This window comes from Shewanella sp. Choline-02u-19, from assembly GCF_002836205.1.
In the GTDB taxonomy this organism is placed as follows: Bacteria; Pseudomonadota; Gammaproteobacteria; order Enterobacterales; family Shewanellaceae; genus Shewanella.
The window spans coordinates 1-57,671 of record NZ_PJBE01000013.1 but is presented as its reverse complement, the minus strand read 5'-3'; the positions used below and the strand labels follow the sequence as shown (position 1 = coordinate 57,671).

The following is a 57,671-nucleotide window of genomic DNA, read 5'->3' as shown; positions in this document are numbered from 1 at the left end:
GTATGCTGGAGCCAACCCAATTTTTGACAAAAATAGTGATAATGAAACCTCAACTTTTGATAATTGCAGTTGCTTTTTCCGTTATAGGCTGCGCGAGCCAGCCCCCAACACACATTGCGTTAAATCCAGAAATCCCCAGTATTACGCAACAGACAGGTGCCCTACTGCCAATCGCGATAGAAACTATCGATACCCGTTCAGCTAACTTCATCGTGCGATTTAATGATGGCGACAATGCAGCGCGCTTAGTGAGCCCGAGCGAAGCACCACGAGTACAAATGGATCAGGTCTTTAGAGATGGCTTTTCTCAAGCAGGTTATCATGTCGACCCAAGTTCGGTTAAGCACTTACAAATCCAAATAGAACAGTTATTAACAGATGTAGATGAAGGTACTTTTGGTTTTGAAGCTAATAGTCAGATCATCATCAATGTCATTGCTCAAAATACGCATCAGTCGCTGACTAAACGCTATCGAGCAAAAGGCATGTTAAAAGGCCCTTTTAGTGCTGATTTCGCCACCCTTGAACTTGAAATGAACAAGCTACTCGGTGAGCTCACTCGTGACATTATTAATGATCCAGAACTGAATCAGTTCATACAACAATAACGACAACGAGGAAGATTATGAAATCTTGGATGATAAATTGCGTTAGCTTAGTCGTGTTATTACTCACGCCGTTTGCCCATGCTGTCGATATTCAACCTAATACGCTATATCCCGAGGTTGAGTTTGACACCAGCATGGGAAAAATAGTGGTTGAGCTCGACAGAACCCGCGCACCACTGACCGTTGATAACTTTCTCACCTATGTTGTAAAAGGCCACTACGACAACACGCTATTTCACCGCGTTATTGCAGACTTTGTCGTGCAAGGAGGAGGCCTGGATTTAAATAAAGATGAACGTCCAACGGATAAACCCATTGTGAATGAGTCTGGCAGTGGCTTATCCAACTTAACCGGTACAATCGCAATGGCGCGGGAAGCTGAGCCACACTCAGCCACCAGCCAATTCTATTTTAATATCGCCGATAACGAAAAGCTCGATCCTTCATCGCGCCGTTGGGGCTATGCCGTTTTTGGTGAAGTCACGTCAGGCATGGAAGTTCTCGCGGCAATGGCTTTGGTGCCAACAGAGTTTAACAGTAAGCTTAAATGGCCCGACTTTCCTATCGAAGACATAGTATTAAAAAAAGCGACTTTGCTGCCTAGAAAGTAACAAATGTAAATTTTGAATTATTTTGAATTATTTGAGCAAAAGCCCTAAATTAGATCCTATACTTGCTGAGTAAGTAATAAGGAGGCGGTTCAATGACACCAAATGAGTTCATTGATGATAAAGCGCCCCAGCTGGCTTTTTATGGAAAAGCGTTTTTAAGTAATCAACTCGATTTCAATGAAATCCAGCTATATCTATGGGACACCCTAGAAGAATGGCAGATGTATGACCATCAGGGTGATGCGCAAACGGATATGGAACGTGTGTTTTGGCACCTACTGCATTCCTTCGACAAATGGCCCTTTTGGGCAATTAGAGGTAATCAGTTCTTGAGGCAGCAAGTCGATGACTGCTGTGACTATCTCAGTATTGGTGGAGAAATTCCTCAAGGATGTGTAGGCGTTAGACCTTAGTTTCAATCGAAAGCTTTAACTAAAAGCAACACCCAAAGCCCAAAGCCTCTCGCTTTGGGCTTTTTAGTGGGTCTAACCAATTATTCGTTGCCCCCACCATTAAATCCTTGAACCAAAGCAAACTCACCCGTAAGCTGTTTATATCCTGACTTTTTAAGCAAGCGTGTGCCTTCAGTGTCAATGACCTCTTATTCTCAGCGCATCAAAAAATCACTCTCGATCTACTGTCATAAACGGGTTCTGATCCTATTACTTTTGGGGTTTTCAGCTGGCTTACCGCTAATGTTAGTTTTTTCAACACTCTCTTTTTGGCTAAGAGAAGCGGGAGTAGACCGAACGGCTATCGGTTATTTCAGTTGGATAGCATTAGTATATGGTTTCAAATGGGCATGGTCGCCGCTAGTCGATCGAATGTCATTACCTATATTCACTAAGCTACTTGGCCGGCGCAGAGGCTGGATGATATTCGCCCAACTGATCCTGGTCGTTGCCATTGTAGGCATGAGCCAGAGCGATCCTCTGGTCGATATCGAAAAGCTGGCTGTTTTTGCCTTAATGGTTGCCTTGGCATCTGCAACTCAGGACATTGTTATTGATGCATTCAGAATTGAATCTGCGTCAGAAAAGATGCAAGCAGCGCTAGCCGCGGCTTATCAAGTGGGTTATCGCAGCGCAATGATTATTGCGACCGCAGGTGCATTAACCATCGCCGCCTGGATTGAACCGAGTAATGACACCTATAGCTTAGTGTCTTGGCAAACAGCCTATTTAGCCATGGCGGGCTTAATGTCCGTCGGTATTATCACCACGCTATTTAGCGATGAACCCAAAGTAGAATCTAAAGAGGCCGATGAGAAAGAAGCTGAGCTTAAGCAACAGTTTTCGATGCGTTACTCGCCAGCAATAGCGGCCACTCTGTCTTGGTTATATACCGCCAGCGTACTGCCCTTTCTCGACTTCTTTAAACGCTATGGTAAAAGTGCCATCCTAATTCTACTGTTAATATCGACTTATCGGATCTCAGATATTGTGATGGGCGTAATGGCAAACGTATTTTACGTAGACATGGGCTTCTCTAAAGCTGAAATTGCCACACTAAGTAAAGTCTATGGTTTGATCATGACGCTGGTGGGCGCTGGTGCCGGCGGGCTATTAGTGGCTCGGTACGGCACAATGAAAATATTATTTCTAGGCGCATTTTTGGTCGCCACTACCAACTTACTCTTCGCTTATCAAGCCGTCATTGGCTACAACGTGCCTTTTTTAACACTAGCGATCTCGGTCGACAATTTCAGCGGTGGCGTTGCAACGGCAGCCTTTATTGCTTATCTCTCTAGCCTAACCAGCACCGGCTATAGTGCGACGCAATACGCATTACTGTCGTCCATCATGTTGCTATTTCCTAAGTTTGTTGCCGGTTTCTCCGGCGCGTACATAGATGCTTATGACTACGTGAGTTTCTTTGTTGGTGCCAGTCTAATCGGTTTCCCAGTATTAGGCCTAGTGCTGTTGGTGCAAAAGTATGTCCCCGAGACTCAAACAGTGACCGCTGATGAAAGCACCCAACAAAAAGAGCTCAACAGTTAACGGTGAGCTCTCTTATAACAACATGAGTTGTCAACGCCTTAGGATGAGTCGCGAAAGCGATTAATCCCGAAAGTTATTAAACTGAAACGGTTGTCCAAGATCCGATTCGCGCGCTAGCGCCATAACTGCTTGCAAGTCGTCACGTTTTTTACCGGTAATACGCACCGAGTCACCCTGAATAGAAGATTGCACTTTAAGCTTGCTGTCTTTTATCAGCTTAACCAACTTCTTAGCAATTAATGTTTCGATACCCTCTTTAAATTTCACCTGTAAAGAGAAAGTTTTACCACTATGTATGGCCTTATCAGCAACATCCATCGACTTAGGATCAACATCACGTTTGCTTAATTGCATACGTAAAATATCCACTAACTGCTTACATTGAAAGTCATCTTCGGCAGATAACGTCACCGCATGGTCTTTATATTCGAAACTGGCTTCTTTGCCGCGAAAATCAAAGCGACCTTGCAATTCACGTATAGAATTGTCCACGGCGTTACGTAATTCGACTTCATTTACTTCAGACACGATATCCATTGAAGGCATGCGCTTGATCCTTAAAATTTGATTTGACCGTATTTTACCCACGAAAAGCGATGACTTGAAGAGGTAATAAGGATTAAATTGATACCAAGCATAGTTATAGGTGACTTTATCGGCCTATTTTTTTATGATAAAGGCAAATGACTCCAGTGTGTACGATGTGATCAACAAACAAAATATCTTCAAGCTCGCGTTAGCAATAACCTTAATGGTCGTTAGTTATTTGGTTTTTTCCAAGCCAAATTATAACATCAACAGCATTCCTAACTTTGATAAACTAGGTCATCTCGGCAGTTTTTTTGTCCTATCCTGTCTGACCTATTTTGCCTTTAAACCGAGATGGTATTTACTTGCAGTCGTGTTAGCCGTCTATGCCGTCTTTATCGAAATGGTCCAATCTCAGCTATCTTACCGCAGCGCTTCCGTTGCTGATGTCATTGCTGACATGATGGGTATCGCGCTGTTTTATTTCACGCTATGGCTCTATATAAAGTACTTTAAAGCTGCGAAAGTTATCGACGACAGTGTAGGCTAAGCAAAGAAGCTAATACCTGATAATTAAAGAACATAAATCACTGATGATCTTAGCCAACGATTCAACCTCACCAAATTCGACATTATTAAAGCAGGTCAGCATTGTTGGCGCTGGTGCGATAGGGCAACTGATCTATCACCAGCTAAGCACTGATGTCTCCGCGAGCAAAATAGCAGTTAACGTCATTAGCAGGGCTGCGCATTCACAATTACAACCGCTCACGTTTACCAATCTAGACAATACTGAGTCTACTCAGATTGCAGAGTTTGTTGGCCTAAATGACTATTCGCAGCGATTGCCAGAGACCGATCTACTCATTGTTTGTCTCAAAGCATATCAAGTCTGCGCCGCACTCAAAATAATCATCCCCATGCTCAGCACTGAGTGCAACATCTTACTGTTACACAATGGAATGGGACCGCATTTAGGCGTTGCCCAAATGCTCAACGGGCAGAGCCTTAGTCTTGGCACCACCTCTCAAGCCGCATTAAAACAATCTCAGTGGCATACCAAACAAACTGGCAAAGGGGTCACTCAGCTAGGGACTTTTCACCTGCCTAAGCATTTTAAGCCGTTAGGAACGGCTTCACAGCAAAAGCCTTCTGCCCAGAAAACATTATCTGAATCGCTTAAAAACATACTTTTAACTGCCATACCACAAAGTCTGTGGAGTGAAGAGATCTTGACTATGCTCTGGCAAAAGCTGGCAATCAATGTCGCGATTAATCCACTGACCGCGATCCATAATTGTCAAAATGGTCAGCTTGCACATGAGCAATACCGTGACACCATCATAGCGGCGGTCACAGAGCTGGTAAAAGTCGCAAATGCCGAACATATTCCATTGGAGTTACCTTCAGTGTTAGATAGGGTTTACCAAGTAATAACGCTTACGGCCGACAACTATTCGTCGATGCATCAAGATGTGCTGCATCAACGAACCACAGAAATTGACTCCATTAATGGTTTTGTTGTCCAGATGGCAAAACGGCATTGTATTACCACGCCTCAGAACCAGCAACTTGTCGACCAGATTAAGCATTTAGAGCGACAATATCACCGCTAGGCCCTGCAGCTAATGACCAATGTATAAAGCGCTGCGTCATTTCAAGCAAGATTCTGAATTCAGACTAAAATTAAGCCACCACAGCCAATTTACAATCAAGTAATTGGAAGGAAAAGGCGCGTTCGATGCAAAGAGAACAATGGAATTCTAGAACCGGCTTCATTCTAGCCGCTGTAGGCTCAGCCATAGGTTTAGGCAATATCTGGCGCTTCCCCTATATGGCTTATGAAAATGGCGGTGGTGCGTTTTTTATCCCTTACCTATTTGCCATGCTCTCAGCAGGTATTCCATTTATGATTATGGAATTTAGCCTCGGCCATAAATACCGCGGAGCAGCGCCAAAGGTGTTCGCCAAGCTAGGGCAAAGTATTGGGTTACGACTCGAATGGTTAGGTTGGTTTCAAGTCTTTATCGCAGCGGTTATTGCCGTTTATTATGTCGCTATTATTGGCTGGGCAATGTCCTATCTAGTATTCTCTGTCGACCAAAGTTGGGGCACCGACACCAATAGTTTCTTTTTCGACGAATACTTAGCGCTAGGCGACAACTCCCCCACTAAGCTTGGTGACCTACAATTCCACATTGCAATACCGATGACGGTCGCCTGGTCAATAACCACTCTGGCGGTTTATTCCGGTGTGAAAGCTGGCATCGAACGCGCCAGTAAAATAATGATGCCTTTGCTATTTATCATGGTGTTAGTGCTTATTGGTAGGATCGTTATGTTGCCCGGCGCTTTAGATGGGCTCAACTACCTGTTTAGGCCTGACTTTAGTAAAATTCTCGATGCTAAAGTATGGTCAGCCGCTTATGGACAGATATTTTTCACCCTCAGTGTTGGCTTTGCCATCATGCTGGCCTACTCCAGTTATTTACCAGAGAAATCGGATATCAACAACAATGCCTTTATGACCGTACTGATCAATTGTGGTTTCTCTATACTCGGTGGGATCATGATTTTTGCGGTATTGGGTTATATGGCTGCTGAACAATCGAAACCGATCACCGAAGTAGTCACCTCTGGGGTGGGACTCGCGTTTGTCACTATTCCTGCAGCAATCAACTTATTACCAATACCATATATTCTCGGACCATTGTTCTTTCTTGCCTTAGTGGTTGCAGGGCTTAGCTCGCATATATCGATAATTGAAGCCGTGGTATCCGCGGTGATTGATAAAATCACTATTTCAAGAAAGAAAGCTGCCTTGTTAGTGTGTGCCCTAGGCTATATCACCTCACTTGCATTCTCCAGTAATGGCGGCTTACTGCTATTGGATCTGGTGGACTACTTCATCAACAACGTTGCACTGCTGACCAGTTGTTTGATTGAGCTATTGATCATGGGCTGGCTGTTCAAACTGGCAGATGTCAGAGATTATGTTAATCGCAGTAGCGAGTTTAGCGTAGGTAAGTGGCTTATCGTCTGCTTACGCTTTATTAGCCCTATTATGTTGGCAGGGATCCTGGTCAAAAACCTCATTAATACTATTCAAAATGGCTATGGCGACTACCCCGTCGTCGATCAATTACTTTTAGGCTGGGGTCTTATCGCACTAATGCTTTTTTGTGCCATCTTTATCGGCCTAGTGTCGAATCAACACCTACCACAGGAGCGTAAACCATGAGTACTGGAGCAATCATTATGATGGTACTTGCACTGATCATCACTTGGGGTGGCGCTGCAATCTGTATTGCTATTGCAATGAAAGCATCACGCAAGCAATAAGTACATCGCAAAATCACTTGTGCTTAGCAGCCTCAATCCTTAAACTCTTTAGCAACTAAAACTGCTGCTAAGCCATTGATGAGTAAGCCTACAACTTCAATTAACATGCGTTTACCTACTACAGAGTTTGCGCCATCAATTAATATCCGCACCAGTATATGGCTGTACCTTGCCGCCCTATCACTGACACTTTTCAGTGTGCTATTTCTCGATCGCGGCATTGCCAGTTGGATGCATCAGTATAGTCACGCCAGTTATATCTTTAAACCCTTGAGTCAAATGCCGCTACTGTTTGAAATATTATCCGCCTTGGTACTTATCTGCTGCATTACCCCCAAAGGCCGAGAAAAGTTTGCTTCGCTCGCACTCACGCTCACTATTACCTTAATCATGGCCAGTGCCGTTCGTGTGAGTGCTAAGTTTGCCTTTGGTCGTACTTGGCCTGAAACTTGGGTCCATACCGCAACGGGGAGCAATCCATCCTGGATTACCGATGGTGTAGAGGGCTTCCACCCATTTGCCCAAGGGCTCGCTTATAACTCCTTTCCCTCTGGGCATGCCCTTTTTACCTTCGCACTAGTGAGCGTATTTTGGTGGCGGTTTCCACGCTTAAAAGGGATTTGGATGATAGCCATGTTAGGGGCGATAGCTGGACAAGTCGGCCAGAACTACCATTTCTTAGGTGATCTACTTGCAGGGGCAACCTTCGGAGTCCTAGCAGCTCACATATCGATTAACATAAGCCGCTATCTATCGCATAGATATCAGGCTGGTTAGTTGAATCTAAGAACAGAATTAAGAGTCTCGCGGTATTGAAGTTTAGCGTTAACCCCACATCACCAAAATCGCCGCGATTGCGATCATCACTAGCGCAGCCATATCTTTTATTTTGACCTTTTCTTTTAACCAGAAAGCGGCAATTAACAGCGTAAAGAACACCTCAATTTGCCCAAGTGTTTTAACATACGGCACTGTTTGCAGAGACATAGCGCTAAACCAACCAATAGAGCCTAAACAACTGGTGGTACTGGTTAATAACGTCAGTTTCGGGCGTTTTAATAGGCTATCAATCGTCCTTCGATCAACCACATAGGCATACAACACTAGTACCGATGTCTGGATCGCAATAACGAACAATAGTACCCAGGCCGCACGGTGAGGAAATGGCAGATCCAAACTTAGACTAGCAGCTCGTACCCAAAGTGAAGTCAGTGCAAATGCACTGCCACAAGCGATACCTAGCATCACAGTGGGAATGGATATCTGTTTTAACTTATGACCACTGCTCATGATGAAAACAGCAACACCGCCAAGCAAGACTCCCAACCAGCCTAGCCATGATAGGTAAGTGCCAAAAAATACCACGCCAAAAATAGCAGCCATCAAAGCTTCACTTTTAGCTAAACCAGCACCCACTGCAAAGTTTCGCATTTTGAACAGCTTAACCATCAGCACGGTGGCAAGGATCTGCATTGCTGCGGCTGCAAGCACATAAAGGCTAAATGTCAGAGTAACAAAAGGCAGCCCGACCGGCTGCCAATAATATAAACCGCCTAAATAAACCAGTGCAATAGGCGTCGCCCATAAAAAGCGCGCCAAAGTTACCGCTGCGGTATTAACGTCTTTACTGAGTTGGCTTTGAAATGCGTTACGCCATGCCTGCATTGACGCGGCAAGAAAAGTAAAAAGAATCCATCCCATCTTATACTGCACACCTAAATTTAGAGGATATTTCGGTCCATTATGCAATGGTTAGCGAAGATACGCTCTGCATTCAGCTAAATAGTGAATATTAGTGAGGATGATAAGGAGAGTGTACTTCATCAAATTAGCTCGATTCATCATCAGTAAAAACCTCGATATTACCAAGCTCCCGATATATAAAAGGCCAAGTTAAATAACTTGGCCTTTTATTAGCTTGCTGCACACATTAACACTGACATTAGTCACTCATTAAATTATAAGCCGTAGCTGTAACTAGACCCTAGCCCTAGCGGTAATCCGATTGACCAATAAAGCAGTAACCAACCACTCCAAATCGTCATTAAGGCAAGGCTAAACGGCAACATCATAGAGATCAGCGTTCCTATGCCAATACCCTTCACATAACGCTGGCAATAGACCACCACTAACGGGAAATAAGGCATCAGTGGGGTAATGATGTTGGAACTTGAATCCCCTACCCTATAAGCGGCTTGCGATAAATCTGGACTGATATTGAGCTGCATCAACATTGGCACCAGTACTGGCCCTATCAATGCCCATTTTGCCGAGGATGAACCCACAAACAGGTTTACAAAACCAACCAGTATAATCATCCCCACAACGGTTATCTCTGCCGGTAAGTTAAGCGCTTTAAGACCACTAGCTCCCTCAACTGCAATTAGCGCCCCAAGATTCGATGCCGAAAATGCTGCTACAAATTGAGCGCAGAAAAATGCCATTACAATGTAATGCGACATACCACTCATCGATTTAGACATTGCTTGCACTACATCACTCGAGTTTTTAAAACTGCCGGTGATATAGCCATACACGAGTCCGGGCAACATAAAAAAGATAAATATCAGCGGTACAATAGACTGCATCAAAGGAGCACTAAAACTGGTCAGTGAGCCGTTACTATCACGCAGAGTTGAGGTTTCTGGCAGAGTTAGTGAGAAAAAGCCCACTATCGCGATTAACATCACTAAAGAGGCACTTCGAAATGCTTTCAACTCTATAGGCGTAACCTTATCCATCGCCGGTAAGTCCACTTCATCACGGTTTACCTTATGGGTTCGATTTAGTCTAGGCTCAAGCACTTTATCGGTTAACCACCAAATCAGCAGCGTGATTGGAATACAAGAAGAGGCCGCAAAAAACCAGTTGTTAAGCGGGTTTATCTCAATACTTGGGTCAACAATTTGCGCCGCTGACTGAGTAAAGCTTTGCAGTAACGGGTCGATTCCCGATGGAATGAAGTTGGCACAGAATCCACCCGATACTCCTGCAAAGGCTGCAGCTATTCCCGCTAATGGGTGTCGTCCGACAGTGAAAAAGATAACCCCAGCCAGCGGGATCACCACCACGTAACCCGCATCGGTTGCGGTATGCGAGATAATACCCACCAGCACCACTGCAGGAGTCAGAAACTTTGCCGGCGTTATCTTGAGCATCTGTTTAAGCGCTGTATTGATAAAGCCAGAATGCTCTGCGACGCCAACACCTAGCATAGCAACTAGTACTACGCCTAAAGGAGCGAATGCGGTAAAAGTGCTAACCATGGAGGTTAGGAAGTGAGTGAGTGCTTCCGCACTCAGGAGATTGTTCACCACAATTGGGCTGTCAGTCCGAGGGTCTATCGCATCAAAACTGACACCAGACAGCAGCGCTGAGAGCCCCCACACTGCAAACATCAGTATTAGAAATAACATCGCCGGATCAGGTAATTTATTACCCACACGTTCAATACCGTCCAGCGCTTTACCTAGCATGCCCTGCGCACCGTTATCAGCAGGGATTTGTGTACTCGCCATAATCAATCCAACCTATTTTGTTTTTATCCGTCTGGCTAAAAAGCGAAAACCTATACATCAGGCTCAACCTCAGCAACGCGGATTTCTTAGTAAACGATAGGATATAATTCGTGGCTTTACCCAAGCTTAAATTAAGCGGCTGATTTTAAATTAGATAGCGTTATACCAATCAGTATCTACTCAGAGTGTTTTTGGCAAACTCATTCAAGGCGAATGGGGGACATAATGGTTATCCCCTTATGAGTACATTCAACGCAGAAGTAGGCAGTCCAAAACACTCCTAATAGGCGAGTTTTAGCGATTCTGATGCGGCGTTAACGAGCTTAAACGTAGAATGACTATGCTCTTCACTCGCGGCTTTGCCTAAGAACCGCTAAATTCTCGCTGAGCGATCAAATCTTTATACTGATTGGTATTACTACTGTTGCAGTTTCAGATAGGCATAAAAAAGCCCCGTTGTTCAACGAGGCTTTAGCAGTAAATAGACTTTAAGTGACAAATTACTTACTGGTATCGATTGGCTCAAATGACTTAACAAGATCATCGACCGCTTTCATTTGTTTTAAGTAGTTTTCTAACTGGTTTAACGGCAATGCACAAGGTCCATCACATTTTGCGTTATCTGGATCTGGATGCGCTTCAATAAACAAGCCCGCTAAACCTAATGCCATACCACTGCGTGCAAGCTCTGTTGCTTGAGCGCGGCGTCCACCAGCACTATCGCTGCGTCCACCCGGCTGTTGTAAAGCATGAGTCGCATCAAACATCACTGGATAGCCTGATTGTTTCATCTCATCCATGCCTAACATATCAACCACTAGGTTGTTATAGCCAAAGCTTGAACCACGCTCACACAATATAATATTGTCGTTACCCGCTTCATTAAACTTAGAGATGATATGACGCATCTCATGAGGCGCTAAAAACTGTGGCTTTTTAACATTGATAATCGCGCCAGTTTGAGCCATTGCCACGACCAAGTCAGTTTGACGTGCTAAGAACGCTGGCAGTTGAATAATATCAACAACTTCAGCCACTGGAGCACACTGATGTATTTCATGAACATCGGTAATGATCGGTAGGTTAAAGGTCGCTTTTATCTCTTGAAAAATCTTTAAACCTTCTTCCATGCCAGGGCCACGGTAAGAGTTAACCGATGAGCGGTTCGCTTTATCAAATGACGCTTTAAATACGTAAGGGATCCCCAGTTTCTGAGTCACTTCCGCGTAAGTCTCGGCAATCTGCATTGCAAGATCACGTGACTCCAGCACATTCATACCACCAAACAACACAAAAGGTTTGTCATTTGCGATTTCAATCGACCCTAAACCAATGGTTTTATTGCTCATCAATCTCTTCTCTCTTGGTGAGCCAAGACCTTTGCCTTGGCGTTATTCAAATTAAATTGTTACCGATAACACTAGGTTGCGACTATTTGCAGGATTTGACCACACATCCATGCCATATAAGTGCCTAAAGCATAGCCCAACACAGCCAGAAGCACACCAACAGGCGCAAGCGCTGGATGGAATGCCGCAGCAACCACTGGCGCAGACGCTGCGCCACCGACGTTAGCTTGACTGCCCACCGCCATATAAAACAGCGGCGCTTTAATTATTTTGGCGACAATGAGCATAAAGCTCGCATGCACTGTCATCCAAATAATACCAATCGCAAAGTACCATAAATTTTCTACATCAAATAGTTTAGACACGTCCATATGTAAACCAATGGTCGCAACCAAAATATACAAGAAAACAGTCGCTACTTTTGACGCGCCAGCCGCTTCGAGATGGCGCACAGGGCTGAACGACATTGCTAAGCCGATGGTGGTTACCGTTACGATTAACCAAAAGAATTTAGAGGTTAAACTATAATCGCGCGTCCAAGGGTAGTTAGCTTCAAAAAATGGGCCTAAGAAGTCGGCAAATAAATGGGCTAGGCCGGTGATACCAAAACCCACAGCTACAATCATCATTAAGTCATTTAGACTTGGAATGCGTGAATTTTCAGCATGGTATTTTTCAACTTTATCTTTCAATGCTTCTAAGGCCGTAGTGTCTGCCCCGGTTCTTGCATCAATCTCTTTGGCTTTTGATGCCATAAACAGCAATACTGCCATCCAAATATTAGCCACAATAACGTCGACGGTCACCATGATAGAGAAAATTTCACCACCGGCTTCGTAGATCTCTTTCATTGCCGCCTGATTCGCGCCGCCGCCAATCCAGCTACCCGCAAGCGTAGTCATACCGCGCCATACAGACTCAGGGCCTGTCACGCCTAGTACTTCAGGGTTGATGCTAGAGACGATAAGCAAGGCAATCGGACCGCCAATCACAATGCCGACGGTACCCGTCAAAAACATAATAATCGCTTTCGGACCCAGTGACATGATGGCTTTCAAGTCGACACTTAAAATAAGCAGTACTAAACAAGCCGGTAGCAAATAGCGCGAGGCGACAAAATACAGCTGCGAGGTACTACCATCGATAATATTAAAGGTATTGAGCAATGATGGTAAAAAATAACACATCAATAATGCGGGAATGAACTTATAAAACTTCTTCCAAAAAGGGTGACTGCTGTTGCTGGTATAAAAAACAAAACCCAACACAACGGCGAGTATGCCGAGCGCTGTTGCATCATTAGTGACTAATGCGCTGGTGACCGAAGCGGAACTACTCATTGACGCTATCTCCCTGATAATGGCGGTACTTTTATTTACAGTACTTTGCCTAGTTATTATTCTTGCTGTTCAATTTGTTGTTTCATTAATGGCGCATTAGTGCGCTCTAATACTAATGATAGCTTTACTAAAAAAGGGCCGTTAGGCCCTCCTTTTTTTTACACTTAATGGAACGTTTCAACGTCCTCTTTAAGTTCTTTCAATTGCATCTTCACCAGTTCAATAACGGGATCATGTGGACTGTTATCGACAAAATGCTTTAAGTCAGCCGTTGCAACGCTGATACACCCCAACTGCTGGGCAATAAAAGCCCGTTCACGATTGAGGTTAAGATCTTCAGCGTGCCATTGAAGCAGTAAATTACAGCACTCCATCGCAGGCTCAAATTTATGCGCAACAATACTGCCCGCTTTCATCTCATGGATCATGCGTGATACTAGACGCTTGACTGAAACTGGCTTTAAGTAACTCGGCTTTAACGCTGCCGCATTACCAAGCTCACCCCGCACCAATATATGCAACTGGTGCTTGCTAAACTCATTACCGGTTAAAGGGTCGATATAACGAATATCGTCATCAATCTGGCTAAGCAGTACGGTTTGTCCCGGTAAAAGTAACGGTTCAAGTTTCAGATCTAACTGCTTTGCGAGTAGCATTAACACTGTTGCCAGTGTGGTGCTATTACCTTGCTTTGACGTCATGCATTTACCGAGATCTGCCGCCTCAGCACTGTAATAATCTTCGCGAGGACAGAAACCCAAGTCATTATAAAACCAATTGAGTAGCCCAGCTAAACGTTCATGACGATCGACAACATAAAAGCTCAGCACTGAACCCGCAAGTTCAAGCCAAGCCCAGTTAGCATTCTTAGCTTTTGAAAAGCCAAGATGCTCAGCAACTTCAAAAGCCGTTTCGGGTAATTTAATTGAATCGTTAAGTTTCAAGTCAGTCTTCAACCTAACAACATTGCTTGCTTAAACACCGCGAGTTTAGCGGCATAAAACACCCAACCTAAAGCACCTAATGCAGCAAAGACTTTAAATAATTTATTACGATCGGCTTTAAGCGCGATGGTCGCAAGTGCTATGTAAGCAACGACAGCACCGAGTTTCTCGGTCATCCAAGTATCAACAAATGGATACTGCTTAATCGAGAAGCACAAAATCAATCCAGACAAAAGCAGGAAGGTATCGATAACATGAGGCGCTATCTTAATGAATTTTTTGTCCATTATCGGAGACTGACGTAGATGAAGAGAAAAACGTACAATAAAAAACAACACGCTTAACGCAACAAATGTCATGTGAGTATGCTTAAACACAGGGTACAAACTATAGAACGTTTCCATGATTTTAGGTCTTTTGGCCGACAAAGGCGCTAGTGTACCCGATCCCCTTAACCATAACCAATATCAGACAATAGTATCCTGATGAAGTGCGTGAATTTTAGCCATTAGTCATGTCGTTTTTTACAACTGCTTAGCTTAATCAGCAACGAGTATGCGTATTATTTACCACGGTCTCTATTTTTAACACTAAGTTCATATATTATACCGTCAATAAAAAAAGGTGGAGCAGCAAGCGAATGGGTCTATTTACCTCGGACGACAGCAACACATTTGCCCAAGTGGTAAAAGACAAAATTGCAGAGTTTAATTGGCAACACTGGGAAGTATCAGAAAGGTTGCCGCTAGGATTAAAGCTGCAGAGTGAAACAGGTGAACTTCTAGCGGGGTTTTCAGGAAGAACCTTTGGCAACTGGTTAATGATTGACAACTTATGGGTATCGGAGAGCTTACGAGGGCAACAAATCGGCCATAAACTGCTTGCTGAAGCAGAGAGTATTGCGCTATCGAGAGGCTGCAAATGTGCCATGCTCGATACGCTAAACTTTCAGGCCAAACCTTTTTATGAAACCAGAGGTTATGACGTTAAGTGGATACAACAGGCTTACCCAGAAACGGGCTGTAAATACTTCATGGTTAAAGCCTTATCGTCATCTTATTTAAGTGTATAGATACAAAAAAGGCACTTTAAAAGTGCCTTTACAATCAGTAATAATGACTCGCTATCTAGGCCAACGACCTAACGTACAGCGATCGTTACTGCCAAAGTCGCGCACTGTGGCCACATTTTCATAGCCTAGCTCAATCAACTTCTCTCTAAGCTCGATAGCTTGCTGATAACCATGTTCAAGTAACAAATAACCGCCTGGCGCTAAATAATCACGGGCGCAATCAGCAATATGAAACAGGTCGGCAAAGCCTTTTAACGGCGCAGTTAAGGCGCTTTTCGGCTCAAAACGTACATCGCCTTGAGAAAGATGTTCATCTTCTTCGTCAATATAGGGCGGGTTAGACACGATCAAGTTAAAATCATAGCACTCGACGGAATCAAACCAATCGCTTTGGAACACATCAACTTGTTCAAGCTTTAAGTTAATACGGTTTTCAATCGCCAGTGCTACCGCCTCGTCGACTTTATCAATAGCACACACCTTCCACTCGTTACGCTCATGCGCTAACGATAATGCGATTGCGCCCGTTCCCGTGCCTAAATCTAATACCCGCGCATTTGCAGCGAGGGGTAAGTTTAGTGCCGTTTCAACTAATATTTCAGTATCAGGTCTAGGGATCAAAGTGGTGGCATTGACTCTAAACGGCAGAGACCAAAACTCTCGTTCACCCACGATATGAGCGATCGGATTACCTCTAAGGCGCTTAGCAAGCATCTGCTTAAACTCAGAGACATGCGCTGAGCCCAAGCTTTTTTCTGGCCAAGTGTAGATGTAGCTACGCGGCTTATTGATGACATGAAGCAGCATGACTTCAGCATCAAGTGACGCTGAATCGGATATGGTTTCTAACTGAGAAGAGGCCCATTTAAGGGCCTCAGATATAGTCAATTGCAAGGAATGTCCTTATTCTAAGATTCAAGCTAACTCAATAGTTCTTGAGTTAGTTGTCACCCAAAGCTGCAAGCATATCGGCTTGATTTTCTAGGATTAGCGGTTCAAGAACCACATCCAAATCACCTTCCATAAACTCATTTAAGCGGTAAAGGGTTAGGTTGATTCGATGCTCACTAACTCGACCTTGAGGGAAGTTATAAGTACGAATACGCTCAGAGCGGTCACCACTACCCACTAAATTACGGCGAGTACTTTCTTCTGAGCTACGACGCTTTTCATCTTCTACAGCTTGAATACGGGCTGTAAGCACACTCATCGCTTGAGCACGGTTCTTATGCTGTGAACGCTGGTCCTGACACTCGACCACAATACCGGATGGGATGTGCGTAAGACGGATAGCCGAATCTGTTTTGTTGACGTGCTGTCCACCAGCGCCTGATGCTCTAAAAGTATCGACTTTCAGATCGCCCTTATTAATTTCAATTGCTTCTGATTCAGGAACTTCAGGCAAAACAACAACGGTACATGCTGAGGTGTGCACGCGGCCTTGAGATTCAGTTTCTGGTACACGTTGAACACGGTGTCCGCCAGACTCAAACTTCAATTGTCCGTATACACCTTCACCGCTGATTTTAGCGATAACCTCTTTAAAGCCACCATGATCGCCTTCGTTAGTGTTCATCACTTCTAACTGCCAGCGTTTACTTTCAACGTATTTGCTGTACATACGGAACAGATCACCAGCAAAAATTGCCGCTTCATCGCCACCCGCACCTGCACGGATCTCAATAAAGCAGTTGTTATCATCATTAGGATCTTTTGGTAGCAATAGGATTTGCAGTTCATCTTCAAGCGATGCTATTGCTGCTTTAGCAATTTTAAACTCTTCCTGAGCCATCTCTTTAAGTTCAGCATCATCCTCTTCCATCATCTCTTTAGCTGACTCAAGATCTTCCTCGGCCTGCTGAAAAGATTTAAAGGTACTGACAACATCCTCTAATTGAGAATATTCTTTAGACAAGGCGCGAAAACGCTCCTGATCGGCAATAACACCTGCATCGCTCAGTAGCGCCAACACTTCTTCATTACGTTCAAGCAAGCCTTCAAGCTTGCGAATCACACTGTCCTTCATTAAAACGCTAACCTTAGTCTTTATCTAATCCGAGCACGGTTCTTAATTGTCCAAGAGAATTGAGATCCCCTCGGCGACTCGCAGCAGTAAGCGCTTGGGTCGGGGCATGGATCAATTTATTGGTCAGCTTATTGGCAAGCTCTAGCAACACTTGTTCGCTATTACCACCTTGGGCCAATTTATTGACCGCTCGCTCTACCAGCTCATCTTTTATCGCCATACTCTGACTGCGATATTCACGGATACTGTCAACCGACTCTAATGAGCGGATCCACTCCATAAATTGATAAGATTGATCGTCTGCAATTAATTCTGCTTGCTCGGCAGCTTCTCTTCGAGAAGCCATATTCTGTTCAATGATGCTTTGCAGGTCATCTACGGTGTATAGGAACGCATCATCCAGATCCGCTACTTCGGCCTCAATATCTCGAGGAACTGCTATATCTACCAACAACATAGGCTGATGACGACGCTGCTTAAGCGCTTTTTCTACCATGCCTTTACCAATGATCGGTAATGGGCTAGCCGTAGAGGATATCACGATATCGGCCTTAGGGAGAAAATCAGGGATCTGTTCTAGCGTAATTGCTGTCGCGCCAAACTCATCACACATGGCTTCGGCACGTGAAAGAGTTCGGTTTGCAACGACCATGGTCTTTACACCATTGTCTTTTAAATGACGGGCAACCAACTCTATCGTCTCACCCGCGCCAACCAATAGTACTTGGGTGGTGCTTAAAGAGGAGAAGATATGCTTTGCCATGCTTACCGCAGCAAATGCAACGGATACCGCTGCGGCACCGATTTCTGTTTCAGTACGAATTTTCTTAGCAACAGAAAAAGTATTTTGAAATAAGCGGTCCATTGTGGACGCAACGGTGCCAGCTTCTTTTGCTTTAACAAAAGATTGTTTAACTTGCCCTAGGATTTGAGGTTCACCAAGGATCAGCGAGTCTAGTCCTGCAGAGACACGCATCAAATGTTTAACCGCTTCCTGATCTTTATATTGATACAGGCAGGGCTCTACATCTGCATGAGAAAGTTGATGATATTCTTCCAACCACCGCACAACATCGGCCTCTTCACCGTTATTACAGTAAAGTTCAGTCCGATTACAGGTGGAAATAATGACGGCTTCACCCGACTGAGTGTGCGACGCTAGACTCTTCATGGCCTCATGAATTTTGTCTGGCGAGAATGCAACTTTCTCACGAAGGTCGACCGTGGCCGTTTTATGATTTATTCCGATTGCTACAAGGCTCATTTGATTATTTCTGGACTCTTGGGCATCTTATTTATGGGTGCCATTCTACTGAATTAGATTTGTTAAAAACAGAATATGCTTAACAAAACCGAATAATAATCTCTGTTCTTACCCATTTTTTCTATTAGCATCACTTTTTTAACTATTTTTACACAGAGATGACTCTCATTTACGCTGATGTTCATTGTACAAATAGTTATTTTTACATATGGGCATTGGTAATTTATCTAACCCCTCGTATCATAAGGGCTCTTTTATATCAGTAATAGATGAATAATTTGAGCAGCTTCACAAAAAACACTTATGCATGGGTGATATTGAGCTTTATTTTTATTAGCGGTTGCTCAACTACCATACCAGACAACTTAGTACCCGTCTCTGTCGACCAAGTCGAACAAGCCCATGCGTGGGAAATGCAGGGCAAGTTAGCGGTGCGCACCGCCGATGATAAATTTAGTACCAACCTGTATTGGTTGCATACCCCATTCTCTAATGAGTTAAAGCTCACCACCATGCTGGGCACCACAGTGTTAAGTTTAACCAGCACAATGGGCAATACAATATTAGAGCTCGATGGCAAGACCTACACCGATACTGACGCTCAACGCTTGCTCACTCGGATCACCGGTTGGACCATTCCCATAGATGCCTTACCACTTTGGATAACCGGTCAGCTCAGCAGTGGCGATGAAATTATTAGCCAAGATGCGCTAAACCGTCCGCTGAGCCTCGTTAATGCCACCCAGCCTCCCCCTTGGAAGGTCGACTTTAAAAGTTGGCAAACCCAGAGCGGTGCCGAGCTACCTCGACTGCTGGATTTAAAACGAGATGACATTCAACTTAAAATACAGATAAACCAATGGCAAGCACTGGCAGCAGAAGATGCCCCCGCGACCAATCGTTCACAACCAAACTCAAGTGAGCCCTCGTTATGACCGCCCCACTGTCTTTGGGCTGGCCCGCGCCAGCCAAGCTCAACCTTTTTTTACACATCAACGGTCGCCGCGATGATGGTTACCATGAATTACAAACTCTGTTCCAATTTGTAGCACATTGTGATTACCTCGATTTTAAAGTCACTGATAAAACGACCTTGATATTGCATTCAAATATGTCAGACGTTGTTGCTGATAGCGATAACTTAATTCTGCGAGCCGCAAAATCGTTACAAGAGCACACCCAATGTCAGCAAGGTGCCGAGATTTGGTTAGATAAACGCTTACCTATGGGCGGGGGGGTAGGCGGGGGGTCATCTGATGCTGCAACCACATTAGTGGCGTTAAATTCACTTTGGAGAACCGGTTTATCCACTAAGGAATTAGCAAAGATAGGCTTGATTTTGGGAGCCGATGTGCCTGTTTTTATTAATGGTTTATCTGCTTTTGCCGAAGGTGTTGGTGAACAATTGCAGGACGTCACCCCAAGTGAACCTTGGTACCTAGTTTTAGTACCCGATGTGCATGTATCTACCGCTGCAGTGTTCCAAGATCCTGAACTCCCGCGCAACACGCCCAAGCTCACACTTAAGTCTTTAATGGCCAATCCTTGGCATAATGACTGCCAAGAGTTGGTCGCAAAACGTCACCCTCAAGTTGCCAAGACCTTAGCGTGGCTGCTAGAATATGCGCCGTCAAGAATGACTGGAACAGGAGCATGTGTTTTCGGTCAATTCGAGCAAGAGCAACAAGCTAAAGATGTCTTGGCGAAGCTGCCAGCATCGATAAATGGCTTTGTCGCGAAGGGAACAAATAAGTCACCGTTAATGCAGAGATTAGCTCAGTGTTAACGACATCTGGGATATCTTTTCTGTCCCAGCCACAATCATGAAGCATACGCCTGAGGTTCTACAGTGCCTGACATTAAACTTTTTGCCGGTAACGCAACACCTAGTCTCGCTAAGAAGATAGCCGATCGTCTATTTTGTAAACTTGGAGACGCAGATGTAGGCGTTTTCAGTGATGGCGAAATCAGTGTCCAGATTAATGAAAATGTACGTGGTGCGGATGTATTCATCATTCAATCTACTTGTGCTCCGACTAACGATAACTTAATGGAACTGATCGTTATGGTTGATGCACTCCGTCGTGCATCTGCTGGTCGTATTACAGCCGTTATCCCTTACTTCGGTTATGCACGTCAAGACCGTCGTGTGCGTAGCGCTCGTGTACCTATTACCGCTAAAGTTGTTGCCGATTTCCTATCAAGCGTTGGTGTTGACCGCGTATTGACTTGTGACCTGCACGCTGAGCAAATTCAAGGTTTCTTCGATGTTCCCGTTGATAACGTTTTCGGTAGCCCTGTGTTGCTTGAAGATATGTTAGCTAAGAACCTAGACAACCCTGTGGTTGTTTCACCCGATATCGGTGGCGTTGTACGTGCTCGTGCAATCGCGAAGTTACTTGATGATTCAGATCTAGCGATCATCGATAAACGTCGTCCAAAAGCAAACGTTTCACAAGTGATGCATATTATTGGCGATGTTCAAGGCCGTGATTGCATCATCGTTGATGACATGATTGATACTGGCGGTACACTTTGTAAAGCAGCTGAAGCGCTTAAAGAACACGGTGCAAACCGCGTTTTTGCTTATGCTACTCACCCTGTGTTCTCAGGTAATGCGGCGAAGAATATCTTAGAATCAGTCATTGATGAAGTGATTGTGACAGACACTATCCCATTGAGCCCTGAAATAGCGGCACTTGAGAAAGTCACTCAGTTAACAATGTCTACTGTTATGGCTGAAGCGATTCGTCGCGTAAGCAACGAAGAGTCTATTTCGGCAATGTTTAAGCACTAATCACTATTTGATTAAAGCTTAATGCTGAAATAAAAAACGCACTCAATTGAGTGCGTTTTTTGTATCTATTACTTTTCATTTTGCTTTGCCACTAAGCGTTAACCTGTAGTAATACATATCTTAGAGTGATACTTGCTCTCGATGAGCCCAAACCATGGTTTCGCCCCATAGTGGTAGCATCCACACGCCACTGTCATCATCTTGATAAAGTTGCCTGATGACCATACGTTCATTTTGCAGAACATTTTTACGGATCTCTCGGTATATCGTGGCCGATTCTTTCGATATCTGTTGTGGGCTAGTGAAAGAGCGCTCTTTTACATCGACCAGAAAAGTACTAACGACTTTGCCATCAACCTGACTTTTGGTCAGCTTAAAGTCGCCACTAAACTGATACCGAATTGAGATTTCTCTAAGCATATCATCGGTAATACATGCCGCAGCAACCAGCTTACCTCGATTCGCTGAATCAAAAATCAATGACAATCTGACATCTGCGCGCACCACATTTTTACTTTCAGAGTAATAGTACACGTCAGCCCGAAATACATCCTCGACCAAATCTTTATCGGCAGGCTCGAATTCATCTAACAGAATATTATTATAGGTTACCTGCTCCATTCTTAGCTTGGTATCCGCCAACCATTGAATATCTAATGGTGTAGTCGGCGCATTGACCGAGCGCACTAGGTTAAGCGGCTGCTTGTCAATGCATACTTCATTGAATTCGTTACATAAAGCGACTGATTCATAGCGGCCGTTATCAAAAGAGAATAGTTGTTTATCAGTCGAGTTTTGGAAAATGTTGTCATAATTAAACCAATTTTTGACCACATCGTCAGCGCTAATAATTTCTTTACGTTGATTTTCCAGTTGAACCGCATTGAGTAATGATGGGGTTTTCGCCAATGAAAATCGCTTTTGAGTGATTGACGCCACATCAGGTTCGGTCAATAAGGAAAGCTGGTTAACAATTGTTTTAAGCCCTCCCGAAAAGTGCAATCCAGCCACAAAAGTCACGACGACAGCGATGCCAATAAGCCGATAAAGTCTGGGGGTTAATGCCCCCTGCCAACCGGCCACGTTAGCGATTATTGGGTTTATTCGGTGTGAGTTTGGAGCTTTGAACTTGCCAGATGCCGGCTTAACGAAAGTACTGACATTATCGATATCTGTAGAAGTTACTGCTTCGGCATGCTCTATAATGCATAAGCTATAGCCGTAACGGGGGATATTTTTTAACTCTATATCAGTTTGCCCTGCCAGCTTTTTTCGTAAACTACTCATGCATTGAGTCAATGATGAGGGCGCAACCACTCTACCGGGCCAACCAGCGGCATTAAGTGTCTCTTTGCTAACCACTTCACCCACATGGTTGACTAAGCTTTTTAGTACTTCTAGCTCTGCCAATGATAATGCGCAACGAGTCGAATGATGGATATCAACTAACTCTCTGGCATCTAAATCAATAATTAAAAATTCAGTAATATTCACAATCTAACCTCTACTACTTTTAGTAGATCCCCAAACAACATTTTAAACCATTTTGATAATACTAAACCTGACATAATGCTGAGTTCTGATTAAACAATTGATGCTTTGTTAATATTTGTGATCCCCGTAAAAAAAGACCCTAGCAAAATGCTAGGGTCAAAAAATATTGCAGGGATGAGAGCTTTATTTCAGGTTATGTGATTCCTTCAGGTTGTTTAGATCATGACATACTGCACATGACTCTTCACCAGTATACTGACCAAGTTCGACACCGAACTGAGCGCCATTTTGCTTCATATGACTAACAACGTCTTTACGGACTTGACGGCGGTCTTCACCCTCTTCCGCAGCGCGCTTACCATGACAGCTCAAACATACAGCGGCGGTTGGCGATACAAAAGCATCTGCAACCGCATCGACGGCATAACGTTTGTTACCGCTAGTGTCTTTGCCATTTGCAGGGTCCAAACCGTCATAAGTATCCATGTAGTCAAGATCCAGCGCTAGCGGCTTGCGGCCCACTAAATACTTGGCATCATAACTATCTTCGATATGACATTTAGTACAGTTAGCTAGGTCAGCTGAGTACTCAACATTACGCTTCCAACCTTCACCACTTTGGTTGGCACGGTTGTTGGCATGCATAGCATGGATCCATACTTTCTGATCCGGGTGACTCATCGTCAGTTGCTCAATATAATCCTCATCACCTTGTTTGGTTTGCGAATTACGGATGACCTGAGTCGGCATATTGTTGGCGTTATGGCAAGCCACACATTCTTCGCCGGCATTAGATGCTGTCGTCCAGTCACGCTCGCCGCGTGGCATCAGGTTCTTCATCATAACCATTGGGTCTAAAGAACCGTCACCATCGGAATCAACCGAGCCAGAGGCACAAGTGGTACTGAAGTAAGTGCTATCGTTCTTAACTACAGAGTGACAGCTACGACAGTTAAGCGTCATCTGTACAAAACCATCGTCTGAGGTAGTGGTACCATGACAGTCGCCACACAGCTCGTTGGTCACGATTTGACGACGTGGACGCTCTTCCATCATGCCTTGTTTATTGAAGAAGTGTTGCCAGTTATAACCCGCAGCACCGTTACTCCAATCCGTTTCGCCATCACAATCCTGGATTGTTTCGCCATCTTTGTCGATGCAGAACCAGATACGTGGCGTAACCATGCCGTAGCTATCGTTCAAGTCACCATCGAAAGTATCTTCAAGATCGAATGGGCCGATTTCAAACGTCGTCTTACCATTTTCATAGTTAAGCACGATTGGCTCATCTACATAGCCAGGGAAGTTTTCTTTGTTGGTATGAACACGCAGAACTTTACCACGCTCCATGCCCATATCCTGACCACCCCAGTTGATATAGAACTCGGCGTAGTACATGTACTTAACCAGATCTAACTGCTCATTACGCGTGTTACCATTTTTGTCCAAAATATCGACGGTTAGCTGCACATAGCCAGTCTTATCAGTATCGAGGTTGGCATCGATGTTGGCTTTTGCTTCTGGAGCATCAACCATCTTAGCTTCAGTCACCGTAAGGTGAAGATTTTCACGGCGCTCGTTCTGACCTTTATAGGTAGACAAATGCACCATTTCTAGGGTATCTGGCGTGTGACAATTGGCACATTGTGCATTGTCCTGATATGGCCAGTGGCCAATGCCTTCCTTGAAATTGACGTCTGTATGACAGGTAATACACGTTTCCTGAGTAGGCACGTTCTTCCAGTTTGCAAAATCAGTAGCTTGCTCATTTTCAGCATGGCAGTTATCACAACCACCCACGGGAGCAGGGATCACTCCGATATGTGCTTCATGCGCTAGCATTGGAAATACTTTGCTGATGTCACTGACTTTGTTGTCCGCATGGCAAGAAACGCATGTTTCGACTTCAGTGTATTTACCGCCATGGATACTGAAATCATCATGACAGCTAACGCAGTTTTGGTTGTTGACCACATTCTTAGTATAGAGCGGCTCTAAGCCTTCACCTCTAAAGTCATAGTGCATGTTCGCATAGCTTAACTCAGTTGCTCCTACAGCTTCGCCACCGGTTCTTAGCACTAATCTTAATGTCTTTTCATCAGTGATAGTAAAGGCTGTTTCTGCGCTAACGTCTTTCTCAAAGCTATAGGTATAAGTACCGTCTTGATTATCAAGCAAGCTACCACACTTAGAGTATTTGCTGGCAGGACAAGCTTCAGAGCTGAGCAACTTCCAGTTATTAGCATCCCCCTGAACGCCTTGCTCAAGACCTGAAAGTATAAAACCAAACTTTTCTAACCCTACAACAGGGAGGTCTTTTTCATTGGTTACTGTAAACGTAATATCAGACTGCGCCCCAACAACAATCTTATCTATCGCTACGGTTAATGCCTTTGCATCTGCTGCGACAGGAATGCCAGGTTGACCAGGAGTACCTGCTTCACCATCTTTACCATTTTGTCCGTCATCACCAGAACAACCCGTTAAGGCCAGTCCAATGAAGGCTGCTAATGTCGCAACTTTTATATCGACTCGTTTCATCATCTGTTCCACTCTCTTTTATTTAGCCCTCTTTTTTGGGGCAAACGAAATGTAACGAAACGATTGCAATTAAAGTGTGACAACCTCGGTTGTATTTTGAAACAAATTGGTTAACGAGAAACCCAGCACAAATAAAGCCTTAATCGATAACAATAAGTAACCAAAAGGATGCCAAATAAAAACTAAATGTTAACGTTAGGTGAAAAACCAACGCTAAAGCGTGATTGTTAGCACTAAGTGAGCTAACAAAAGTTAACAAAAGGCTGATTTGTTACCAAGCATTAGGATTTCAATCTAATTTGCTAACTAGACTCATCGCAGATATGGCAGCACTAGCGCAATGACCCAAAAAATAGATGACTGGATTTAGGGTTTTTAATGCTTGTGCCATTGAAATGTTGCGCTTAAACGTGTTCAAACAGTCGTCACAGCGAGTAACATGACAGCCATTATCAAGACGGGGACATGGAATTAATTGAGTCGCTAGTGTTAAATGCGCTCACACCTCTCAGTCAGCGTAGGCTCAACCTACTTAGGCATACGATACACCGTCTTAAAGTCCCTCAGCATTCTCTGCACGTTGGCAATCGCCCTAAGTGTGATGACTACCATTATGTGCCGTCTCTTATGCAGAGCCTATTTAGATCAGTTGCATTAAAAGTTTGACCATTGCGCGGGAATTCAAAGCCCTGTAAGCAAGGTGGGGGATTGAAGCTAATCGTTATTCTCGGCTCTGGCATCCTCGGTAATAGCTCTATGAATGACTCTCGATAATTGCTCTTGCATTATTCTACCTTCGTCCATCCGTGGACTCGTACCTCCTCAATCTGACCGCCAAGGAGGGTGGAAATGTCTTATTTTGTATGGAACAAAATAGACCATTTAGTCGTATATCCAAAGCCCACAACGAAGCTTGAAGGCCTTTTCCATTTGCTTTAAACGTCGACCGCACTCGTTAAGCGACTCAGATTTTCCACTTCTGCTTTGCATTGGCTTAAGAGAGAGAGTAACTATTTCTTCACCAATGGGCCTTGAATTGAAACGTCTGTAGCGCTCTGAATCGGTCAAATACTTAATGCAATTGGTATCAGGCGTGCAGTCAGAACACTGCTCAATACGCTATTGATGGCAATAACAGTAGCGATTGCTTTAGACAAAGATTGGATCTATGTGGTGCATCGAAAAGGGGAATTTTGAAAAGCAAAAAGCCCGTCTATTAAGACGGGCTTTTTGTGTTTGGCTGGGATACCAGGATTTGAACCTGGGAATGCCGAGATCAAAACCCGGTGCCTTACCGCTTGGCGATATCCCAATTAAACTGTTTAAAACTCGATGGTACGGGAAGAGAGACTTGAACTCTCACACCTTACGGCACCAGAACCTAAATCTGGCGTGTCTACCAATTCCACCACTCCCGCATCGAATTTTACTGCAAGTTTCCTTGCTTCATCTTTATAGCCTGCAACAATACAATTGTCTAGTAGCTATTAAGACAAGGTCAATAAATCAACCTTTTAAAAATGGCTGGGATACCAGGATTTGAACCTGGGAATGCCGAGATCAAAACCCGGTGCCTTACCGCTTGGCGATATCCCAATTAAACTGTGTTGCTAGTAACAAGTCGAAACTCATTACGTCAAAATAAATGGTACGGGAAGAGAGACTTGAACTCTCACACCTTACGGCACCAGAACCTAAATCTGGCGTGTCTACCAATTCCACCACTCCCGCACTGCATCAAGTTTTACATCTAGATTAAGATGCATTTAGTTATAGCGTGTCTAATATCAACATCCACCACTTCCAAACTCTATCAAGTTTACATCGAGATTAAGATGTCTCATATTTTACATCTTGAGAAGATGGTAGCATATTGCCGGGACTTACGAACCGTCTTTGCTACAATCCCACTTTTTACATCCTGAGAAAGATGGTAGCAATGGCGGGACTTGAACCTGCGACCCCAGCATTATGAGTGCTGTGCTCTAACCAGCTGAGCTACATTGCCAAAGATGGCTGGGATACCAGGATTTGAACCTGGGAATGCCGAGATCAAAACCCGGTGCCTTACCGCTTGGCGATATCCCAATTAATCTTTCTTACTAATAACCAGCCTAAGCTCATTACTTTTCAATAAATGGTACGGGAAGAGAGACTTGAACTCTCACACCTTACGGCACCAGAACCTAAATCTGGCGTGTCTACCAATTCCACCACTCCCGCACTGCATCAAGTTTCACATCTAGATTAAGATGGCACTCAGTTATAGCGTGTCTAATATCAACATCCACCACTTCCAAACTGCATCAAGTTTTACATCTAGATTAAGATGTTGCCAACCCTATTTCTGAAAGTAAACTTTCAACTAGTCGGCCATTCTCAAGTTTACATCTAGAGAAGATGGTAGCAATGGCGGGACTTGAACCTGCGACCCCAGCATTATGAGTGCTGTGCTCTAACCAGCTGAGCTACATTGCCATCTATATTTCGTCCCTCTCACTGAGGAACGGGGCGTATTATGCTTATTCAGCGTATTCAGGTCAACTGCTTTTTTTCGCTAATTTAAACTAATCACACTGTTAGGCTATTACTTCGCCAAACTGGGCAACAGATGCGCAATATATTGCGATTTACGCTAATTTAGCAACTCAAAATAATTTTATTTCTTTGATCAAGCCTCTACAAATCGCAACGACAAGCTCAAAATCCAAGCATTCGCCAAGCTTAGCACTAAAAATGAATCATTTTTAACTAGGTTAACAGATGCCCAAATACAAACGCGGCGCTTAAAGATGACTTTAAGCGCCGCGTTTTACATTTTTTTACGGCTATAGCTGCCGCAAAGAACTTATACGTTAAATAAGAAGTGCATTACATCGCCATCTTTAACGACGTATGTTTTACCTTCAACGCGTAATTTACCCGCTTCTTTAGCGCCTGCTTCACCTTTATGGGTGATAAAGTCCTCATACGCCATCACTTGAGCACGAATAAAGCCACGTTCGAAGTCAGTATGGATAACACCAGCAGCTTGTGGAGCGCTTGCACCGATTTTAACGGTCCATGCACGCACTTCTTTAACACCAGCGGTAAAATATGTCTGTAGCGTAAGCAAGTCGTAACCAGCGCGGATGACGCGATCAAGACCGGGCTCTTCTAGACCTAAATCGGCCATGAACTCTTCACGGTCTTCGGTCTCCATTTCTGCAAGTTCAGATTCAATTGCAGCGCATACTGCCACTACAACTGCATTCTCTTCAGTAGCGATGGCACGAACAGTATCTAAATGAGGGTTATTTTCAAAACCGTCTTCTGCAACGTTAGCGATATACATCGTTGGTTTAATGGTTAAGAAGTTCAAGTAAGTAATTGCTGCTAGCTCTTCCTTGCTTAAATCCATTGAACGCAACATTTTGCCTTCGTCTAATATTGGGCGCATCTTCTCAAGTACGGCAACTTCAAACTTCGCCTCTGAGTCGCCGCCTTTAGCGCGTTTGGCTTGACGAGTAATAGCACGCTCGCATGAATCTAAATCGGCAAGCGCAAGTTCAGTATTGATAACTTCGATATCACTTGCAGGGTCTACCTTGTTTGCGACATGCACAATGTTGTCATCTTCAAAACAACGTACAACATGGCCAATTGCATCAGTCTCACGGATGTTAGCTAAGAACTTATTGCCTAAGCCTTCACCTTTAGATGCGCCTGCCACTAAACCAGCAATATCTACAAATTCCATTGTTGTAGGCATAACACGCTCAGGCTTAACTATCTCAGCTAACGCATCCAATCTTGAATCAGGTACAGGAACAATGCCTGTATTTGGCTCAATCGTACAGAACGGGAAGTTTGATGCTTCGATGCCTGCTTTAGTTAACGCGTTGAAAAGTGTTGATTTACCAACATTTGGCAGGCCTACGATGCCACATTTGAAACCCATATTGTTACCTTTATATCAATGAATAACCTGGGGGTATTCCCCAAGCATTTGTTTATGCTTTAAAAGAATGCAACCTGTGCATCGCCTTTGCCATATCGTCGTTAAATAAAATCTCTGTCGAGCGCACCGCTTCATCTATAGCAGCGTCCATCATCTCTTGATCCGTTGGCGGAGCCTTACTCAACACATAGTTACTGACCTGGTTTTTATCACCTGGATGCCCAATACCAATGCGTAAGCGATAGAAGCCTTTATCATTAGCCAATTTAGCAATGATATCTTTTAAGCCATTATGGCCACCGTGCCCCCCGCCCAACTTAAACTTTGCAACCCCAGGTGGCATATCAAGCTCATCATGCGCGACCAATATCTCTTCTGGAGCAATACGAAAAAAATTCGCCAATGCGCCAACCGACTTACCACTTAAATTCATAAAGGTTATCGGGATCAATAAGCGGACATCCTTGCCATGCAGTGTCACTCTCGCTGTCATACCAAAGTACTTGCTGTCTAATACTAACGTCGCACCACAGACGCGCGCGAGTTCTTCAACGTACCAAGCACCCGCGTTATGGCGTGTTCGATCATACTGTGCGCCGGGATTTGCTAACCCAACAATAAGTTTTATATTGCTCATAATACTCAGTCTGTGTTTACTTATTCATGTTTTGCCGCACTTAGCCACAAAATTAAAAACGCGGCATTTTAGCACTCAAACCGCGTACCAACAAATTATACGCAAAATGGGCAATATCGCGTGGTAGACATCGCCTGCAAATTTTGCCTGACTCCCCCTAATAAACAAGAAAGCGAAAAGCTGTTATGCAGCTCTCCGCTTTCTTGTTTAATCCTTATATAGGACGGTGACCCATTAAAAACCCATAGCGTATTTTAATACCTGTTTTTTTATTGGGCTGTCAATGTTAGCTAATTTAAGTACGCCATTTCTTAATAGTTTTAGCGGTAAAATGTCGTTGCTAAAACTGGCGTAAAACATATCCATCGCGGTCATCATCAATTGATTATCTCGATAACGGCATTTTTGGTACTGTAGTAGTACTTCAGTACTCCACCAGCCCGCATCGTGCTTTATGTACGACTCGACGGTGGTGATAAGTGCATCAACATCTTTAAAGCCGAGGTTAACGCCCTGCCCTGCTAAAGGGTTAATGGTATGCGCGGCGTCACCAAGGATCACCAAATTGTCGCCATAATATCGCTCGGCATGACGACGAGTCAGCTTAAAGCTCGCTTTATTCATCACTTTAAAATCACGATCTAGCCTCGCTGGAAAATACTGATCAATCTGACTTTTCAAGGCCGCATTATTCAACTGAGACAACTGCGCAATGCGATTGGCATCGTCGTACCAAACCAAAGAGGCATTGTTGCCAGGAAGTGGTAGTAAAGAGCGAGGACCTTTGGGGGTAAATTGTTGCCAGGTAACATCTTGCTCGCCACAATGGGTTTCGATATTAATCAGCATTGCTGACTGACGGTAATCCCAGCCCGTAATACCGATCTTTGCCCATTGCCTAACATAAGAGTTTGCACCATCTGCGCCAACCAATAACCGAGTAGAGAACGCTTGGCCATCCTCAAGGGTAATATCGATAGCATCATTTGCGCGCTTTAACTGACTGATTTTTACTGGACAGAATAGAGTAATATTCTCTAACTGTGCCATACGATGCCATAAAGAGAGCTGGATTAAGCGGTTTTCGACAATATGGCCAAGATGCGAAGTGCCAATTTGATCGGCATGAAATTGGGTGATGCACCCGTCTAATTCCCAAGTTTCGAGTCCTTTATAAGCGACTTGTCGCATTGTGCCTAAATGCTCCAGAGCCCCAAGGCGGTCCAGAAGCGCTTCAGAGGCCGCACTAATGGCAGACACTCTTAAGTCAAGCGGTTGTGAGCTTTCATAAGCTTTGGGCGCAAATGCTTCAACCACTGCAACTTTTAGTCCTAGCTGGGCTAAACCAATCGCCGTCGCAGCTCCAACCATGCCGCCGCCAACGACAACAGCGTCATACATACTGCTTTTATTCTTCAGCTGTTCCACAGACCTTAGACTCCTGAAAGATGATCCGACTTATATTGGGAGAAGTTTACACTCAAAAACGATTCTATTTGTCCTTTGCATAGCAAAAATTGATCAAAGTAGCGCTTCTTAAGCAAGGACGATGCAATTAAGCCAAACAAAATATGTCGTTTAATGTCTCAGAGCACTCTAACGTATATAAATGTGTCTGAGACGCCAATGATTAACAACTGGTTACATACCATTCACACTCATATTCAAACCATACCATAGACTCAAATTGTCAAATGGATATATCCCTGAGGAATGAGTGAGAATAATATGAAATCATTAACCCTAGCTACGTTACTAATAACGCTATTCACCCCATTAGCCAGCATCGCGGCAGACTCACAGCAAGATATAGAGCACATGTCCGTCACTTATCGCAGTCCAATGGATTATGCTATTTACCAATATACCACTCATGTATTCAGCATGTTCAAACTGCAATTACGTGCTGACATCCACATACAAGCACGTATGAGTAGCCTGCAAATGGCTCAAGAACAAGGTGTTATCGACAATACTGTTAGTACAGAACAGCAAAAAACCATACCCGTACGTTTAACAAGGGCAATCAAGGCAGCAGATTAATTTCACTCAAACATAGGCTAAATGCTAGCCAGCAGCCCGCATAAGCGTTAAAATATTTCGCTATTTTTTCGGTGCATCTAGAGTGATACAAACTGATGAGTAAAAAACTCCATATTAAAACTTGGGGCTGTCAAATGAATGAGTACGACTCATCAAAGATGGCCGATCTTCTCGACGAATACGAAGGCTATACCCTGACAGATGATGCAACGGAAGCCGATGTGCTTTTGCTCAACACCTGTTCTATTCGTGAGAAAGCACAAGAAAAAGTTTTTCATCAGCTAGGGCGTTGGAAAACACTAAAAGACAAAAAACCGGGCCTTATTATTGGTGTTGGCGGCTGCGTAGCATCTCAAGAAGGTAAGGCAATTAAAGACCGTGCCCAGTGTGTGGATCTTATTTTCGGCCCACAAACACTGCACCGTCTACCAGAAATGATTGACCAGATTAAAGAGGGTAAAAAAGTCGTTATTGACGTCAGTTTCCCTGAGATTGAAAAGTTTGATCGCCTCCCCGAACCACGTGCTGACGGCCCTAGTGCCTATGTTTCCATCATGGAAGGTTGTAGTAAGTATTGCTCTTTCTGCGTTGTACCTTATACCCGCGGTGAAGAAGTCAGCCGTCCATTAGACGATATCATTCTTGAAATAGCCCAATTGGCTGATCAAGGTGTACGTGAAGTGAATTTGCTCGGCCAGAACGTAAATGCCTATCGCGGTGCAACCCACGATGATGAGATCTGTACCTTTGCAGAACTACTACGCTACGTTGCTGCGATTGATGGCATAGACCGCCTACGTTTTACCACCAGCCACCCAATTGAGTTCGGCCAAGATATTATTGATGTTTACGAAGACACTCCAGAGCTTGTGAGCTTCTTGCATCTACCGGTTCAATCTGGCTCAGATTTGATCCTGACGCAGATGAAGCGTGGCCATATGGCTATCGAATATAAGTCTATTATTCGCCGCTTGCGTAAAGCGCGTCCCGATATTCAGATTAGCTCTGATTTCATCATTGGCTTCCCAGGTGAATCTAAGCAAGATTTTGCTGACACAATGAAACTCATCGAAGACATTCAGTTTGATCATAGCTTTAGCTTTATTTACAGCGCACGCCCAGGTACACCCGCTGCCGATCTGCCAGATAACGTCTCACTGGAAGAGAAAAAAGAGCGCTTAGCCATATTGCAAGATCGTATCACTCAACAAGCCATGCGCTATAGCCGCCACATGGTCGGTACAGTGCAGCGCATTTTGGTTGAAGGGCCATCGGTTAAAAACCCAATGGAACTGCGTGGTCGTACTGAAAACAGTCGCGTGGTTAACTTTGAAGGTAAGCCCGAGCATATTGGCGGCTTTGTTGACGTTGAAATTGTTGATGTATACACCAACTCATTGCGCGGTGTATTTGTCCGCGCTGAAGATGAAATGGATTTACGTCGCGACTTACGTCCATCAGATATCGTCGCAAAGTATAAGCAAGATGACGCCATTGGTGTCACCCAATTTACCCCGTCTTAAAAGACTCGATAACCAAGGGTAAACACGTTTATAGGGCGGCATCTTAGATGCCGCTTTTTTCATCCCTATAATCATTCAAAAATACCATTCGCATTTATTGATTATGCCTCGTAAACTAGAGTGCTCTCGCTCGGTAATATTCTTGAATCTGGAGTTATTTTTTGTCTAATAAGTTAACGACACTCAACCTGTATTTAGAGCCAGCGGAAACACGCAGACTAGCGTCACTTTGCGGTCCTTTTGATGACAACATTAAGCAATTAGAGCGCCGTATTGGTGTTGAGATCAGCTATCGTGACAATCATTTTCAGATAGTCGGCGTACCTAAAAACTGTTTAACTGCCAATAACTTACTCAGAGACTTGTATGTTGAAACTCAGCCTCTTAAAGGCAGCACGCCAGATCTAGAACCTGATACTGTTCATATTGCCATTCAAGAAGCTGTCGCATTTGATATGGAAGCGCCTCGCGATGAGAAAGAGCTTTATATCAAAACAAAGCGTGGTGTAATTAAGCCACGGAATCCAAATCAAAGTGATTATGTGCGTAATATTGTCTCCCATGATATTACCTTTGGTATTGGCCCCGCGGGTACCGGAAAAACATACTTAGCCGTTGCCGCCGCGGTTGATGCACTAGAGCGTCAAGAAGTTCGCCGTATTCTTTTAACGCGTCCAGCCGTCGAAGCGGGTGAAAAACTGGGTTTTTTACCCGGCGACTTGAGTCAAAAGGTCGACCCGTATTTACGACCACTGTACGACGCGCTATTTGAGATGATGGGCTTTGAAAAAGTTGAGCGCCTATTAGAACGTAATGTCATTGAGGTTGCGCCACTGGCTTATATGCGCGGACGCACCTTAAACGATGCTTTTATCATTCTTGATGAAAGCCAAAACACTACAGTTGAACAGATGAAGATGTTTTTAACCCGTATAGGATTTAACTCTCGTGCGGTTATCACTGGTGACATCACTCAGATAGATCTGCCGAAACATCAAAAATCAGGTCTGCGTCATTCAATTGAAGTGTTAGGCGATGTCAGCGAAATTAGCTTTAACTTCTTCCAAGCCAAAGACGTCGTTCGTCATCCTATTGTGGCCAGAATTGTTGAAGCCTATGAAGCCTATGAGCTAAAGAGCCAGACAAGTAAAGGCAATAAAGATAGCCAATATCAGCTACAGGAAACACCCAATCATGACTAATGCACCAACAAGTGTAGATCTCGATCTGCAAATTGCAGTTGATGCCGTTGCACTTCCTTCAGCACAAGAGCTGGAACTTTGGGTGAAAACAGCACTCAGAAGTAGTATGGACCACGTAGAATTAACCATAAGAATTGTCGATTCTGCAGAAAGCCAGATGCTAAATAACACCTATCGCGGAAAAGATAAGCCCACCAATGTGCTCTCTTTCCCGTTTGAAGCTCCACCCGGCATAGAACTGCCACTACTGGGCGATTTAGTTGTCTGTGCAGCTGTGGTAGAGCAAGAAGCAATTGATCAAAACAAACCCCTTACCGCACATTGGGCGCACATGGTTGTACATGGTTGCCTCCATCTGCTAGGGTATGATCATATAGACAATATAGAGGCTGAAGAGATGGAGTCATTAGAGACCCAACTGATTGAAAGCCTTGGTTATAACAACCCTTATGAGGAGCAATAATTGACTCGAAAGAGTCAATAAAACACTATGAGTGACGATATCCCCCCGAGTACCAACGCCTCCAAGAAAGGCTGGTTGGAAAAAGTAAGTCAGTTATTCCAGGGCGAACCCAAAAGTCGCGAAGAATTGGTTGAGGTCATTCACGGTGCAGAACTACGTGAAGTGATCAGCGAAGACACGCGTGAAATGATTAAAGGTGTATTGGAAGTCTCCGATCTTCGAGTGCGGGACATCATGATCCCACGCGCGCAAATCGTCGCACTTCAAATAGACAACACAGTAGAAGAACTACTCTCTACCGTTATTGGCTCAGCACACTCCCGCTTTCCAGTAGTCAATGAAGACAAAGATCATATCGAGGGTATTTTACTCGCTAAAGATCTACTTCAGTATGGCTTTAAGAACAATGAAAAGCCTTTTGAACTTGGGCAAGTTATCCGCCCAGCAGTGGTCGTTCCGGAAAGTAAACGGGTCGACGTATTGTTAAAAGAGTTTCGTTCTCAACGTTATCATATGGCGATCGTCGTCGATGAATACGGTGGAGTGTCAGGTTTAGTGACAATTGAAGACATTCTCGAAGAGATTGTTGGTGATATTGAAGATGAATTTGATCATGACTCAGCTGAAGAGACTGAAATCAAACAAATCTCAAAACAAGTCTATATGGTCAAAGCATTAACGCCGATAGATGACTTTAATGACGCGTTTAGCACTCAATTCAGTGATGAAGAGTTTGATACCGTGGGTGGCTTAGTTTCTCATGCTTTTGGGCACCTGCCTGAACGTGATGAAAATGTCATGATTAAAGGCATTGAGTTTAAAGTCGTCAACGCAGATACCCGTAGATTAATCCAATTACGCGTAAAATTTCCCGATCCAGCTGCTAAAGAGAGCGTTGCCTAGCAATCGGCTCCCTTAACAGCGCCCAATGATGAGGCTGTATGCTGAGTAAATTACGGGCATTCGCCCATCATTCCTATCTGAGATTGGTGCTAGCCTTTGCGGCTGGCGCCATGACAGCGCTTGCTTTTGCCCCCTACTCTATTTGGCCACTTTACATCGTTGCGATGGCATTTGCCCTGCATCAAAGTGCCGGTTTATCCGCAAAACAAGGATTACATTACTGGCTAAGTTTCGGCTTTGGTTGCTTTTGTGTTGGTATTAGCTGGGTGCATGTCAGTATGGACACCTATGGTGGTATACCGCTAATTGCATCGATGAGTTTGATGGCGCTATTGGCACTTTATTTAGCAATCTATCCAGCGCTAACCGGCTATTTACTGCAAAAAATAGCCCCTAAAACCAGTATCAGCCGTAACTTAATGTTGTTCCCTGCGCTTTGGACATTAACGGAATGGGCTAGGGGCTGGGTACTCACTGGCTTCCCATGGCTTTGGGCGGGTTATAGTCAAACACAAGGACCACTGAAGCCCATTGCCTCGATGACGGGGACTTTGAGCTTAAGTTTTATCGTGGCTTTACTGGCCGGCGCATTGGCGCTTGGTATGGTTAAACGCTGGCGCAGTGCACTCATTATTGTGCCTGTAGCTGCAGTGCTCACGTTTATTGCGCCCTATACCTCCACGGTTGAGTCAAAAGGCGAAAGTCTCAGCGTTGCACTTGTCCAAGGTAATATTCCCCAGAGTATGAAGTGGGAGCCCGACGCACTGTGGCCAACAATGCTCAAGTATATGGACTTATCTCGGCCAGAGTTTTCAGCAGATCTCATCGTCTGGCCAGAAGCGGCCATTCCGGCCCCCGAACACATGGTCAAAGATTTTCTTTATAATGCCAATCAAGCGGCTAATTTAAATAACAGTGCCATTATTACTGGGATTATCAGTCAGCGTGGTAACAGCTACTATAATTCACTGATTGTTTTAGGGAATTATGATGCAAAACAACAAGACAAAGGCGATTACTATGGTGAAGAGAAGAATGAATTTAGAAAGCACCACTTGTTACCTATCGGCGAATTTGTCCCATTTGAGTCACTGTTACGCCCTATAGCACCCTTGTTTAATTTGCCGATGTCATCCTTTAATCGTGGTGATTATTTGCAAGATAACTTAAATGCCGTCGGACACCAGATTACACCAGCAATTTGCTATGAAATTGCATTTCCTGAGCAGTTAAGAGCCAACGTAAATGAGCAGACTGACTTACTGTTAACGGTCTCTAATGATGCTTGGTTTGGCACTTCAAACGGACCGTTACAACACATGGAAATAGCTCAAATGCGTTCGGTTGAGCTTGGCAGACCTTTGGTCCGCGCCACCAATAACGGCGTGACTGCTGTCGTCAATGAAAAAGGCGATATCACCCACCAGCTCCCCCAGTTCGAAGCCGGTGTGTTAACAGCAGATATTCCATTGGTTAAAGGCCATACACTCTTCACCCTCTTCGGCCAATGGCCGGTGCTATTACTTTCAGCTCTTCTATTCGGTTTAGTATCAATAAGAAAGTTAAAGACAAACGGATTTACGAAGGCTAAATAACCTCAATATGTAAAAATATGAGATAAAAAAATACCCGTTATAAACGGGTATTTTGCTATCTGCTCTACTCACTAAAAATAACGTTAGACAATAAACTGGTTCAGCAGGGCTTCTTGTTGCTTAACCTGCTTCATCTGAGTCACCATGGCTGCATTAGCCTGTGTGGCGTTATCAGCCACCTCCATGGTTAGATCTTTAATGTTAGACGTATTTTTATTCATCTCTTCAGCAACCTGGCTCTGCTCCTCTGCAGCACTGGCTATCTGAAGATTCATGTCGGTAATATCCTGAATACTCTTGCGGATCTCTTTCAGGGTATCATTTGCCATCAATGCCTTTTCTACCGTGGTTTGGGTGGTGCCACGGCTTTCATCCATCACATTAACAACCGTAGCGACTCCTGACTGTAACTTCTCTATTTTGTCCTTAATTTCCGATGTGGACTCTTGAGTACGCGCTGCCAAGTTACGAACCTCATCAGCAACCACGGCAAAACCGCGGCCCGATTCACCGGCTCTAGCAGCCTCAATTGCGGCATTCAGTGCCAATAAGTTTGTTTGACCCGCGATTTCATTGATGACGCCAAGTATAGATTCGATACTAACAGTGTCTGCTTCTAACTCTTTTACAGCTTCGCTAGCTTGCATAATTTGTTCTGACAGATGATCAATGGAATCCGTTGTTTGATTCACTGCCGCTGCACCATCATTGACGGCAGCATCGGCTTGCTGAACAGCGGATGCTGCGCTCTGCGCATTTCCAGCCACTTCCGATGCAGTTACCGCCATTTCATGCATTGCCGTTGCAAGTTGCTCGATCTCCTGCGTCTGCTGTCCCATCGCACGAGAAGCCGATTTAGCGCCTTCTGCGGTCATTTCAGTCCCAATAGCAACTTCACCACCAATGACCTTTACCTGCTGGATCAAGTCTTGCAATTTGATAACAAAACTATTAAAACTGCTGGCTAAACTCGCGAACTCAACGTCAGATTCAGTGCTCAAGCGTCGTGTCAAATCCCCTTCGCCAGATGCCACGCCTTTCATCGCTTCGTTCAATATTCCCAATGGTTTCATTAGATGTCTGATGAGACCGGCCATCAGCAACGTCGCCACGACCAGAGCTAACAAGGAATAGAAGATAGCGTCACCACGCAACTTGTCAGCAGCGGCATAGATAACCTGTTCATCTAGTACGATACCCAAACTCCAATCTAAGCCGGATAACGGGTTAAAAATAACAGTATGTATTTTACCATCGATGTTGATGTGGCTAGTTTTCTGAGTCACATCCAATTGTTCCCCGAATACCTGACTCATAGGACGTCCATTCATACTCGCATCTGGGTAGGCAATAAAGTCGCCGTTGTTGCCTACAATAAAGGCATAACCCGCACCGAATAAGTTCGCTTTGTTACTAATATCCGCTAACGCTTTAAGACTGATATCCGCAAACATAGCTCCCTCAAACTGACCATTTTTAAACAGAGGTGCAGCCACAGACACTAAGATCTCTCCAGTGCTAGCGTCAGCATAGGGCTCGGTAAATAATTGTCGCCCTTTTTGTTTCGCCTCTTGATACCACATTCGCTTGCGAGGATCATAGTTTTGCGGTTGCCAGCTCGCTTCATTGCCGATGAAATGCCCCGACTCCAGCCCCATACCCGCTAAGATAAAATGTTGCTTAATGACAGGCTGACCTAACACTTGCTGAAAATGTTCATCCGAGAGGTCTGACTCGAATAGAGAAGCAGCAAAACGAGTAAGATCTGCTTTTTCGGCCATAACAGCTTCTATATTATTTTTCATCGAATCGACCAACTCAGCCACACTCAGACTGACCTGATCATTTATCTGCTGTTTAACTTGGAAATACTGGTAGCTCGATAAGCTCCCTAGCGACAAGAGCAAGATCAGACTCGCGCTAATAACAATTTTATGTACAAACTTCATGCTAATCCCCAAAAACTACCGATGCTTTACTCGAATCTAAAGCTTGCATCTACAACGACCCAGTCGAACATCTCCATATGATTGACCAGAAATGAATATCATCTATTACTGTTATTAACATCGGCTGCGTTCACGGGTAGCTTTAGTGATTTGTGGTAAAAAAGTATATGGAATGTAACTTTAGGATAGAAAACAAGTAAATAAGCAGAAGTAAATATTGAAGGACCGCATTGTTATTTAAGCAATGCGGATTAATAAGCGTAAAAAACATTCAAAATGACCACGGTATTGAGCTAAGGTGCTAATGCTTCACGAGTAAACTCGCCGTTATCACACTCAGTACAATCAGATAGAACCCCTGGGAATTCGATTTTCGATTCATGGCCACAAGCCGTGCATACCATGGTTCCTTGGCCAACTATTTCGCCCGATACATAATAGCCGTGATGCTTAAAATCTTGTGCCACCTCATGCCATTCAATCTGGCTTCTGTCAGTAATTTCACTGAGCCAATGCCATAACGTATTTTCAACCGTGATCATTGTTGGACTATGACTCAGATCTTTAGCGTTTCTCTCTTGTAGGAAACTGGCGATATCACGTTTTAAAAATTGTTCAACTAAAGCTAACTCTTCAGCCTTTGCTTGCTGTTTAATAGCCAAGTATTCTTTACAGGTCTGAGTCTGACTATATAAACTCTTTACAGTCAGAGAGTTATCGTCACTGTATTGCGTTTTTATTTGTTGAATTAGTGCCTCGTAAAGCGAAAGTAACTCAGTACTTTGTTCACTCATAATAAATACTCCTTAGACGAACCTTTTTAATGACTCACTTCTAGTTTATTCTATGTCGATATAACTCGCGCATAAACAGCGCTAGATCAAACAATGGCCGGAAATACATTGATGCAAGAGCAATATACTCCTTCTGAAATTGAAGCAAAAGTGCAACAGCACTGGAAAGATGAAAAGACATTTGAAGTTACCGAAGATGAAAACAAAGAAAAGTTTTACTGCCTTTCTATGTTTCCTTACCCTTCAGGTCGACTCCATATGGGCCATGTGCGTAACTACACCATAGGTGATGTTGTTGCTCGTTACCAACGACTGCAAGGCAAAAATGTTCTGCAACCTATCGGTTGGGACTCTTTTGGCCTGCCTGCAGAGAATGCGGCAATCAAAAATAATACCGCGCCTGCGCCATGGACTTATGAAAACATCGACTACATGAAGAACCAGCTTAAAATGCTTGGCTTTGGTTATGACTGGTCGCGTGAAATAGCCACTTGTACACCTGAGTATTACCGTTGGGAACAATGGTTTTTCACCAAACTTTACGAGAAAGGCCTCGTTTACAAGAAGACGGCATCGGTTAATTGGTGTCCAAATGATGAAACCGTTCTCGCGAACGAGCAAGTCATCGACGGCTGCTGCTGGCGCTGTGATACTACTGTAGAGCAAAAAGAGATCCCACAGTGGTTCATTAAGATCACTGAGTATGCCGATGAGCTTCTTAATGACCTCGACCAGTTAGACGAATGGCCTGAGCAAGTTAAGACCATGCAGCGCAACTGGATTGGCCGCAGTGAAGGTATCGAAATGACGTTTCAGGTTGCTAATAGCGACCAGAGCTTCGATATCTATACCACTCGCCCAGATACTGTTATGGGAGTCACTTACGTTGCTATTGCAGCCGCTCATCCATTAGCAGAGCAAGCGGCAGCGAATAACCCTGCCCTTGCTGATTTTATCGAAGAGTGTAAAAACGCTGATACTACTGAAGCGGCTATGGCTGCAATGGAGAAAAAAGGCGTTGCTACCGGTCTTAATGCTATTCACCCGCTAACCGGTAAAGAAGTGCCTATCTGGGTCGGTAACTTTGTATTAATGAACTACGGTACTGGCGCTGTTATGTCGGTCCCGGCACACGATCAACGTGATTATGAATTTGCCAAAAAATACGGCCTAACCATCGAAGGCGTTGTTAAGCCTGTTGATAGCGAACTTGATATCAGCGAAGAGGCTTACACTGATAAAGGTGTACTGTTTAATTCAGCCCAATTTGACGGTCTTGATTTTCAAGCAGCGTTTGATGCCATTGATGCCAAGCTAGTAGCTGAAGGCAAAGGTAAACGTCAAGTGAACTTCCGTCTACGCGACTGGGGTGTTTCACGCCAACGTTACTGGGGCGCACCCATTCCGATGGTCACCTTGGCTGATGGAACCATTATCCCAACACCTGAAGATCAACTTCCTGTTATCTTGCCTGAAGATGTTGTCATGGATGGGATTCAGAGTCCTATTAAAGCTGACAAAGAGTGGGCAAAAACGCAAGTTAATGGTCAGGAAGCTTTCCGCGAAACAGATACCTTCGATACCTTTATGGAGTCATCTTGGTACTACGCGCGTTACTGCAGTCCTCATGCCGATGAAATGCTAGATCCTGCTAAAGCTAACTACTGGTTGCCAGTCGATCAATACATTGGTGGCATTGAGCACGCTTGTATGCACCTATTGTATTTCCGCTTCTTCCACAAATTGTTACGCGATTCAGGTCTAGTGAACTCTGACGAGCCCGCTAAGCGTCTACTGACTCAAGGTATGGTACTGGCTGATGCTTACTACTATAACAATGCAAAAGGCGCACGCGTTTGGGTTGCCCCAAGCGATGTCACAGTGCTTGAGACTGATGATAAAGGCCGTACTGTTAAAGCCGTAGACAGCGAAGGTCATGAGCTGGTTTATACTGGTATGAGCAAAATGTCTAAGTCTAAGAATAACGGTATTGACCCACAAGAGATGGTCAATAAGTACGGTGCTGACACCGTTCGTTTATTCATGATGTTCGCCGCGCCACCAGAGCTAACGCTTGAATGGCAAGAGTCGAGTGTTGAAGGTGCACATCGCTTTATTAAGCGTTTGTGGAAAACAGCACATGATCATGTTGCCGCGGGTCCAACTGTAGAATTAGATTTAAAGTCACTTAACGCTGCTCAAAAAGAGCTACGCCGTGAACTGCATAAAACCATTGCTAAAGTGGGTGATGATATTGAGCGTCGTCAAATGTTCAACACTGCTATCGCGTCGGTGATGGAATTGATGAACCGCTTACAAAAAGCTGCCACTGACACTGAACAAGACAGAGCATTGATGCAAGAAGCATTAAGCGCTGTGACGCGTTTGCTTTACCCTATCATTCCTCACACTAGCTTTAGCTTGTGGAATGAACTGGGCAATACCGGTGCGATTGAAGACGTACTTTGGCCAGAAGTAGACGAAGCAGCACTGGTTGAAGACAGCAAGCTTATTATCGTGCAAGTTAACGGTAAGCTACGCGCTAAAATTACTGTTGCAGCAGATGCAAGCAAAGAAGAAGTTGAAGCGACAGGGTTGGCTGAAGAGGGTGTGGTTAAGCACACTGAAGGCAAAACAGTTCGTAAAGTTATCTACATCCCGGGCAAATTGCTCAACATTGTAGCTAACTAAATGCAGGCTAATTTGCTTTGCACACCGACAATGCAAACAAGGAAGACTAAACAAAGCTTATGCTAATTAAACGCATATTTTTAGTAACCTTAGCACTGAGCGTACTGCTCAGTGCGGGTTGCGGCTTTAAATTACAGGGAAGCTACTCTATCCCTGAACAGCTGCAAACATTGAGCTTAAGCAGCCAAGACGAATACAGTGAATTAACTCGTCTCGTGCGTGAACGTTTAAGACTTAACCGTATTGCCGTTGTTGAGCCAACAGATGAGATCCCAACCGTTCGCATTATTAGCGACTCACTAGACCGTTCAACGCTGTCTATTTATCCAACAGGTAACGTGGCTGAGTATGAGTTGATCTACCAAGTCTCTTTTGCTGTGCAACTGCCAAATGCTGAATCTCAGCGTTTTGAAGTTGATATTCACCGCGATTATTTGGACGATCCGCGTACTGCGCTAGCAAAGAGCCGCGAGATGCAATTGCTGCTCAAAGAGATGCGCAATCAAGCTGCCGATCGTATTATTCAGACTTTGGCTACTATAGAGGTTAATTGATGCGGGTATACCCAGATCAATTGCTGCGAAATATCAGCCCCTTGCCACAATGCTGCCTTATTTTTGGTGATGACCCTTGGCTATGTGAACAAAGCCGAATTGCATTGTACCAAGTCGCTAAACAGCAAGGCTTCGATGAGAAAATTCAATTAACCCAGGAAACTGGTTTCAATTGGAATGAGTTAATCGAGCAATGGCAAGCCATGAGCTTGTTCTCCAGTCGCCGTATTATTGAACTCACACTGCCGACGGCAAAACCAGGCACTGAAGGTAGCGCCATGTTCCAATCTTTAATGCAGATGGATAATCCTGATGTATTGTTGATTTTAACGGGCCCTAAACTTGCTGCAGAACAAACCAAGAGTAAATGGTTCAAATCCCTAGACGCTAAAGGCGTTTATGTTCCTTGTATCACCCCAGAAGGCGCACAGTTTCAGCGTTGGCTTGATACTCGGATCAGCCATTATGCATTGTCTTTATCTCGTGATTCCCGAGAGATGCTATTTGCATTATATGAAGGCAATTTACTTGCCGCGGATCAAGCGTTGCAGTTACTGCAGTTACTCAGCCCAACAGCGCCGATTGAACCGGAGCAGTTAACTCAGTATTTTGAAGATCAGTCGCGGTTTAGTGTTTTCCAGCTAACCGATGCCATGTTGAGTAACCAACAAGACAAAGCGCAACATATTCTGTCACAGCTAAAAAGTGAGGGAGTGGCAATGCCAATCATACTCTGGTCACTATTCAAAGAGTTGGCCGTTTTGCTGCAGCTCAAAACAGCGGAAACCAGCGGCCAACCAATACAAGCCCTTTGGAGCAAGCTACGCATCTGGGACAAACGTAAGCCCTTATATCAACAGGCACTCAAGCGTTTATCACTGTCGCAAGTCAAAACGCTGCTTTCAACCTCATCGGTACTAGAGCTAAAACTTAAGCAGCAAGGCATAGAAGACTGGACCGGACTTAGCCATGTAAGTCTGCTTTTTGATGCTAAAGCTCATAAAGCACTTGAACATATAGCCATAGACTAATCATGAAAATAGGCATTCTAGGCGGTACCTTCGACCCCTTGCATTTTGGTCATCTTCGTCCGGCGATGGAGGTGCAGCAACAGCTTGAGTTGGATGAGATCTGGCTAATGCCAAATCATATTCCGCCGCACAAAAACAGCACCCATGTCAGCACTGATGACCGATTGGCAATGGCGCAAGCGGTATGTAATGAATTTCCACAACTCCAACTATGCGCAATTGAAGCCAGTCGAGAAACCCCCTCCTATACCGTCACCACGCTCACGGCACTAAAACAACAATACCCAATGCATGAGTTTTATTTTTTAATGGGGATGGATTCATTTTTAGGATTACAGAGCTGGTATCAATGGCAGAGCCTATTTGATTTGTGCCACTTAGTTGTGTGTCAGCGACCAGGATGGACACTATCAGATGAGCACCCAATGCAAACGGTGTTAGCTCAACAGAGTGCAATAACAGCAGTAGAAAGCAGTCCAAAAACCGGCGGTATTTTTTGCGTATCAATCACAGAGCAGCCGTTTTCGTCAACTCAGATACGCGCCAATATTAGCAAGGGCTTATCGGTTGATGAGGCATTACCCACCAGTGTCCAGTTGTATATAAAGCAGCATAGACTATATGGCTCAAAGGCTTAGTGCTGGCCACAAAAATCTTCACGGCTAATCTCATTATTTCTAAGCTTCGCTATTAATCTAAACCCTATAACCTGCTATACTATCGCGCTGTCTAAAAATTAATGGGGTATCCGCGTGGAAAGCGCCGAGCTAAAGCAATTTGTAATCGATAAGGTTGAAGACCTTAAAGCTAAAGATATTGTCGTCATGGACATATCAGAGAAATCTAACATCGCCGATTTTATGGTGGTTTGTACAGGTAACTCAAAAACTCATGTAAAATCAATCGCAGAGAACTTAGTGGTTGAATCAAAGCGTGCTGGCCTAAAGATTTTAGGTGTCGAAGGCCGTGAGAGCAGCGAATGGGTTCTTGTTGACCTAGGCGATGTGATCATGCACGTAATGCAAGATCAAACTCGCGACTTCTACCAGCTTGAAAAGCTATGGTCAGAAAAACCTGAATAATGAAAATTCAGTTAGTTGCAGTAGGGACCCGCATGCCAGATTGGGTCGAAACAGGTTTTAAAGAATATCAGCGCCGATTCCCTCGGGATATGGCGCTTGAGTTAATTGAAATCCCTGCTGGCAAACGCGGTAAAAATGCCGATATAACTCGTATCCTCCAAAAAGAGGGCGAGTTAATGTTGGCGGCAATCCCTAAGGGTAACCATATTGTCAGCCTCGATCTTCCAGGTAAAAACCTGAAGACTCCAGAACTGGCGCAACAGATGAACAAATGGCTACTCGATGGCCGAGATGTCAGTCTGTTAATTGGCGGCCCCGAGGGTTTATCTCCTGACTGTAAACAAGCAGCAGCGCAAAGTTGGTGTTTATCAGCGTTAACCCTTCCTCACCCTTTGGTAAGAGTGATTGTTGCAGAAAGTCTTTACCGAGGCTGGAGCATTAATAATAATCATCCCTACCATAGAGAATAATATCGACTTTACATTCAGTTAGTCTTACCTTTACGGGAATAAGATATGTGCCTGGCACCTTTTTTTGAGCAGGAGAAAATGTAAGTGTCCCCTAGAAAGCGCATCACCATGAACGACCATGCAGCTGAGGCCTCGCTGTTTAAACGTCGCGCTCTTTTTACTTTCCTTTGTGTTTTCATTCTGCTGAGCATACTTTTCGTCAATCTGTATCAGCTGCAAATCCTCTCATACAACGATTATGAAACACGATCCAACGATAACCGGATCAGGGTCGTACCTGTAGCCCCGAGTCGAGGTCTTATATACGACCGTAATGGACAGTTACTTGCCGAAAACCAACCTTTCTTCTCTTTGGAAATGGTGCCTGAAAAAGTCGACAACATCAGTGAAACCTTGGACCAACTTGGCCAAATAGTCTCTCTCACTGATGATGAAAAAGAGAATGTCATTGAAGCACTTAAATACCACCGCCGCTTTAAACCTCTCACCATAAAGAATAAATTGACTGAAGAGCAAGTCGCGGAGTTTAGTGTTAATCAACATCGATTCCCTGGTATTTCGATAGAAGCGGGGTTAAAACGCCATTACCCCTATAATGGCCTAATGACTCATGCGTTGGGCTACGTTGGAAGAATCAACGGTCGCGACAGAACATCGCTTGAGAAAAATAATCAGTGGAGCCGCTACGCCGCCACCAAAGATATTGGCAAACTGGGTATAGAAAAATTCTACGAAAGCATGCTACTCGGTAAACCAGGTCATCTGGAAGAAGAGGTCAATAACCGCGGTCGTACCATTCGTACATTAAAATCAGAGCCACCGGTTCCTGGCCAAGATATATACCTAACCTTAGACCTTAATCTGCAAAAAAAGGCCATGGAATTACTCAATGGTCGCCGTGGTTCGGTGGTTGCTATTGATCCACGCGATGGCGGAATTTTAGCTCTTTTATCAAGTCCAACTTACGATCCAAACCCATTTGTTCACGGTATTAGCAGTAAAGCTTATAACAAGCTGCTCAATTCAACATCACGTCCATTAATTAACCGTGCAACCCAAGGCCAATATGCTCCAGCATCGACGGTGAAACCACACCTTGCGCTACTGGGGCTAGAAAGTAAGGCTATCACACCAAAAACCCGTATTTGGGATCCTGGTTTTTGGCAGATCCCAGGGGTTGAACGCAAATACCGAGATTGGAAGCGTTGGGGTCATGGCTGGGTTGATGTTAACAGCGCTATCGTTGGTTCCTGCGATACCTATTTCTATGATTTAGCCTATAAAACAGGGGTCGATGCCATTGCCAAATTTATGGAACCCTTTGGGTTTGGTGAGCGTACGGGTATCGATATCTATGAAGAATCCGCCGGTATCATGCCATCTAAAGATTGGAAACGTCTGCGCTATAATCAGCCTTGGTATATTGGTGATACCATTTCCGTGGGTATTGGTCAGGGGTACTGGACTACAACCCCACTACAGCTGGCAAATGCTGCAACTATTATGGCCAATAAAGGCCGCCGTTTTGTACCGCATCTACTTAAATCAATTCAAGACCAAACTGCCAAAATTGATTCGCCCACAGACGAACTGGCTCCCATTGTGCTTAACAATCCAAAGAACTGGGACATCATTAGTGAAGCTATGCGGGACACCGCGCACAAATCTCGTTTCAAAGATGCCAAATATACTGCTGCAATGAAAACAGGTACAGCTCAAGTGTTCAGTCTGGCAGAAGATGCTAAGTATGACGCTGATACCATTGATGAACGCTTACGAGACAATGCATTGGTTATTGCCTATGCACCCTATGAGAACCCCACGATAGTACTGGCTGTAGTGCTTGAAAATGCGGGTTGGGGTGGTAAGAATGCCGGCCCTGTAGCACGGGCTCTACTTGATGAGTATTTACTAAGAGATTCATGGGACAAAAAAGAATGAGTGCACACAACCATCGGCAAAATATATGGCAGCGCCTACATATTGATCTGCCTTTGCTCATTGGACTATTAGCATTAATGGGCTTTGGGCTATTTGTTATCTACTCCGCTGGCGGTGAAGACTTAGCCTTAATGGACCGCCAATTAGTGCGTATGGGCTTGTCTCTGGTGATCATGTTTGCCGTCGCGCAAATAAACCCTGAAGTTTTTCGCCGCTGGGCGTTCCCCATCTACATTACGGGGATAATATTGCTACTTGGAGTACATTTTTTTGGCGAGATTAATAAAGGAGCACAACGCTGGCTCAATCTTGGCTTTATGGAGTTCCAGCCTTCTGAGTTAATGAAACTCGCTTTCCCGATCACCATGGCTTGGTATATCAGTAAGTTCCCACTGCCGCCTAAAAAACGCTATTTAGCCGGCGCTATCGTCATTTTACTGGTGCCAACCTTACTTATCGCCAAGCAGCCCGACCTAGGCACCTCTATTTTGGTCGCGGCATCAGGTATATTTGTATTGTTTCTATCCGGCATGAGCTGGCGAATTGTCGGCGGGTTTATCGGTTCGGTGTTGGCCATGTTACCCGCGCTATGGTTTTTCTTCATGCACGATTACCAGCGAACCCGCGTTCTAACGCTACTGAATCCAGAAAAAGACCCTCTTGGTGCCGGCTACCATATCATTCAATCTAAAATTGCTATCGGTTCTGGTGGGCTTTGGGGCAAAGGTTGGCTAGAGGGTACTCAATCTCAACTCGAGTTTTTACCTGAGCGTCATACGGACTTCATCTTCGCCGTCATTGGTGAAGAATTCGGTCTTATCGGAAGCTTGTTACTGTTGACTCTGTATCTTTATGTCATCGGCCGCGGACTCGTTATCGCTTCACGAGCCCAAACTAGTTTTGCTCGATTATTAGCGGGCAGCATAACCTTAACCTTCTTTGTTTATATTTTTGTAAATATAGGCATGGTTTCAGGCATATTGCCTGTGGTAGGTGTACCACTGCCGTTAATCAGTTATGGTGGTACATCCATGCTGACATTGATGACTGGATTTGGGATTCTAATGAGTATTCATACTCACAGACGATTCATCGATAGATAACCTTCACAGCAACCGAAAACAAATATTAACTCGATAGTGTTTACCGTATTCAGGTATCGCCGTAAACGTTTAATCGACATTGAGGATTGTATAGCAGATGACACTGTTAAACCGTTTTATAACACCCTTAGCGCTCACCATTTTGTCGGCTTCCGCATTCGCAAACGTCATAGACCCCTCTGTCGATGAGCTAAAAGCTGAGTTTATTCAAACACAAAGCGCTAAAGGCTTTAGTGATGCCGAAACTAAAGCCTTTATTGATAATGCGGAATTTAACCAAGCGGTTATTGACGCTATGACCAAGCCTTGGGAAGCTAAACCTTGGCACCAATACTATCCGATTTTTCTTACCGAAAAACGTCTCGCGGCAGGGCTAGCATTCTGGAAAGAACATGCCGAAACCATCGATAAAGCCGCTAAAGAGTTCAATGTTGATCCGCAAATAATTGTCGCCATAATCGGAATAGAAACTTTTTACGGCGGTTATATGGGCAACTACCCGGTTAAAGACGCTTTATACACATTAGGGTTTCATTACCCCCCGAGAGCAACCTTCTTCCGCAGTGAGTTTGCTAACCTGCAAGCATTAGTAAAAGAAGAGAAGCTTGATATCAATAGCCTAAAAGGCTCGTATGCCGGTGCGATGGGATTTGGCCAGTTTATCCCCTCGAGTTACCGTCACTACTCCGTAGACTTTGATAATGATGGCAGTCGGGATCTACTCAATAGTCCGGTTGATGCTATTGGCAGCGTCGCAAATTACTTTCATCAACATGGCTGGCAACAAAACCAGCCAGTGGCAGTAAAATTAACCTTGACTAAAGAACTGCCTGCAGCGGTAAAAACATGGGCTGGTGAGAAGATGCACTACACGATTGCGGATATTTTATCACCCAGTGTAGCGCTTGCTAAATCGATGGATATAGATGTATCTCAACCCGCACTAGTGGTTAAGCTAGAACAAACTGACAAAGATGAGTACTGGCTAGGCTTAAAGAATTTCTACGTCATCACCCGTTATAATCGAAGCCCTCTTTATGCGATGGCGGTATACCAGTTTAGCCAGGAACTTGAACAAGCTTATGCAGCGCACTAACGCCCTTGTTGTTATCTTATTAGCCGCTATTTTGGCTGCTTGCTCTAGCAGCAACCAAAACAGCCGCTACGATATTGCCGATGATAAAGCGCCAGCAACGGCGCCAGATGTATCAAAAGTCGAAGACGCTCATCCAAAGTTTGAACCCTATAGCCGTGGCGGCAATAAGACTAATTACACTGTTCGCGGTAAAAACTATCAAGTCATGGATAGCAGCCAAGGCTATCAAGAAAAAGGCATTGCCTCCTGGTATGGCGCTAAGTTTCATGGCCATTTAACTTCTAATGGTGAAACCTATGATATGTACTCAATGTCAGCGGCACACAAAAGCTTGCCACTGCCGAGTTATGTGAGGGTCACTAACCTAAAAAATAATAAAAGTGTCATTGTTCGAGTCAATGATCGCGGCCCTTTTCATGAAGACCGACTCATTGATTTATCCTATGCTGCCGCCCATAGACTCGACATGCTAAAAACCGGCACCGCCAATGTAAGCCTTGAAGTGATCTACATTGCCAACCCGGAATCTATTGCATTAGCAGAACTTAAAGGGACTGAACTACATTTTATCCAAATTGTGGCGTCTTCTAACAAAACACGCCTAGAAACCTTAGCTAAAGATCTTGAAAAAAAATACAAAGTAAACAGCCGGTTGCAAGAATCGAACAATCTATACCGCTTGCAGCTTGGTCCGATTGGACAAGCGCAGTTAGCGAGCAAACTGACAGAAACACTCAAACAGCAAGGTTATCCACAAAGCTACTTGATAACTGAATGAAACAAGATTAATGAACCTAGCGCGAATTAGCTTGTCGACTAATGATATACTTTGCGGAACTTCGCTTTCATCATTCCTAAAAATAAAGACGTGCATGATTAATATGAACTTATTAGACCAACCTATAAAAACGCTTTTGCTCGCGACCTCAATCGCCGCATTTTCTGCACAAGCTGCCCCAGTTATGACACCAAATGCACCGACTGTTGCGGCTAAAGCCTATGTCTTGTTGGATTACAATACCGGGCAGATCATTGCAGAAAACAATGCATACGAAAGCCTTAATCCTGCGAGCTTAACTAAAATGATGACCAGTTATGTCATTGGTCATGAGATAAAAGTTGGCAACGTATCACCTTCAGATGAAGTGACTATTAGTAAAAAAGCTTGGTCAAAGAACTTCCCTGATTCATCAAAAATGTTTATCGAAGTCGGTAAAACTGTTTCGGTGGCAGAGCTTAACAAAGGCATTATCATTCAATCTGGTAATGACGCTTGTGTCGCAATGGCTGAGCATATCGCTGGTACAGAAGACGGCTTTGTTGACCTGATGAACTCATGGGCAAAACAATTAGGCATGCAAGATAGTTATTTTGAAAACTCCCACGGACTTGATTCAGAGAACCATAAAAGCACAGCTTATGATATGGCTATCTTAGGCGCTGCTATCATTCGTGATGTGCCTGATGAATATGCAGTCTACAAAGAAAAATCCTTTACTTATAATGGCATCAAGCAATATAACCGCAACGGTCTTTTGTGGGACAAGAGCCTAAATGTCGACGGTATAAAGACTGGCCACACCTCTGGCGCAGGCTATAACCTTGTGACTTCAGCGACCAAAGATGGCATGCGTCTTATTTCAGTCGTCATGGGTACCAAGAGTGAGTCAGCTCGTAAAGCAGAGAGTAAAAAGCTGCTTAATTACGGCTTCCGCTTTTTCGAAACCGTCACTCCTTACCAAGCAGGTGATAGTTTCGTTACTCAAAAAATTTGGTATGGCGATAGAGAAACCATTGATCTTGGCGTTACCACTGATACACCCATCACGATTAGCCGTGGGCAAGCCAAAAACCTACAAGCCAACTTTGAGCTAACCAAAGAGCTTAAAGCGCCTATCGCCAAAGGCGAAACGGTTGGTCGCATCTACTTCCAGTTAAATGGTAAGGATATTGCGCAGTTCCCACTTGTAACATTACAAGAAGTGAACGAGGGCAGTTGGTTTAGTCAACTCATGGATTACTTTAAGCAGATGTTTGAAGGTTGGTTGAGCTAATCAGACCAACGCGATTATAAGCCACCTCAGGGTGGCTTTTTGCGTTTAATAGCTTTGATATTACCTAGAACCAATTGCATTAAGTAAGTCGTCAATTCAGAAACGCTCAACCTTTTCAATTCAAGGTACATTGGCGAGAGAATGGTATTCCCTTGTGAGCCAATGTAAAGCAGAAGTGGAATGCCTGAGTGCTTCCCTTTGGGTGGGTTTCAAAGCGCTGCATGCTGCGGCAGAATCTCTTGCTATAGAATAACTATTAACTTCAAGCTTCCGACTTGCCTTCAGCGCTTTGAACTCCCACTGAATGAACAGATACTTAATGCAATTGGTATTAGTACACTTGAATTCGCTATAATTGACACCATATAACAGTTAGAGAAATTGCTGAGAGTAAAAAAATGTTAGATACTAAATTTGATGAATTAATGGAATTCCCAAACTCATTTCCATTCAAAGTTGTCGGTGAAGCTCACGAAACTTTAGCCGAACGTGTTGTTTCTGTTGTCCAACAACATGCTCCAGGCGATTACTCGCCAAGCACGAAAGTCTCAAGTAAAGGCACTTATCACTCAATCACCATTCGAGTAACGGTCCTTAGTAAAGAACATGTAGAAATTTTATACGTCGAACTTGCCAAAATAGAGGGTGTTAAACGCGTCTTATAAATATTACTCGTTGCTGATAAATGTGATCTGTCTTACATTTATCAAATTGAGGCGTATAATAGCCACACTTATATTTGGGGGAGAGGTTGCCCTTGCTAGAAAGCGTTTTGCATATTCGACATCTTGGTAAGCAAGATTACGAATCTGTGTGGCATGCGATGCAGCACTACACAGATAATCGCGATGAAAACAGTCCTGACGAGATCTGGATTGTTGAACATACGCCCGTCTTTACTCAAGGCCAAGCTGGCAAGAGTGAGCATATCCTCAATCCTGGAGACATCCCAGTTATCCAAGTTGACCGCGGCGGTCAGGTGACTTACCACGGCCCAGGACAATTGGTTGTTTATCCTCTGTTAGATATTAAACGACTCAAAGTGGGTGTACGACAACTCGTCACTCATATTGAACAAAGTATTGTCAACATGCTCAAACGTTATGATGTAGAAGCTTATGCTAAAGCTGATGCACCTGGCGTGTATGTGGAAGAACGAAAAATTGCATCACTCGGTCTACGGATTAGAAAAGGATGCTCTTTCCATGGATTGGCTCTCAATGTAGATATGGACATGTCCCCCTTTCAACGCATCAACCCATGTGGGTATGCCGGAATGGAGATGATCCAATGCAAACAGCTCGGTGGACCACAAACTGTCGAAGAAGCTGGAAAACAGTTAATAGAAACCCTTAGCCACGAGCTTGGTTTAAGCAATCTAGTTCATCATCAAGGATTACCAGAATCATTATGAATAGGCCTGAAAGATTACAACCTGGCGTTAAGTTAAGAGACGCAGACAAGGTTTCCCGCATTCCAGTGAAAGTTGTCCCTTCTGAGCGCGACACCATGCTGAGAAAGCCCGATTGGCTGCGCGTTAAGCTACCCGCTTCTAATCAGCGTATTACAGAGATAAAACAAGCCCTACGTAAGAATGGTTTGCACTCAGTTTGCGAAGAAGCGTCATGCCCTAACCTGTCTGAGTGTTTCAACCACGGTACAGCCACCTTTATGATTTTGGGTGCTATCTGTACTCGACGTTGTCCTTTCTGCGACGTTGCACACGGACGCCCACTAAAGCCTGATGGAGAAGAGCCGAAGAAACTAGCTCAAACCATCAAGGATATGAAGCTTAAGTACGTGGTAATCACCTCAGTAGACCGTGATGACCTGCGTGATGGTGGTGCACAACACTTTGCTGATTGTATTCGCGAAATCCGCGTATTAAATCCTGAAATTAAGATTGAAACCTTAGTGCCTGATTTCCGTGGCCGCATCGATAAAGCGCTCGAGATTTTAGCGACTGAGCCGCCAGATGTGTTTAACCACAACTTAGAAACAGCGCCGATGCACTATCGTAAAGCGCGACCAGGTGCGAACTACCAATGGTCACTCGATCTACTTAAGAAGTTTAAAGATCGTCATCCTGACATACCGACAAAATCAGGGCTAATGATGGGATTGGGTGAAACTAACGAAGAGATAGCGCAAGTGCTGCACGATCTTCGGGCTCACAATGTTGAGATGCTAACCTTAGGTCAATACTTGCAACCATCAAAATTCCATCTGCCAGTCGAGCGCTACGTGCCTCCAGCAGAGTTTGATGAGTTAAAAGTATTAGCAGAAAGCATTGGATTTACCCATGCAGCTTGTGGACCTTTAGTTCGCTCAAGCTACCATGCAGACCTGCAAGCACAAGGTAAAGAAGTTAAATAGCTTCACTTGTGTCAGCGATAAAAAGATAAAAAGATAGCGCCTATCTGGCGCTATTTTTTAACTACAATTCATACAATTCATACAAATTATGCGTTCTAAAGGTCAAAGTCATTAATATGGCATCTTCAGGTTCGCCTGCAGTCTTATAGTAAGCTTTACGCACCCCTGATTGCTCAAAGCCAGCCTTTACATATAATGCCCTAGCACCCACACCAGACTCTCGCACTTCAAGCATTAACGTTTCAGCCTCTTTAGCTTGAGCTTGTCTAATCACAGTATCAAGCAAGGCTTTGCCGTAACCTTTACCTTGATGCTTAAGCTCAACACAGATATCCATTAAGGTCGCATCTTCAAAAATCTGATGCAATATCGCAAAGCCACACAACTCATCGCCTTCATATACACCTAAGCAAGTATACAAAAGCCCAAAGCAACTCTTTATTGTCGACTCAGACATCGGGTGACTATGCGCACTGGCCGCTATTAGCGCCATCTCAGGCGTCGATAGTTCAGTAAGAGGGATAACGGTCACTCTGAATCCTTTTTAACGATAAAGGGCTGCATATTACGCCATAGTAACTTTTTAGCTTCAGGGTTAGATTCAATCTCATTAATCGGAGCCGAGATTAATATATTGTCAACGCTGTCCACTTGTTTACCGCGCATATCCCAAATGACTTTTGAATTTGATTCAGCACTTGTGGCAAAACGTACATGCTTACGATCGTAACCAAGCATCTCAAGCACTTTAGAAATGATGGGGCTGTCAGTCTCAGTCAGCCTACGCGGACTCACCAGTACGGTTGATACCTCAGCCTTCAATTTAGCTTTTACCCAACGGGTAATCCCCATTGCATCTAAGTAGTCATTCGATTTCATGCTGGCTCAAAAGAGAATAAAGGTGAGTAAGGATAACAGTTCGCTCGCAAGCTTGTGAAGCCATCTAATCCTAACGTTGAGGTTTCTAAATTCCAGATGCAAAAAAGCCGAGCTAATGCTCGGCTTTTTCTAATTTGGCAGGGGTGGGGAGACTCGAACTCACAACATGCGGTTTTGGAGACCGCCGCTCTACCAATTGGAGCTACACCCCTGTTGACGAGACGCATTATGCGTAAACAGACCTAAAAGGTAAAGTACTTTTTTATATAAAAGCTATCGACTGCAGGTTTTTCGGTCAACACACGCATAACAGCGTAAATGTGTAGAAAGCAGCCCAAATAGCAGCACCAAAAAAGAGTGAGAAAATAGCGGATGCAAAAAAGCCGAGCTAATGCTCGGCTTCTTCTAATTTGGCAGGGGTGGGGAGACTCGAACTCACAACATGCGGTTTTGGAGACCGCCGCTCTACCAATTGGAGCTACACCCCTGTTGAAGTCGTTACTATGCGTAAACAGACTAAAAAGGTAAAGTACTTTTTATATCAAGCTTGTCGACCGCGACTTTTTTAACCGATCAGCCCATAAACTCTGCTGCTACAGTGCACCTTTCACTGCTTTATTCATATGAACGGTCGGGTGTACGATTACAACCTTGGGCGTTTTATGTCGGTGGATCCTCTGATCCAGAGCCCGACATCGACATCGACCCAGAGTGTGAACCCCTATTTGTATATTATGAATAACCCGCTTAGTCTGAAATTTCCAACCGGGTGCATATCTGAGGAAAAAGAATAAAGATTAATGTTGCGATAACTGACAGCCATATTAAGCAAACTGTTACGCAGAGTTGGTGATTTAGATTGTACACAAACCGCAACTTTATCATGTGTAATGGTTTATCATTTTTGTATTGCAGTTTGCTTCAGTCTTAAATAGTGTAATAGAGATAATCGAACTTTAATGCACTTAGCAAAGGAGCTCATATTTTTGAGATTAAGTAGCAGTTCGTAAAGCAATAGACATCATTACAGCTGAGCCTTAGGAAAGAATGAATTTGAGAGGAAACGATAATGCATCTAGAATATGATGAGCTTTCTTTATGGGATGATGCAATACGTCTAGTCAGTGAACATAAATACGACCAAGCTATTTATCTATATAAAAATATGGCTAAAAACGGAATTGATGAGGCGTTGGTTGAAATAGGGAGGCTGTATGAAATGCCATCAACAGCGACTATTGAACAAGATTTTTCAAAAGCGGCTACTTATTATAAACAAGCGATTGATTTAAGTGATGACATGTATGCTTATACATCTCTTGGAAGGCTTTACTTTTTCGGGGTCGGTGTGAAAAAAGACTATATAAAATCAAAACAGTTGTACTTGAAAGCCGCGAATATGGACGGACTAGTTGCTACATTGATGCTAGCACGTATTTATCGCTACGGGCATGGTGTTCAACCTAATTTAGCTAAAGCAAAAGAGCTCTATCAGAAATCAATTAAGCTTGGAAGTTATGTAGCTCTAAAGGAGAGTGGTGGGTTGGATATTTCTTGTGGTGAGGGTGTAAAAGGAATAGCGAAAGTAATAAAGGGGACTTTGAAAATTTTCTTAGGGGTACGAAAAGATATATCTCAATATGGAGTGATAGTTAGTGAATCTGTAAAAAACCAATAGAAATATAATGCTCATCCACAGTTGATTCATAGCCGTATCAATAATAGTTGCATTTGATATTACAAACATAAATCCAAGATATAAAAAGCTAGCTTTATCGTACCTATATTAAGTGCCTTTCTGTCATAAACACAACAATTCAAAACCACAAACGAAAAAAGCCCGTAGCGTTAGCAACTGGCGACTCGCACCTGGATAATATCGGCCACAACACGATTATGCCGATGCTATTG

General features: G+C 44.1%; 53 protein-coding genes, 10 tRNA genes and 1 pseudogene. 35 read left to right on the top strand and 29 right to left on the bottom strand.

Annotated features, from left to right (window positions below; translation table 11 throughout):
- The first annotated feature begins 41 nt into the window (after positions 1-41).
- From CXF83_RS07115 to CXF83_RS07100, 4 genes are all read left to right on the top strand, one after another.
- Positions 42-608, top strand: a complete 567-nt coding sequence (locus tag CXF83_RS07115; RefSeq protein ID WP_101089949.1) for a YajG family lipoprotein — start codon at positions 42-44, stop codon at positions 606-608.
- Positions 609-637: 29 nt separating this feature from the next.
- The gene (locus tag CXF83_RS07110; protein ID WP_232775180.1) at positions 638-1,219 is read left to right on the top strand and encodes a peptidylprolyl isomerase; all 582 of its coding nucleotides are present in this window, start codon (positions 638-640) and stop codon (positions 1,217-1,219) included.
- A gap of 92 nt (positions 1,220-1,311) precedes the next feature.
- The gene (locus CXF83_RS07105) at positions 1,312-1,632 is read left to right on the top strand and encodes a hypothetical protein (protein ID WP_101089947.1); all 321 of its coding nucleotides are present in this window, start codon (positions 1,312-1,314) and stop codon (positions 1,630-1,632) included.
- 180 nt (positions 1,633-1,812) lie between these two features.
- Positions 1,813-3,219, top strand: a complete 1,407-nt coding sequence (locus CXF83_RS07100) for an AmpG family muropeptide MFS transporter (protein WP_374702331.1) — start codon at positions 1,813-1,815, stop codon at positions 3,217-3,219.
- Between the two features lie 60 nt (positions 3,220-3,279).
- Here CXF83_RS07100 and CXF83_RS07095 read toward each other — a convergent pair whose 3' ends face one another.
- Entirely contained in the window at positions 3,280-3,765 is a 486-nt protein-coding gene (locus CXF83_RS07095; RefSeq protein ID WP_101089946.1) for a YajQ family cyclic di-GMP-binding protein, read from the bottom strand.
- 124 nt (positions 3,766-3,889) lie between these two features.
- Between CXF83_RS07095 and CXF83_RS07090 the strand changes: the two genes are divergently transcribed.
- The 5 genes from CXF83_RS07090 (at position 3,890) to CXF83_RS07070 (ending at position 7,866) form a co-directional block, all read left to right on the top strand.
- Complete coding sequence (locus CXF83_RS07090; RefSeq protein WP_374702332.1) at positions 3,890-4,297, top strand: VanZ family protein; 408 nt, start codon at positions 3,890-3,892, stop codon at positions 4,295-4,297.
- Positions 4,298-4,340: 43 nt separating this feature from the next.
- On the top strand, positions 4,341-5,363 hold the full coding sequence (locus CXF83_RS07085) for a ketopantoate reductase family protein (protein WP_101089945.1): 1,023 nt from the start codon (positions 4,341-4,343) through the stop codon (positions 5,361-5,363).
- A gap of 125 nt (positions 5,364-5,488) precedes the next feature.
- Positions 5,489-6,988: a sodium-dependent transporter gene (locus CXF83_RS07080; protein ID WP_101089944.1), complete on the top strand. Its 1,500-nt coding sequence runs from the start codon at positions 5,489-5,491 to the stop codon at positions 6,986-6,988.
- A complete protein-coding gene (locus CXF83_RS07075) occupies positions 6,985-7,089 on the top strand; it encodes a methionine/alanine import family NSS transporter small subunit (RefSeq protein ID WP_101089943.1) in 105 nt (34 codons plus the stop codon). The genes CXF83_RS07080 and CXF83_RS07075 overlap by 4 nt, the downstream gene beginning before the upstream one ends.
- A 78-nt stretch (positions 7,090-7,167) precedes the next feature.
- A complete protein-coding gene (locus tag CXF83_RS07070) occupies positions 7,168-7,866 on the top strand; it encodes a phosphatase PAP2 family protein (RefSeq protein WP_101089942.1) in 699 nt (232 codons plus the stop codon).
- 48 nt (positions 7,867-7,914) lie between these two features.
- Here the strand turns inward: CXF83_RS07070 and CXF83_RS07065 are convergent, their stop codons facing one another.
- The 6 genes from CXF83_RS07065 to CXF83_RS07040 form a co-directional block, all read right to left on the bottom strand.
- Positions 7,915-8,790: a DMT family transporter gene (locus CXF83_RS07065; protein WP_101089941.1), complete on the bottom strand. Its 876-nt coding sequence runs from the start codon at positions 8,788-8,790 to the stop codon at positions 7,915-7,917.
- A gap of 257 nt (positions 8,791-9,047) precedes the next feature.
- Complete coding sequence (locus CXF83_RS07060; RefSeq protein ID WP_101089940.1) at positions 9,048-10,607, bottom strand: AbgT family transporter; 1,560 nt, start codon at positions 10,605-10,607, stop codon at positions 9,048-9,050.
- 500 nt (positions 10,608-11,107) lie between these two features.
- Positions 11,108-11,956, bottom strand: coding sequence for a 3-deoxy-8-phosphooctulonate synthase (gene kdsA, locus CXF83_RS07055; protein WP_101089939.1), 849 nt, complete (start codon positions 11,954-11,956; stop codon positions 11,108-11,110).
- A gap of 71 nt (positions 11,957-12,027) precedes the next feature.
- Positions 12,028-13,296, bottom strand: a complete 1,269-nt coding sequence (locus CXF83_RS07050) for a DUF819 family protein (protein ID WP_101089938.1) — start codon at positions 13,294-13,296, stop codon at positions 12,028-12,030.
- A gap of 164 nt (positions 13,297-13,460) precedes the next feature.
- Entirely contained in the window at positions 13,461-14,240 is a 780-nt protein-coding gene (locus CXF83_RS07045) for a transglutaminase family protein (RefSeq protein WP_101090033.1), read from the bottom strand.
- Positions 14,241-14,248: 8 nt separating this feature from the next.
- Positions 14,249-14,644 (bottom strand): SirB2 family protein, encoded by a 396-nt coding sequence (locus tag CXF83_RS07040; protein ID WP_101089937.1) that lies wholly within the window; start codon positions 14,642-14,644, stop codon positions 14,249-14,251.
- 236 nt (positions 14,645-14,880) lie between these two features.
- On the opposite strand from CXF83_RS07040, the gene CXF83_RS07035 reads away from it, so the two are divergent.
- A complete protein-coding gene (locus CXF83_RS07035; RefSeq protein ID WP_101089936.1) occupies positions 14,881-15,312 on the top strand; it encodes a GNAT family N-acetyltransferase in 432 nt (143 codons plus the stop codon).
- 51 nt (positions 15,313-15,363) lie between these two features.
- Here the strand turns inward: CXF83_RS07035 and prmC are convergent, their stop codons facing one another.
- From prmC to hemA, 3 genes are read right to left on the bottom strand one after another with little or no spacing between them, the layout of a single operon-like run.
- Positions 15,364-16,206 carry a peptide chain release factor N(5)-glutamine methyltransferase gene (gene prmC / locus CXF83_RS07030; protein WP_101089935.1) on the bottom strand — a complete coding sequence of 281 codons (843 nt, stop codon included), beginning with the start codon at positions 16,204-16,206 and terminating at the stop codon, positions 15,364-15,366.
- A 46-nt stretch (positions 16,207-16,252) separates the two neighbouring features.
- The gene (gene prfA, locus CXF83_RS07025; protein ID WP_101089934.1) at positions 16,253-17,338 is read right to left on the bottom strand and encodes a peptide chain release factor 1; all 1,086 of its coding nucleotides are present in this window, start codon (positions 17,336-17,338) and stop codon (positions 16,253-16,255) included.
- A gap of 13 nt (positions 17,339-17,351) precedes the next feature.
- Positions 17,352-18,602 carry a glutamyl-tRNA reductase gene (hemA, locus tag CXF83_RS07020; RefSeq protein WP_101089933.1) on the bottom strand — a complete coding sequence of 417 codons (1,251 nt, stop codon included), beginning with the start codon at positions 18,600-18,602 and terminating at the stop codon, positions 17,352-17,354.
- Positions 18,603-18,871: 269 nt separating this feature from the next.
- On the opposite strand from hemA, the gene lolB reads away from it, so the two are divergent.
- From lolB to CXF83_RS07005, 3 genes are all read left to right on the top strand, one after another.
- The gene (lolB, locus tag CXF83_RS07015; RefSeq protein WP_101089932.1) at positions 18,872-19,537 is read left to right on the top strand and encodes a lipoprotein insertase outer membrane protein LolB; all 666 of its coding nucleotides are present in this window, start codon (positions 18,872-18,874) and stop codon (positions 19,535-19,537) included.
- Entirely contained in the window at positions 19,534-20,388 is an 855-nt protein-coding gene (gene ispE, locus CXF83_RS07010; protein WP_101089931.1) for a 4-(cytidine 5'-diphospho)-2-C-methyl-D-erythritol kinase, read from the top strand. The genes lolB and ispE overlap by 4 nt, the downstream gene beginning before the upstream one ends.
- Positions 20,389-20,451: 63 nt before the next feature.
- Positions 20,452-21,399, top strand: a complete 948-nt coding sequence (locus tag CXF83_RS07005; protein WP_101089930.1) for a ribose-phosphate pyrophosphokinase — start codon at positions 20,452-20,454, stop codon at positions 21,397-21,399.
- A gap of 120 nt (positions 21,400-21,519) precedes the next feature.
- Here CXF83_RS07005 and CXF83_RS07000 read toward each other — a convergent pair whose 3' ends face one another.
- From CXF83_RS07000 to CXF83_RS06940, 13 genes are all read right to left on the bottom strand, one after another.
- The gene (locus CXF83_RS07000; RefSeq protein ID WP_157822889.1) at positions 21,520-22,893 is read right to left on the bottom strand and encodes a winged helix-turn-helix domain-containing protein; all 1,374 of its coding nucleotides are present in this window, start codon (positions 22,891-22,893) and stop codon (positions 21,520-21,522) included.
- Between the two features lie 183 nt (positions 22,894-23,076).
- Positions 23,077-25,437 (bottom strand): multiheme c-type cytochrome, encoded by a 2,361-nt coding sequence (locus tag CXF83_RS06995; RefSeq protein ID WP_101089928.1) that lies wholly within the window; start codon positions 25,435-25,437, stop codon positions 23,077-23,079.
- Positions 25,438-26,671: 1,234 nt separating this feature from the next.
- Positions 26,672-26,746: transfer RNA gene (locus CXF83_RS06990), tRNA-Gln, on the bottom strand.
- A 21-nt stretch (positions 26,747-26,767) separates the two neighbouring features.
- Positions 26,768-26,852 (bottom strand) — tRNA-Leu (locus CXF83_RS06985).
- A 103-nt stretch (positions 26,853-26,955) separates the two neighbouring features.
- A tRNA-Gln gene (locus CXF83_RS06980) sits at positions 26,956-27,030 on the bottom strand.
- 50 nt (positions 27,031-27,080) lie between these two features.
- Positions 27,081-27,165 (bottom strand) — tRNA-Leu (locus CXF83_RS06975).
- A 200-nt stretch (positions 27,166-27,365) separates the two neighbouring features.
- Positions 27,366-27,442: transfer RNA gene (locus CXF83_RS06970), tRNA-Met, on the bottom strand.
- A 5-nt stretch (positions 27,443-27,447) separates the two neighbouring features.
- A tRNA-Gln gene (locus CXF83_RS06965) sits at positions 27,448-27,522 on the bottom strand.
- Positions 27,523-27,572: 50 nt separating this feature from the next.
- A tRNA-Leu gene (locus CXF83_RS06960) sits at positions 27,573-27,657 on the bottom strand.
- A gap of 178 nt (positions 27,658-27,835) precedes the next feature.
- A tRNA-Met gene (locus tag CXF83_RS06955) sits at positions 27,836-27,912 on the bottom strand.
- Positions 27,913-28,282: 370 nt separating this feature from the next.
- A complete protein-coding gene (ychF, locus tag CXF83_RS06950) occupies positions 28,283-29,374 on the bottom strand; it encodes a redox-regulated ATPase YchF (RefSeq protein WP_101089927.1) in 1,092 nt (363 codons plus the stop codon).
- Positions 29,375-29,426: 52 nt separating this feature from the next.
- On the bottom strand, positions 29,427-30,011 hold the full coding sequence (gene pth, locus CXF83_RS06945) for an aminoacyl-tRNA hydrolase (RefSeq protein ID WP_101089926.1): 585 nt from the start codon (positions 30,009-30,011) through the stop codon (positions 29,427-29,429).
- Positions 30,012-30,245: 234 nt separating this feature from the next.
- Positions 30,246-31,412: an FAD-dependent oxidoreductase gene (locus CXF83_RS06940; RefSeq protein ID WP_101090032.1), complete on the bottom strand. Its 1,167-nt coding sequence runs from the start codon at positions 31,410-31,412 to the stop codon at positions 30,246-30,248.
- Positions 31,413-31,739: 327 nt separating this feature from the next.
- On the opposite strand from CXF83_RS06940, the gene CXF83_RS06935 reads away from it, so the two are divergent.
- The 6 genes from CXF83_RS06935 to lnt all read left to right on the top strand — a co-directional run bounded on the left by CXF83_RS06935 (position 31,740) and on the right by lnt (position 37,740).
- The gene (locus CXF83_RS06935) at positions 31,740-32,054 is read left to right on the top strand and encodes a hypothetical protein (protein ID WP_101089925.1); all 315 of its coding nucleotides are present in this window, start codon (positions 31,740-31,742) and stop codon (positions 32,052-32,054) included.
- Positions 32,055-32,149: 95 nt separating this feature from the next.
- On the top strand, positions 32,150-33,577 hold the full coding sequence (gene miaB, locus CXF83_RS06930; RefSeq protein ID WP_101089924.1) for a tRNA (N6-isopentenyl adenosine(37)-C2)-methylthiotransferase MiaB: 1,428 nt from the start codon (positions 32,150-32,152) through the stop codon (positions 33,575-33,577).
- 161 nt (positions 33,578-33,738) lie between these two features.
- A complete protein-coding gene (locus CXF83_RS06925; RefSeq protein WP_101089923.1) occupies positions 33,739-34,779 on the top strand; it encodes a PhoH family protein in 1,041 nt (346 codons plus the stop codon).
- The gene (gene ybeY, locus CXF83_RS06920; RefSeq protein WP_101089922.1) at positions 34,772-35,242 is read left to right on the top strand and encodes an rRNA maturation RNase YbeY; all 471 of its coding nucleotides are present in this window, start codon (positions 34,772-34,774) and stop codon (positions 35,240-35,242) included. The genes CXF83_RS06925 and ybeY overlap by 8 nt, the downstream gene beginning before the upstream one ends.
- Positions 35,243-35,269: 27 nt before the next feature.
- Entirely contained in the window at positions 35,270-36,145 is an 876-nt protein-coding gene (gene corC, locus CXF83_RS06915) for a CNNM family magnesium/cobalt transport protein CorC (RefSeq protein ID WP_101089921.1), read from the top strand.
- Positions 36,146-36,183: 38 nt separating this feature from the next.
- Complete coding sequence (gene lnt, locus CXF83_RS06910) at positions 36,184-37,740, top strand: apolipoprotein N-acyltransferase (protein WP_101089920.1); 1,557 nt, start codon at positions 36,184-36,186, stop codon at positions 37,738-37,740.
- A gap of 83 nt (positions 37,741-37,823) precedes the next feature.
- Here lnt and CXF83_RS06905 read toward each other — a convergent pair whose 3' ends face one another.
- A complete protein-coding gene (locus CXF83_RS06905) occupies positions 37,824-39,689 on the bottom strand; it encodes a methyl-accepting chemotaxis protein (protein WP_101089919.1) in 1,866 nt (621 codons plus the stop codon).
- Between the two features lie 293 nt (positions 39,690-39,982).
- Positions 39,983-40,483, bottom strand: a complete 501-nt coding sequence (locus CXF83_RS06900; protein WP_101089918.1) for a zinc ribbon-containing protein — start codon at positions 40,481-40,483, stop codon at positions 39,983-39,985.
- 111 nt (positions 40,484-40,594) lie between these two features.
- Between CXF83_RS06900 and leuS the strand changes: the two genes are divergently transcribed.
- From leuS to lipA, 14 genes are all read left to right on the top strand, one after another.
- Complete coding sequence (gene leuS / locus CXF83_RS06895; protein ID WP_101090031.1) at positions 40,595-43,174, top strand: leucine--tRNA ligase; 2,580 nt, start codon at positions 40,595-40,597, stop codon at positions 43,172-43,174.
- Positions 43,175-43,233: 59 nt separating this feature from the next.
- The gene (locus CXF83_RS06890) at positions 43,234-43,728 is read left to right on the top strand and encodes an LPS-assembly lipoprotein LptE (protein WP_101089917.1); all 495 of its coding nucleotides are present in this window, start codon (positions 43,234-43,236) and stop codon (positions 43,726-43,728) included.
- Positions 43,728-44,759, top strand: a complete 1,032-nt coding sequence (holA, locus tag CXF83_RS06885; protein WP_101089916.1) for a DNA polymerase III subunit delta — start codon at positions 43,728-43,730, stop codon at positions 44,757-44,759. The genes CXF83_RS06890 and holA overlap by 1 nt, the downstream gene beginning before the upstream one ends.
- Before the next feature lie 2 nt (positions 44,760-44,761).
- A complete protein-coding gene (gene nadD, locus CXF83_RS06880; RefSeq protein ID WP_101089915.1) occupies positions 44,762-45,397 on the top strand; it encodes a nicotinate-nucleotide adenylyltransferase in 636 nt (211 codons plus the stop codon).
- Between the two features lie 114 nt (positions 45,398-45,511).
- On the top strand, positions 45,512-45,841 hold the full coding sequence (gene rsfS / locus CXF83_RS06875) for a ribosome silencing factor (RefSeq protein WP_101089914.1): 330 nt from the start codon (positions 45,512-45,514) through the stop codon (positions 45,839-45,841).
- A complete protein-coding gene (gene rlmH / locus CXF83_RS06870; RefSeq protein ID WP_101089913.1) occupies positions 45,841-46,311 on the top strand; it encodes a 23S rRNA (pseudouridine(1915)-N(3))-methyltransferase RlmH in 471 nt (156 codons plus the stop codon). Before rsfS ends, rlmH begins: the two co-directional genes overlap by 1 nt.
- An 84-nt stretch (positions 46,312-46,395) precedes the next feature.
- Positions 46,396-48,252 (top strand): penicillin-binding protein 2, encoded by a 1,857-nt coding sequence (gene mrdA / locus CXF83_RS06865; protein WP_101089912.1) that lies wholly within the window; start codon positions 46,396-46,398, stop codon positions 48,250-48,252.
- Positions 48,249-49,355 (top strand): rod shape-determining protein RodA, encoded by a 1,107-nt coding sequence (rodA, locus tag CXF83_RS06860; protein ID WP_101089911.1) that lies wholly within the window; start codon positions 48,249-48,251, stop codon positions 49,353-49,355. Before mrdA ends, rodA begins: the two co-directional genes overlap by 4 nt.
- A gap of 97 nt (positions 49,356-49,452) precedes the next feature.
- Entirely contained in the window at positions 49,453-50,451 is a 999-nt protein-coding gene (gene mltB, locus CXF83_RS06855) for a lytic murein transglycosylase B (RefSeq protein ID WP_101089910.1), read from the top strand.
- On the top strand, positions 50,438-51,229 hold the full coding sequence (locus CXF83_RS06850) for a septal ring lytic transglycosylase RlpA family protein (RefSeq protein ID WP_101089909.1): 792 nt from the start codon (positions 50,438-50,440) through the stop codon (positions 51,227-51,229). Before mltB ends, CXF83_RS06850 begins: the two co-directional genes overlap by 14 nt.
- A gap of 103 nt (positions 51,230-51,332) precedes the next feature.
- Complete coding sequence (locus CXF83_RS06845) at positions 51,333-52,505, top strand: serine hydrolase (RefSeq protein ID WP_101090030.1); 1,173 nt, start codon at positions 51,333-51,335, stop codon at positions 52,503-52,505.
- Positions 52,506-52,903: 398 nt separating this feature from the next.
- Positions 52,904-53,170 (top strand): DUF493 family protein YbeD, encoded by a 267-nt coding sequence (ybeD, locus tag CXF83_RS06840; protein ID WP_101089908.1) that lies wholly within the window; start codon positions 52,904-52,906, stop codon positions 53,168-53,170.
- Positions 53,171-53,262: 92 nt separating this feature from the next.
- The gene (gene lipB / locus CXF83_RS06835) at positions 53,263-53,919 is read left to right on the top strand and encodes a lipoyl(octanoyl) transferase LipB (protein ID WP_101090029.1); all 657 of its coding nucleotides are present in this window, start codon (positions 53,263-53,265) and stop codon (positions 53,917-53,919) included.
- The gene (gene lipA, locus CXF83_RS06830) at positions 53,916-54,881 is read left to right on the top strand and encodes a lipoyl synthase (RefSeq protein ID WP_101089907.1); all 966 of its coding nucleotides are present in this window, start codon (positions 53,916-53,918) and stop codon (positions 54,879-54,881) included. Before lipB ends, lipA begins: the two co-directional genes overlap by 4 nt.
- 61 nt (positions 54,882-54,942) lie before the next feature.
- On the opposite strand, the gene rimI is transcribed toward lipA, so the two are convergent.
- From rimI to CXF83_RS06810, 4 genes are all read right to left on the bottom strand, one after another.
- On the bottom strand, positions 54,943-55,374 hold the full coding sequence (rimI, locus tag CXF83_RS06825; RefSeq protein ID WP_101090028.1) for a ribosomal protein S18-alanine N-acetyltransferase: 432 nt from the start codon (positions 55,372-55,374) through the stop codon (positions 54,943-54,945).
- A 35-nt stretch (positions 55,375-55,409) separates the two neighbouring features.
- A complete protein-coding gene (locus CXF83_RS06820) occupies positions 55,410-55,760 on the bottom strand; it encodes a DNA polymerase III subunit psi (protein ID WP_101089906.1) in 351 nt (116 codons plus the stop codon).
- A gap of 135 nt (positions 55,761-55,895) precedes the next feature.
- A tRNA-Trp gene (locus tag CXF83_RS06815) sits at positions 55,896-55,972 on the bottom strand.
- Between the two features lie 199 nt (positions 55,973-56,171).
- A tRNA-Trp gene (locus tag CXF83_RS06810) sits at positions 56,172-56,248 on the bottom strand.
- Between the two features lie 129 nt (positions 56,249-56,377).
- Here CXF83_RS06810 and CXF83_RS06805 point away from each other — a divergent pair.
- Both CXF83_RS06805 and CXF83_RS06800 read left to right on the top strand, forming a co-directional pair.
- Positions 56,378-56,530 (top strand): annotated as a pseudogene (locus CXF83_RS06805) (RHS repeat-associated core domain-containing protein); the annotation flags it as partial.
- Positions 56,531-56,829: 299 nt separating this feature from the next.
- On the top strand, positions 56,830-57,438 hold the full coding sequence (locus CXF83_RS06800; protein ID WP_101089904.1) for a tetratricopeptide repeat protein: 609 nt from the start codon (positions 56,830-56,832) through the stop codon (positions 57,436-57,438).
- Positions 57,439-57,671: the final 233 nt, after the last annotated feature.

What these genes read in the sequence shown, in the direction of transcription:
- rlmH (WP_101089913.1), top strand. Translation starts at nt 45,841, where the DNA reads ATGAAAATTCAGTTAGTTGCAGTAGGGACCCGCATGCCAGATTGGGTC.
- CXF83_RS07100 (WP_374702331.1), top strand. Translation starts at nt 1,813, where the DNA reads ATGACCTCTTATTCTCAGCGCATCAAAAAATCACTCTCGATCTACTGT.
- prfA (WP_101089934.1), bottom strand. Translation starts at nt 17,338, where the DNA reads ATGAAGGACAGTGTGATTCGCAAGCTTGAAGGCTTGCTTGAACGTAAT.
- corC (WP_101089921.1), top strand. Translation starts at nt 35,270, where the DNA reads ATGAGTGACGATATCCCCCCGAGTACCAACGCCTCCAAGAAAGGCTGG.
- CXF83_RS06820 (WP_101089906.1), bottom strand. Translation starts at nt 55,760, where the DNA reads ATGAAATCGAATGACTACTTAGATGCAATGGGGATTACCCGTTGGGTA.
- holA (WP_101089916.1), top strand. Translation starts at nt 43,728, where the DNA reads ATGCGGGTATACCCAGATCAATTGCTGCGAAATATCAGCCCCTTGCCA.
- CXF83_RS06935 (WP_101089925.1), top strand. Translation starts at nt 31,740, where the DNA reads ATGAAATCATTAACCCTAGCTACGTTACTAATAACGCTATTCACCCCA.
- lipA (WP_101089907.1), top strand. Translation starts at nt 53,916, where the DNA reads ATGAATAGGCCTGAAAGATTACAACCTGGCGTTAAGTTAAGAGACGCA.
- miaB (WP_101089924.1), top strand. Translation starts at nt 32,150, where the DNA reads ATGAGTAAAAAACTCCATATTAAAACTTGGGGCTGTCAAATGAATGAG.
- hemA (WP_101089933.1), bottom strand. Translation starts at nt 18,602, where the DNA reads ATGAGCCTTGTAGCAATCGGAATAAATCATAAAACGGCCACGGTCGAC.
- CXF83_RS06995 (WP_101089928.1), bottom strand. Translation starts at nt 25,437, where the DNA reads ATGATGAAACGAGTCGATATAAAAGTTGCGACATTAGCAGCCTTCATT.
- CXF83_RS06800 (WP_101089904.1), top strand. Translation starts at nt 56,830, where the DNA reads ATGCATCTAGAATATGATGAGCTTTCTTTATGGGATGATGCAATACGT.
- ispE (WP_101089931.1), top strand. Translation starts at nt 19,534, where the DNA reads ATGACCGCCCCACTGTCTTTGGGCTGGCCCGCGCCAGCCAAGCTCAAC.
- CXF83_RS07090 (WP_374702332.1), top strand. Translation starts at nt 3,890, where the DNA reads ATGATAAAGGCAAATGACTCCAGTGTGTACGATGTGATCAACAAACAA.
- CXF83_RS07085 (WP_101089945.1), top strand. Translation starts at nt 4,341, where the DNA reads ATGATCTTAGCCAACGATTCAACCTCACCAAATTCGACATTATTAAAG.
- CXF83_RS06905 (WP_101089919.1), bottom strand. Translation starts at nt 39,689, where the DNA reads ATGAAGTTTGTACATAAAATTGTTATTAGCGCGAGTCTGATCTTGCTC.
- lolB (WP_101089932.1), top strand. Translation starts at nt 18,872, where the DNA reads ATGAATAATTTGAGCAGCTTCACAAAAAACACTTATGCATGGGTGATA.
- CXF83_RS07105 (WP_101089947.1), top strand. Translation starts at nt 1,312, where the DNA reads ATGACACCAAATGAGTTCATTGATGATAAAGCGCCCCAGCTGGCTTTT.
- CXF83_RS07115 (WP_101089949.1), top strand. Translation starts at nt 42, where the DNA reads ATGAAACCTCAACTTTTGATAATTGCAGTTGCTTTTTCCGTTATAGGC.
- CXF83_RS06900 (WP_101089918.1), bottom strand. Translation starts at nt 40,483, where the DNA reads ATGAGTGAACAAAGTACTGAGTTACTTTCGCTTTACGAGGCACTAATT.
- mltB (WP_101089910.1), top strand. Translation starts at nt 49,453, where the DNA reads ATGACACTGTTAAACCGTTTTATAACACCCTTAGCGCTCACCATTTTG.
- CXF83_RS07080 (WP_101089944.1), top strand. Translation starts at nt 5,489, where the DNA reads ATGCAAAGAGAACAATGGAATTCTAGAACCGGCTTCATTCTAGCCGCT.
- CXF83_RS06845 (WP_101090030.1), top strand. Translation starts at nt 51,333, where the DNA reads ATGAACTTATTAGACCAACCTATAAAAACGCTTTTGCTCGCGACCTCA.
- CXF83_RS07050 (WP_101089938.1), bottom strand. Translation starts at nt 13,296, where the DNA reads ATGAGTAGTTCCGCTTCGGTCACCAGCGCATTAGTCACTAATGATGCA.
- CXF83_RS07110 (WP_232775180.1), top strand. Translation starts at nt 638, where the DNA reads ATGATAAATTGCGTTAGCTTAGTCGTGTTATTACTCACGCCGTTTGCC.
- ybeY (WP_101089922.1), top strand. Translation starts at nt 34,772, where the DNA reads ATGACTAATGCACCAACAAGTGTAGATCTCGATCTGCAAATTGCAGTT.
- CXF83_RS07035 (WP_101089936.1), top strand. Translation starts at nt 14,881, where the DNA reads ATGGGTCTATTTACCTCGGACGACAGCAACACATTTGCCCAAGTGGTA.
- lnt (WP_101089920.1), top strand. Translation starts at nt 36,184, where the DNA reads ATGCTGAGTAAATTACGGGCATTCGCCCATCATTCCTATCTGAGATTG.
- pth (WP_101089926.1), bottom strand. Translation starts at nt 30,011, where the DNA reads ATGAGCAATATAAAACTTATTGTTGGGTTAGCAAATCCCGGCGCACAG.
- CXF83_RS07070 (WP_101089942.1), top strand. Translation starts at nt 7,168, where the DNA reads ATGAGTAAGCCTACAACTTCAATTAACATGCGTTTACCTACTACAGAG.
- CXF83_RS07075 (WP_101089943.1), top strand. Translation starts at nt 6,985, where the DNA reads ATGAGTACTGGAGCAATCATTATGATGGTACTTGCACTGATCATCACT.
- rimI (WP_101090028.1), bottom strand. Translation starts at nt 55,374, where the DNA reads ATGGCGCTAATAGCGGCCAGTGCGCATAGTCACCCGATGTCTGAGTCG.
- kdsA (WP_101089939.1), bottom strand. Translation starts at nt 11,956, where the DNA reads ATGAGCAATAAAACCATTGGTTTAGGGTCGATTGAAATCGCAAATGAC.
- CXF83_RS07095 (WP_101089946.1), bottom strand. Translation starts at nt 3,765, where the DNA reads ATGCCTTCAATGGATATCGTGTCTGAAGTAAATGAAGTCGAATTACGT.
- leuS (WP_101090031.1), top strand. Translation starts at nt 40,595, where the DNA reads ATGCAAGAGCAATATACTCCTTCTGAAATTGAAGCAAAAGTGCAACAG.
- rodA (WP_101089911.1), top strand. Translation starts at nt 48,249, where the DNA reads ATGAGTGCACACAACCATCGGCAAAATATATGGCAGCGCCTACATATT.
- CXF83_RS06850 (WP_101089909.1), top strand. Translation starts at nt 50,438, where the DNA reads ATGCAGCGCACTAACGCCCTTGTTGTTATCTTATTAGCCGCTATTTTG.
- nadD (WP_101089915.1), top strand. Translation starts at nt 44,762, where the DNA reads ATGAAAATAGGCATTCTAGGCGGTACCTTCGACCCCTTGCATTTTGGT.
- CXF83_RS06940 (WP_101090032.1), bottom strand. Translation starts at nt 31,412, where the DNA reads ATGTATGACGCTGTTGTCGTTGGCGGCGGCATGGTTGGAGCTGCGACG.
- CXF83_RS07040 (WP_101089937.1), bottom strand. Translation starts at nt 14,644, where the DNA reads ATGGAAACGTTCTATAGTTTGTACCCTGTGTTTAAGCATACTCACATG.
- CXF83_RS07065 (WP_101089941.1), bottom strand. Translation starts at nt 8,790, where the DNA reads ATGGGATGGATTCTTTTTACTTTTCTTGCCGCGTCAATGCAGGCATGG.
- ybeD (WP_101089908.1), top strand. Translation starts at nt 52,904, where the DNA reads ATGTTAGATACTAAATTTGATGAATTAATGGAATTCCCAAACTCATTT.
- CXF83_RS06890 (WP_101089917.1), top strand. Translation starts at nt 43,234, where the DNA reads ATGCTAATTAAACGCATATTTTTAGTAACCTTAGCACTGAGCGTACTG.
- CXF83_RS07060 (WP_101089940.1), bottom strand. Translation starts at nt 10,607, where the DNA reads ATGGCGAGTACACAAATCCCTGCTGATAACGGTGCGCAGGGCATGCTA.
- ychF (WP_101089927.1), bottom strand. Translation starts at nt 29,374, where the DNA reads ATGGGTTTCAAATGTGGCATCGTAGGCCTGCCAAATGTTGGTAAATCA.